The following is a 55,006-nucleotide window of genomic DNA, read 5'->3' on the forward strand; positions in this document are numbered from 1 at the left end:
TGGCGCAGCGGCGGCATGCGCCCGTGGCACGGCCGCGCGCTTCCGCCGCGCCGGCCCTTGCTGCTATACCCGGCCCAATCCTCCCTGCTCCGCATCTGGACCACGCCGATGATCCCCCGCTACAGCCGCCCCGAGATGACCCGGATCTGGGAGCCGGAGAACAAGTACCGGATCTGGCTGGACATCGAGCTGGCGGCCTTGGAGGCGATGGCCCAGCTCGGCATCGTGCCGGACTCGGCGGTCAAGGCGGTGCGCGAGCGCGGCAATTTCAACGTCGAGCGCATCGACGAGATCGAGCGCGAGACCCGGCACGACGTCATCGCCTTCCTGACCAACCTGGCCGAGTATGTCGGGCCCGAGGCGCGCTTCGTGCACCAGGGCATGACCTCCTCCGACGTGCTGGACACCACGCTGGCGATCCAGCTGACCCAGGCGATCGACCTGCTGATCGCCGATGTCGACCTGCTGCTGGCGGCGCTGAAGCGGCGGGCGGAGGAGCACAGGCACACCCTGACCGTCGGCCGCAGCCACGGCATCCATGCCGAGCCGACCACCTTCGGCCTGAAGCTGGCCGGCCACTGGGCCGCCTTCCGCCGCAACCGCGACCGGCTGGTGCAGGCCCGGCGCGAGATCGCCACCTGCGCCATCTCCGGCCCGGTCGGCACCTTCGCCTCGGTCGATCCCTTCGTCGAGCGCTACGTCGCCGACAAGCTGGGCTTGGCTGTCGAGCCGGTGTCGACCCAGGTGATCCCGCGCGACCGCCACGCCATGGTATTCTCGGTGTTCGGCGTCGTCGCCTCCTCGATTGAGAACCTCGCCATCGAGATCCGGCATCTGCAGCGCACCGAGGTGCGCGAGGCGGAGGAGTTCTTCCACCAGGGCCAGAAGGGCTCCTCGGCGATGCCGCACAAGCGCAACCCGGTGCTGACCGAGAACCTGACCGGCCTGGCCCGACTGGTCCGCGCCGCGGTGGTCCCGGCGATGGAGAATGTGGCGCTGTGGCACGAGCGCGACATCAGCCATTCCTCGGTCGAGCGGGTGCAGGCCCCGGACGCCACCGTCGCACTGGACTTCGCCCTGTCACGGCTGACCGGCGTGGTCGACAAGCTGCTGATCTATCCGGAGCGGATGAAGGCCAATCTGGAATCGCTCGGCGGCCTGGTCTTCTCGCAGCGCGTGCTCCTGGCCCTGACCCAGGCCGGGGTCAGCCGCGAGGACGCCTATGTCCTGGTCCAGCGCAACGCGATGAAGGTGTGGCATCAGGGCGGCAGCTTCCTCGACCGCCTCGCCGCCGATCCGGACGTGGCCAAGGCGATCCCGCGCGAGGACCTGGCCCACGCCTTCACCTACGACTTCTACACCAAGCACGTCGACGACATCTTCGCCCGCGTCTTCGTCGAAGCCTGAGCCATGGCCGGGAAGGATCAGGAGCCAAAGAGGTCGGCCGCAAGCATCGCGGCCCAGGCGCTGGGCTGGGTCGACCCCGTGACCAAGGCGGTCACCCCGGCGATCCACCCCTCCTCGACCTATATCCGCGACCCGGATAACCAGTACCGCTCCGGCCGCGTCTATGCCCGCGCCGACAATCCCGGCTTCGACCAGGCCGAGGCGGTGCTGGCGGCGCTGGAGGGCGCGGAAGGCGCCGCCGTCTTCGCCTCCGGCATGGCCGCGGCGACCGCGGTGTTCCTGTCGCTGGCGCCGGGCGACCATGTACTGGCGCCGAGGGTGATGTACTGGTCGCTGCGCAACTGGCTGCTGACCGAGGCCACCCGCTGGGGGCTGAGGGTCGAGCTGATCGAGACCGGCGACATCGACGCCGTCCGCGCCGCGCTGCGACCGGGCGAAACCAGGCTGGTGTGGCTGGAGACGCCGGCCAACCCGCTCTGGACCGTCACCGATATCGAAGCCGTGGCCGAGGCGGCACACGCCGCCGGCGCGCTGGTCGCGGTGGATTCCACCGTGGCGACGCCGGTGCTGACCCGGCCGCTGGCGCTGGGCGCCGACCTGGTGATGCACTCCGCCACCAAGTATCTGAACGGCCATTCCGACGTCATCGCCGGGGCGCTGGCCACTGCCCGCGACGACGAGCACTGGCATCGGATCAAGCGCATCCGCGCCCAGAACGGCGCCGTGCTGGGGCCGTTCGAGGCTTGGCTGCTGCTGCGCGGCATGCGCACGCTGGTGCCGCGGGCGCGCCAGGCCTCGGCCACGGCGCTCGCCATCGCCGAACATTTCCGCGGCCACGAGCTGGTCTCGGCCGTGCTCTATCCCGGCCTGGCCGACGCGCCGGGCCACGCGGTCGCCGCCCGGCAGATGCAGGGCGGCTTCGGCGGCATGCTGTCGATCCGGGTCAAAGCCGGCGCCGCGGCCGCGATCGCCACGGCGGCGAAGGTCGAGCTGTGGAAGCGCGCCACCTCGCTGGGCGGGGTCGAGAGCCTGATCGAGCACCGCGCCAGCGTCGAGGGCCCGACCAGCCCGGTGCCGGACGATCTGCTGCGCTTGTCGGTCGGCATCGAGGACCCGGACGAGCTGATCGCCGATCTAGACCAGGCGCTGCGCGCCGCCGTCGCCTGACGACGGCCCCGCCCCCTCACGCCTCCAGCACCCCGTCGACCGCGGCCGCGACCAGCCGGGCATAGGCGCCGCCGTGGCGCAGCAGCTCCTCGTGCCCGCCGGTCTCGACGATGCGGCCGCCCTCCAGCATCAGGATGCGGTCGGCGCTGCGGATGGTCGACAGGCGGTGGGCGATGATCAGCGTGGTGCGGCCGCGGCGCAGCTCGCGCACCGCCGCCTGCAGCGCCTGCTCGCTCTCGGTGTCCAGGTTCGACACCGCCTCGTCCATCACCAGCACCGGTGCGTTCTGCAGGAAGGCGCGGGCGATGGCGATGCGCTGGCGCTGCCCGCCGGACAGCCGCGCCCCACGCTCGCCGCAGCGTGTGTCGTAGCCCTGCGGCAGGGCACGGATGAAGCTGTCGGCCTGGGCCATCCGGGCCGCCTGCTGCACCTCCTCCTCCGTCGCCTCGGGCCGGCCGAGGTGGATGTTGTCGTGCACCGAAAGGTCGAACAGGTGGACATCTTGCGGCACGATGGCGACGCGCCGGCGCAGCTCCGCCAGCGGCAGGTCGCGCAGGTCGTGGCCGCCAAAGGTGATCCGGCCGGCCGCCGGGTCCCAGAACCGCACCAGCAGGCTGGCGCAGGTGCTCTTGCCGGCGCCGGAGCGGCCGACCAGCGCCACCGTCTCGCCTGCGGCGATCGCGGCGTCGAAGCCGCGCAGCACCGGCCCGCGCTCGGCATCGTAGCCGAACTCGACACCCTCGAACCGGATCTCCGGCGCCAGCGCATTGTCGGGCCGCACCCGGCCGCGATCCTCGACCTGCGGTTTCTGATGCAGGATCGTCAGCACCCGCTGCGTCGCCGCCTTCAGTGCGCCGAGCTGGCGGCCGGTCTCGGTCACCTGAGTGATCGGCGCCAGCGCTGCCCCGGCCAGCACCAGGGCGAGCGGGAGCAGGGCTATCGGCAGGGTCCCCTGGGCCACGAGGCCGGCACCGGTGGCCAGCACCGCCAGCACGGCGAGGGCCAGTAGGATGTCGATCGCCGCCGCCTCCAGCCCCGCCCGGGCGCCGTAGCGCAGCTGGTGGCCGTTGAGATCTGCCGTCCGCCGCATCAGCCGGTCGAGATAACGGCCGCCTGCGCCGAAGATGGCCAGCTCGCGCAAACCCTGCACGCCCTCCACCGCCTCGGCGTTGAGCCTGCCCAGCTCGTCCCGCAGCGCCTCGCCCTGCCGCCCGGCCTTGCGCGCCAGCCAGAACGGGACCGAGGCGACCAGCGGCAGGAACGGGGCCAGCACCAGCGCCAGCAGCGGATGGACCAGCACCAGCGCGACCAGGGCCGCCAGCGGCACTAGCGCAGCGCCGACATAGTCGCCAAGCAGATGAGCGAAGAAGCTCTCCAGCATCTCGGCGTCGCCGGTCGCGGTGCCGGCCAGGTCGCCGGTGCGGCGGCCGAGGACATAGCCGGGCGCGGCGCGCTCCAGCCCGTCGAACAGGCCGAGCTGCAGCTGCTCGATCAGGGCGAAGGCCAGGTCGTGGCCAAAGTACGACTGGCCCCAGCGCGCCAGTGCCGTCACCAGCACTCCGGCGGCGAGGCCCCAGGCGGCGGGCTGCAGCATCGGCCCGGCCGTGCCGGTGATCGCGCCGCCGACCAGCCAGGCGCCGGTGGCGAGCGTCGCCAGCATGCCAAGCTGGGCCAGGGTGCCGCAGAGGGCGGTCAGCACCAGCCCGGCGGGCCGGCGGGCGGCCACCGGCAGCAGGTCGCGCAGGCGATAGCGGGGCTCGGCCCCGGCGGTGAGTTCCATGGTCATGCGACGGCTCCCTGGGCCTGGGCCAGGCGGGCGTAACGACGGCCCTGCGCCAGCAGCGCCTCGTGCCGTCCCTCCTCCACCACCCGGCCACCGTCGAGCACCAGGATGCGGTCGGCCTTGCGGATGGTGGACAGGCGGTGGGCGATGACGAGGGTGGTGCGGTTGCGCAGCAGCCGCTCCAGCGCCTCCCGGATCGCCTGCTCGCTGGCGGCGTCGACGCTCGAGGTCGCCTCGTCCAGCACCAGGATCGGCGCGTTCTTCAACAGGGCGCGGGCAATGGCGATGCGCTGGCGCTGACCGCCGGACAGCAGCGACCCACGCTCCCCCACTTCGGTGTCGTAACCCTCGGGCAGGGCCTGGATGAAATCGTGGGCATTGGCGGCGCGGGCGGCCTCGACCAGCTCGTCCAGCCCGGCCTCCGGCCTGGCGATGCGGAGGTTGTCGGCGACCGTCCCGGGGAACAGATGGGTGTCCTGCGACACCACGGCGATCTTCTCGCGCATCGCCGTCAGCGGCAGGTCGCGGATGTCGACGCCGCCGACCCGGATGCCGCCGCGCGCCGGGTCGAAGAAGCGGAGCAGCAGCGCCACGATGGTCGATTTGCCCGAACCCGAAGGGCCGACCAGGGCCACCATCTTGCCCTCCTCCACCCGGAACGACACCTCGTCCAGCGTCGGCCCCTCTGCGCCCTTATAGGCGAAGCCGACACGGTCGAAGGCGATGGTGGCGGCCAGCGGCGCGGGCGTCGGCAGCCGCGGCGCATCGATCACCGCCGGTTGCGCCGCCAGCAGGGCCGCGATCTCCTTCCCCGCCCCGACGCCGGCCCAGGCGGCGTGCAGCGCCTGGTCCATGCGCTCGATCGGCCGGAACGCCTCGCGCGCCAGGAACAGCGCCGTCAGCAGCGCCATTGGCGCCAGCTCGCCCATGGAGACGCGCCAGGCGCCCCAGGCCAGCACCGTGGCGACGCCACCGAGCGAGCACAGCGTCGTCACCCCGTCGCGCATCAGCGTGACGCTGAGCTCGCGCATCGACTCCCGCCGCAGCCTGGCGGCGTGCTCCGACAGCTCCTGCCGGCGCCGGCCGACCGCGTTGAACGCCTTCAGCGTCACCAGCCCCTGGATGCTGTCGAGCAGGAAGGCGCCGAAGGCGGCCAGCGCGGCGAAGATGCCGGTCGACTTCGGCATGCGCCAAGCCAGCCACAGCGCGTTGGCGAGCGGCGCCAGCACCACGAAGACGGCGAGAATCGCGGCCGAGGTCAGGTCGAGCGCGGCCAGGCAGGCGAGCACGGCGAGCGGCCCGAGCACGGCGACGATCACCGCAGGCAGGTACCGCGCGACATAGGCCTCGACCGCCTCGACCCCGCCGACCAGCGTCGCCTGGATCTCGCCGGTCCGGCGCTCGGTGGCGAAGCCGGGGCCGAGCTCCAGCAGCCGCTCGAACAGCCGGCGGCGCAGCGCCAGCTTCGTCCTTTGGGCGGCGCGCTGGGCCGCCAGTTCGCTCAGCCAGACCAGTCCCGCTCGCAGCAGGACGAGACCGGCCAACAGCGCGATCCAGGACATCACCGCCGTCAGCCCCTGCCCCTGCAGCAGCGTGCCGGCCACCACGGCCAGAAGCACGCCCTGGCCGAGATTGGCCGCGGTGACGGCCAGCCCCAGCCCGGCGCCCAGCGCCACCTCGCCCCCGACCGGTCCGGCCAGGGACAGCATCGTCCGGTTGATGTTCATGATGGCACGCTCCGCAGCCGATAAAGCCGCTGTTGCACGATCGCCATCAACGATGACTGACCGGCGGTCATAGAGTCAACGAAGAAATGCAAATGAGAGTGGATTGCATTTAGGCGATACGAGACTGCCCTTCGGAGGCCCGTCCTGCGTCGGGTCATCTTGTTTCCGACACCCGGACAGATTGATACGGCCCCCGGAACAAATCGCTCGCCCAGGTCTTTTGTGGAGACGATGCTGACGGCAGACCGAAAGATGAACGACGGCCGGAGTCTTGCGCAGACGCTGCACTTCTGGCTTCGCATCCAGGCTCGGAACTGGGAGGATGGCTTTCCGCCCAGCCCCGAGGAGACATGTTGGATCGGCCTGGCGATGGCAGCGGCGCGGCAGGGCAGCCTGGGACGGGTCCAGGAATGCATTCTGCACGCCATCCTGCAGGACCTGGCCCCGCCTCCCGAGGCCGGAGACTACAGCCTCGACAGCTTTCGCCGTGATCTCTCCGCCTTCCAGGAACGATATCTCGACGGCCGTTAAAATCCCTGGAAAATCCGTAAGATAAATTATGCCACGAAGGTTCGGTTCGGAGTTGCCAAATGGCGTGATCCAAGGGATCGTGGATCATTGATTCCGGGGAGGGCCTGCCATGGATCGGCCGACGCGCATCGTTCCACCGATCCGTTTCACCTCGTCCACCGGCGACGAGGCTTCGATCACCTCTGCCGCTGCGCTGGTCGATCATCTCGACGCCCTCTACGACACGATCCTTGATCCGAAGCGCCGGGAGGCACATATCGCCGACGCGCTGCGGGCGAAGCATCTCGACACGATCGAGCGGCTGCTGTTCCGGGTGACCGAGGAGATGGATCGCGGCGCTGCGCAGCTGAGCGACACGCTGCGGACCCAGGCGGCGATGCTGATCGGCCAGTACCGGCCGGCGGTCGGGCCGGTGCTGGCCGATCGGACCAGGAAGCCCGGCCGGCGCTCCGACGCTGTCCGGACGGACTGCGGCGCCCCCTAAGGCGATCTGGTACCGACGGACCCTTCATCGGGCTCGTCATCACCCCGTTATCGCAGGACCGGTGGAGATCCTGTGTATGAGCCGCTCGTCGAACCGCGGGGCATGGCCCACGGCACAGCCGCGGAGGCCCACCGCGATGCAGACGCCGGAGTCTGCGGCGATGCCGCTCAACCGCGGTCGGTCGCGAAGCGGTACACGGTCGTCGTCTTGTAGACGTCACCGGGCTTCAGGACGGTCGACGGGAATTCCGGGTGGTTGGGCGAGTCCGGGAAATGCTGGGTCTCGAGGCAGAAGCCGTCCGCTTGGCGATACATCCTGCCGCTGGTGCCCACGAGCGACGCGTCGAGGAAATTGCCGGCGTAGAACTGGATGCCGGGCTCGGTCGTCAAGACTTCCATGACGCGGCCCGTCATCGGCTCGCGGACCCGGGCGGCAAGACTCAGCGCACCGGCGCTCGGCTTGTCGAGCACCCAGTTGTGGTCATAACCGCGCCCGAACACGAGCTGCTGGTCGTTGTCGCGGATCCGGGCGCCGATCGCAGCCGGGATGGTGAAGTCCATCGGCCCGCCGGCGACCTTGACGATCTCGCCGGTGGGAATGAGGGTCGCGTCGACAGGGGTGAAGGCCGAGGCGTTGAGCATGAGCTCATGGTCGAGGATGCTACCTGCCCCCTCGCCTGCGAGATTGAAATAGGTGTGGTTGGTGAGATTGACGATCGTCAGCTTGTCGGTCGTCGCCTCGTAGTCGATCCTGAGCTCGTTGTTGGCGGTCACCGTATAGGTCACCTTAGCGGTCAGCGTGCCCGGATAGCCTTCCTCTCCATCGGGGCTCGTGTAGGTCAGTTCAAGGCCGGCATCGTCCGCGCCCTGAATCTCCTTCGCCTTCCAGACCTTCTTGTCGAAGCCCGCCAGGCCGCCGTGAAGCGCATTCGGCCCATTGTTCGTGGCCAGCTTGTAGGTCTGGCCGTCGAGCGTGAAGGCGCCCTTGGCGATACGATTGGCATAGCGCCCGGTGATGGTGCCGAAATAGGGATTCTTCGTGAGATAGTCGTCGAGCGTGGCGAAGCCCAGCGCGATGTTGCCCGACTTGCCGTCCCGGTCGGGAACATTGATCGCCTGGACAATGCCGCCATAGGTGAGGATGTTCACGCTCATCCTGCCGTTGGTGAGCGTGTAAAGCTCGACCGCGGTGCCGTCCGCTGTCGTGCCGAACGGTCTTTTCTCGATCGACGCTGCCAGCGCCTGTGGGCTGGCCATGAGACCTCCGAGCAGAACCGCCAGGGCCAGTTGCCCGGCAACCAACATCGTATGCATGGTCTCGCTCCCCAAGGTGGCTCTGTGTCTGCCGCCTCAGCTCGCCCCGGCGCCCGGGTCAGCCGGACGGCGGTTGGTCGCGGTTCCCGCAGCAACGCTTCCTGCGCGACACAACCAAGCGCAACAGAGCAAGCCGATCGCGCCCAGCCCGGAGCGTAGGGTCGCGGCCCCGACCAACGTCACCGCGCCAAGCAGCAACTTGATGGGAAACCAGACCAGCCTTGAACCATTCATTATCGCATGGTTGTTGCCATGGCGACAACGCCGGGGCTCTCCCTACTAAGGACGCTCCGCCGTCGCAGCCCAATCCGCAAAACTGCGGACCATCATCGGAAGGTGCTCAGGATCGCCGGCGAGCTCGGCCAGCTCCCACAGGCGATGCGCGCCGGTGAGGATGGCGATCCGCCGGCGGTCGATCGAGCGGCCGGTCAGCACCTCATAGGCCGAAACGATGCGCGCGGTGAGGTCGGGCGAGACGAAGCCGGAATAGACGAATTCCTGGTGCAGCGGCCCGATGCCCGAATCCGCGAAGTCGTAGATGCCGTTGAGCCGCTGCCGCTCATGGTCGAACGCCATGTTCCAGCCATGCCCGTCGAAGAAGCCGTAGACCGTCCCCTGGGGTTCGGGCGGCAGTTGCCCATAGGCCGCGAGGACCCGCTCCGCCTCGGCGCGCAGATCCGGCGCCAGCGCCGGCAGCGCCCTGGCGCGGATATCATCCGCCGTTCCCCAGGCCTCAACCGGCCCGGCGCCGGCCGCTGCCATCCGGCCGGGGTCGAGCCGGTGAAGCTCGGCATGGAAGCGGGCCAGATCCTCGGCGAGCCGCCAGCGGGCCTCCTCCGGCAGCTGGTGGTACTGCGCCGTCAGCAGATGCTCGCCCGGGATCTTGGTGTGCCGCGAGAACAGGGGCGGCCCCTCCACAAGCACGAGATCGGGGACCGGCAGCGAGACCGCGGGCCGGCTCACGGCCAGGAGGGCCTCCTTCCGCAGCCGCTGTGCCGCCGCCTCGTGGCGCGGGAACTTGAAGATCAGACGGCCATCCGCCTCGACAGCCGTCGAATCCCAGCTCTCCGCCAGCACCCGGACATCCGACGCGGCGAGATCCGGGAATGCGCGAAGGATCGCAGCGCGATATCGATCGAGATCCGATGGCGTCATGAGGCGCTCCCATCGCGTGGGGGATCGCCACTATCACGGAAAGGAGGCTGCGAAAGGCCGGCGCCCACCAGGCGGTTGCGGATCCGGCGCATCCGGGTCCTCCGTGAAGACGATGAAGGCCTCCGCTCCCTCTTCCCGCCCCAGCGCCCGGCCGAGCAGGCGCGGGCTGGGCACTGTGTGCGAACGGCGACTGGTGGAAATCGACGAAGATCGCCGGCCCTTCCGGACCGCGGTGACTCTTTTCCGCAATCTCGAACGTCTTAGGCTCAGCAGACCCGAAACACAGGAGCGGGCCGATGAGCCTCAAGGACAAGACCATCGTGGTGACCGGCGGCAGCCGAGGCCTGGGCCTCGGGCTCGTCGAGGCCCTGGTGGATCAGGGCGCCAGGGTCACCGTCGTGGCGCGAGGCCAAGCCGCGCTTGCAGCGGTGGAGCGAAGGCTCGGCGTCACCGCAATCGTGGCCGATGTCACCGACGAGGGGGCCGCCCACCGCATCCTTGCCGAGATCCGCCCGGACATCCTGGTGCTGAACGCCGGCACGAAGCCGCGAATGGGTCGGTTGGACCAGCTGAGCTGGGCCGATTTCACCGCGCCCTGGGAGACCGACGTCAAGGCCGGGCTCTATTGGCTGCAAGCGGCGCTGAGGCTGCCGCTCAAGCCCGGGAGCCGCGTCCTGGTGGTGTCGAGCGGCGCGGCCGTGGGCGGATCGCCGATGTCGGGCGGCTATGGCGGCGCCAAGCGCATGCTCTGGTTCATGGCCAGCTACGCCAACCGCGTCTCGGAGCAGAAGGACCTCGGGATCCGCTTCCAGGCGATCGTGCCGCGGCAGATGGTTGCCGGCACCGGCGTCGGCGACGAGGCCTCCAACGCCTACGCACGCGCCCTGGGTATCGGGACTGAGGAGTATCTGGCGCGGTTCGGCGCGCCGATGCCGCCGCGGGACTTCGGCGACAAGGTCGTTTCCGTGCTGGACGACCCGCAATATGCCATGGGCTTTGCTTTTGGCCTGAAGGGCGATACGGGGATCACGGTGCTCGAGGGAGAAACGGCTTGAGCGAAGGCCCGTCCCCATCTTCGACGGCGCGCCAGACGCAGCTCCTGGCGCTCGCCGGCGAGCTGCGGCCGGAACTGCACCGCTACTGCGCGCGCCTCATGGGCTCGGTGATCGACGGCGAAGACGTGGTGCAGGATACCTTCGCCCGCGCCGTCGTCGCCCTGGACGAGCTGCAGGAGGCCCCGGCACTGCGCGCCTGGCTGTTCCGGATCGCCCACAACCGCGCGCTGGACCTTCTGCGCAGCCGCGCGATCCGAGCAGCCGAGCCGATCGAGGCGGCCTACGAGGTCGCCGATCCGGAGAGCCTGGATCCTGTGGAGGTGCTGATGCGGCGAGAGGCGGTCGACACCGCAGTGTCGCGGTTCGTGGAGCTTCCGGCCGTGCAGCGCAGTGTGGTGATCCTCAAGGACGTGCTCGACCAGTCCCTGGATGAGATCGCCGCCATGCTCGACCTTACGGTTGACGCGGTGAAGGCCCACCTCGCCCGGGGGCGGGCCAGGCTCAAGGTCATCAACGCCAAGGCGCCGGCCCAGCCCGCGCCGCGCCGGCCGTCACCCGGCGTCGCCCGCTATGTCGCCCTGTTCAACCATCGCGACTGGGAAGGGCTGCGCGCGATGCTGGCCGACGAGGTGCGGCTGATCCAGTCGTCGCATCCGCCGCGCGCCGGCGCCGCCGACGTCGGCATGTTCTTCGGCGTCTATGCGCGAAGCGCCCCGGTTCGGCTCGCCCCCGCCTGGCTCGAAGGCCGCGAGGTGATCGCGGTCTGGGAGGATCCTCAGGCGGCGAAACCCAGCTACCTGATGTGGCTGGAATGGACGGACGGGCGGATCAGCTTCATCCGCGACTACCGCTATGTCCGCTACGTCGTCGACGACGCGGAGCTGGTCCTCGCGCCGGATGCCGCAACTCCGGGCGAGCGGGCCGGCCACGGATGAGCCGCGCTCCGCACTCGGCCGCCATCACCCGCCCCAGGTCCGCTCCAGCACCCGGAACCAGTTCTCGGTGCCGATCTTGCGCAGCAGCGGCTCGTCATAGCCGCGCGCCCGCAGCGCCTCGAACAGCCGCGGCAACCCGGCCGCGTCCTTGATCGCCGCCGGCACGGTGGCGCCGTCGTAGTCGGAGCCGAGCCCGACCCCGTCCTCGCCCAAGCGCTCGATCAGCGCATCGACATGCCGCACCATGATCTCGAGATCGGTGTCGGCGTTCATCGACCCGTCCGGCCGCAGGAAGGCGGTGGCGAAGTTGAGGCCGACCAGGCCGCCGCTGTCGCGGATCGCGTCGAGCTGCCGGTCGGTCAGGTTGCGCGCGTGGGGGCAGACCGAATGGGCGTTGGAATGGGTCGCGACCAGCGGCGCCGTCGACAGCTCCGCCACGTCCCAGAACCCCTTCTCATTCAGATGCGACAGGTCGATCAGGATGCGGCGCTCGTTGCATTCCCGCACCAGCGCGCGCCCCGCATCGGTCAGGCCCGGCCCGGTGTCGGGCGAGCCCGGGAACTGGAACGGCACGCCGTGGCCGAAGGCGTTCGGCCGGCTCCAGACGATGCCGAGGGACCGCAGCCCGGCGGCGTACAGGAGGTCGAGCATGCGAAAATCGGTGTCGATCGCCTCGCAGCCCTCGATGTGGAACACCGTGGCCAGCGAGTCTCGCGCGATCGCGGCGCGGATCTCCGCCACGCTGCGGCAGACGCTGAGGCCCCCGGCCCGCTCCAGCCGCAAGAGGATCGAGGCCATCGCCGTGGTCGCGGCCTGGGCCTCGGCCAGCCCCAGCTCCGGCGGCAGCGGCACAGCATAGCTGCCGCCCTGCATCCGGTCGATCGAGCCGGAGGAGTGTGGCGACGGCGGGAAGATCGCGAACATGCCGCCCGCGAAGCCGCCCCGCCGCGCCCGCGGCAGGTCGAGATGGCCAGTCGCCGTGCCCTCGATGAAGGCGGTCTCGGCCGAGCCGGCATGGGATTTCAGGAGGCGCAGAAGGACGTCATTGTGCCCGTCGAAGACGGGAATGGGCGCGGGCTCGGTCATCAGGATCCATCGTCTCGGGAGCACGGCCGCGGATCGGCCGAAGGGGCAGTTGAGCAGCCCTCGTCCCCGCTGGCAAGGCGGGCTAACTGTCGCCGCCGCGACGGAAGGCGCGCGGCGACTGGCCGACCTCCTGGGTGAACAGCCGCGAGAAATAGGCCGGGTCGTTGAAGCCGAGCGTGTAGGCCGCCTCGGCCACCGAGACATTGGTGTAGAGCAGCAGGCGCTTGGCCTCGAGCAGCAGCCGGTCCTGGATCAGCCGGGCCGGCGGCGCGCCGGCGACCCGGCGGCAGGCGGCCCAGAGCTGCTTCGGGCTGACCGCCAGCGCCCGGGCATAGTCCTCGACCGCGTCATGGGCGCGGTAGCGCTCCTCGATCCGCTCGCGGAACCGGGCCACCAGCAGCGCCTGCGGGCCCGGCGCCGCGGTTTCCCCGCCCCCCGCCTGCGCCAGGCGCAGGACCTCGACCAGGATGCCGACCAGGAGAGCCTCCACCGCCGCGGCGCGGCCGGGCGCCAGCCAGGCCAGCTCACGCGACAGCCGGCCGAGGCTGGCGCGGATGAAGCCATGCTCGGCCGCGGGGATCACCGCCGGCACGGCGAAGAGCGGCCGGAACTCCGGCTCGCGCCGCACCAGCTCGCGCAGATAGCTGTCCGACACCGTCAGCACCGAGCCGACCGTCTCCGGCTCGAAGCGGAAGCCATGCACCACCCCGGCCGGCACCAGCAGGAGGCAGGGGGCCTGCAGCCGGATCGTCTGCGCCTCCGCCCGGGCAGTGCCGCCGCCGCGGGTGAAGTGGAAGATGTGGTTCAGGTTGGCGTGGGCATGCGCTCGGATGGTCCAGTCGCTGGGCCGGCTGCGATCCTCCAACGCCTCCAAATGCAGGAAGCGGTCATCGACCGTCCGCGGTGCCTCGCCATAGAGGAAGAAATTCGGAATCGCAGGCGTCTGCACGGATCTCCTGCCTCTTGAGCGCCAATTCCGGCACAGCGCCCCGGGAAGAAGAGTCCAATTTTTCCGACGCCGCGTCCATGGCTTTCCGCACTGCTGCGCCTAGCCTTCTCGGAACGACAGGCTCCGGGGAGGGCCTTGGAATGCGTACCCAGGTCGCGATCATCGGCGCCGGGCCGGCCGGGATGGTCCTGGCCCACCTGCTGCACCAGGCCGGCATCGAGGCCGTGGTCCTCGAACACCGCAGCCGTGACTATGTCGAGGGCCGGGTCCGCGCCGGGGTGCTGGAGCAGGGCATGGTCGACCTGCTGGACCGGCTCGGCCTCGGCGCCCGCATGCGCCGCGAAGGGCTGGTCCATGCCGGCACCAACCTGGCGGTCGACGGCGAGGTGTTCCGCATCGACATGCAGGCCCTGACCGGCGGCCGCTGCATCATGGTCTACGGCCAGCAGGAGGTGATGCGCGACCTGTTCGACGGCGCCGTCGAACGCGGCCTGACGGTCGTGTTCGAGGCCGAGGACGTTCACCCCCACGACATCGGGACCGACCGGCTTTACGTCACCTGGCGTCAGGACGGCACGAAACGGCGGCTGGGCTGCGACTTCGTCGTCGGCTGCGACGGCGCCCACGGCGTCAGCCGCGGCTGCATCCCGCCGGAGCTGCGGCGAGAGTTCGAGCGGGTCTATCCCTTCGGCTGGCTGGGCGTGCTGGCCGAGGTGCCGCCGGCCCATCACGAGCTGATCTATGCCAACCATGAGCGCGGCTTCGCCCTGGCCAGCATGCGCTCGCCCCACCGCAGCCGCTACTATGTGCAGTGCCCGCTGGACGACCGGATCGAGGACTGGCCGGACGAGCGGTTCTGGGACGAGCTCTGCCTGCGCCTAGGGCCCAAGGCCGCGGCCGGGGTGGTGCGCGGCCCGTCCTTTGAGAAGAGCATCGCGCCGCTGCGCAGCTTCGTCTGCGAGCCGATGCGCCACGGCCGGCTGTTCCTGGCCGGCGACGCCGCCCATATCGTGCCGCCGACTGGGGCCAAGGGGCTGAACCTGGCGGTGTCGGACGTGGTCATGCTGGCCGAGGCCTTCGGCGAATACTACGGCGAGCGCTCTGCCGCCGGGATCGATGGCTACTCCGCCCGCGCTTTGGCCCGGGTGTGGAAGGCGGAGCGCTTCTCCTGGTGGTTCACCGGCCTGACCCACCGCTTCCCCGGCACCGGCCCCTTGGAACGCCGGCTGCAGCGGGCGGAGCTGGACTACATCCGCGGCTCCCGCGCCGCCCAGACCGTGCTGGCGGAGAACTATGTCGGTCTGCCCATCGTCTGACGCGCTGCCGTGTCGCCTCTCCGCTCCTCACCGTCATTGCGAGGAGGCGAAGCCGACGAAGCAATCCAGGGGCAACGCCAAACGGCCCTGGATTGCTTCGCTGCGCTCGCAATGACAATGGCGGCGATTGTGAGAGGGTATCTCCCCCCTCCTCACCCCCCATCCTCACCCCGCATCCGCCAGGATCATCTCCGCCCCCTTCTCCGCCACCATCATGGTCGGGGCGTTGATGTTGCCGGCGGTGATGTTGGGGAAGACCGAGGCGTCGACCACGCGCAGCCCCCGCATCCCGTGCACCCGCAGCCGGGCGTCGACCACCCCGGTCTCCGGGTCTGGCCCCATCGCGCAGCTGCCGCACAGGTGGTAGATCGAGCCGGAATTCGCCTGGAACCAGTCCAGCAGCGCCGCGTCGCTGTCCGCCCCGGCGGAGGGTGGCATTTCCTCCGCCGTGATCGCGGCGAGCGCCGGCGCCGCCATGATCCGGCGCGCCAGCCGGCTGCCCTGCAGCACCTCCGCGACATCGCGGTCGGTCGACAGGTAGTTGGGGCTGATCCGCGCCGGCGCCGCGGGATCGGGCGACGCGATGGCAATGCGGCCGCGGCTGGTCGGGCGGCAGGAATTGAAGGCCAGGAGGAAGCCCGGATAGGGCTCCGGCTTCAGCCCGGCCTTCGGGCTGTCCGGGATGCGGTAGGACAGCGGGTTGAAATAGAGCTGGATGTTCGGCCGCGTCTCGTCCGGCGCGCCGCGGAAGAAGCCGCCGGCCTGGTTGACGCTCATGGCGAAGGGGCCCTTGCGGGTCAGCAGATATCGCAGCCCCAGCCGCGCCTGGCCCCACGGGCTGCCGAAATCGCCGTTCAGCGTCGGCACGCGTGACCGGTAGTAGAAGCTGGCGCAAAGATGGTCCTGCAGGTTGCGGCCGACCGCCGGCAGGTGGTGCGCCACCGTGACGCCGGCCTCCTTCAGGTCATCGCCGTCGCCGATGCCGGAGAGCTGCAGCAGCTTCGGCGTGTCGACCGCTCCGGCCGCCAGGATCACCTCGCGCCGCGCCGTGAAGGTCCGGATCTCCGATCCCTGCCGCACCTCGACGCCGGTCGCTCGCCGGTCGCCGTCCAGCAGGATCCGCAGCGCCAGGGCCTCGCGCTCGACCGTCAGGTTCCGGCGCCCGAGGGCCGGGCGCAGATATTCGGCGCTGGAGGAGGACCGCCTTCCGTTGCGGGTGTTGATGTCGTAGATCCCCGCCCCCTCCACCGTGGCGCCGTTGAAATCCGGGTTCAGCGGCAGCTGCATCTCGCGGCAGGCCTGCAGGAAGGAATCGGTGATCGGATGGGTCATGCCGCGCATCGGCGTGACATGGATCGGGCCGTCGCCGCCATGCCATTCCGAGGCGCCGCCGGCATGCGTCTCCAGCTTCCGGAAGACCGGCAGCACGTCGCCATAGCCCCACCCGGGATTGCCGGCCGCCGCCCAGTCGTCGAAATCGGCCGCGGCGCCGCGCAGAAAGATCATGGCGTTGATCGAGCCGGAGCCGCCCTGCACCTTGCCGCGCGGACAGTAGATACGGCGGCCGCCCAGCGCCGGCTCGGGCTCCGACCAGTACATCCAGTTGACCCGCGGGTCGTAGTAGCTGCGGGCATAGCCGACCGGGATGCGGAACCAGAACGAATCGTCGCGGCCGCCGGCCTCGAGCAGCAGCACGGAATGCCGGCCGTCCTCGCTCAGCCGCGCCGCCAGGATGCATCCGGCCGAGCCGGCGCCGACGATGACGTAGTCATAGGTCATGGCGAGACTTTCTGCGGAGCCCTGCGGTCCGGAGTCCTGATTATGCTGATGGAAGGCCGAACCCCACCACCGTCATGGCGAGCCCCGCAGGGGCGTGGCCATCCAGCGGTACCGGCCCCTGGATGGCCACGGCGCTTCGCGCCTCGCCATGACGGTTCTGGGATAGGCGTCCGGCTCATTCCTTGGAGCCCAGACTACCCGCGTGCCGGGTCGAACTGCTTCACATCGGCCGGCTCCGGCGCCATCTGCAGGTGCAGCCGGTCGCCGGTGTAGGGCGAGTGCTTCGCCACCACGTCCATGTTCAGCTCCACCCCCAGGCCCGGTTCGCGCGACGGCAGCAGGTAGCCGTCCTCGAAGGCCAGCGGCCGCTTCAGGATCTCGGCGTGGAAGCCGCCGAAATCGAGGATCGCCTCCTGGATCAGGAAGTTCGGCGAGGCGGCGCCGAGATGGAGGCTGGCGGCGGCGACGATCGGGCCGCAATAGACATGCGGCGCGATCTGGGCGTAGCAGGCCTCGGCCATGCCGGCGATCTTCTTCGATTCCAGCAGGCCGCCGACCCGCCCGACATCCATCTGCAGGATCGACGCGGCCCCCAGCTCCAGCACCCGCTGGAACTCGTATTTCGTGCACAGCCGCTCGCCGGTCGCGATCGGGATCGAGGTCGCCCGCGCCACCTCGGCCATCGCCGCCTCCTGCCCCGGCGGCACCGGCTCCTCGAACCACAGCGGGTCGTACTGCTCCAGACGCTTGGCCAGGCGGATGGCGGAGGACGGCACCATCTGGCCATGCGTGCCGAACAAGAGGTCGGCGCGGCTGCCTACCGCCTCGCGCAGCTTGCGGCAGAAGGTCTCGCAGCGGTCGAGCACGCCGAGCGATAGCTGATGCCCGGAATAGGCGGTGTAGGGCCCGGCCGGGTCGAACTTCACCGCGGTGAAGCCCATCGCCACCATCTCCGCCGCGCAGTCCGCGGCGAGATCCGGGTCGTTGAAGTCGAGCTCCCCGACCGCGTTCTTCGGATAAAGATAGGTGTAGGCGCGAAGTCTCTCGTGCACCAGCCCGCCCAGCAGATCGTAGACCGGCCGGCCCGCCGCCTTGCCGATGATGTCCCAGCAGGCGATCTCGAGGCCCGAGACGATGCCCATCATCGTCGGGTCCGGCCGCTGGGTGAAGCCGCTGGAATAGGCCTGGCGCCAGAAGCGCTCGATCCGGTGCGGGTCGTGGCCCAGCAGATGCCGCTCGAACACGTCCTCGATCAGCGGCACCACCGCCTTCGGGTGGAAGGCGGTGGTGTAGACCTCGCCGACGCCCTCAATGCCGCAGGCGGTCCGCAGCCGGACGAAGATCCAGTACATGCCGCCGAGATGCGGCGGCGGGACGGCGACGACATGGGTCTCGAGCGTTTCGATCTTCATCTGCGGCGGCCTCTCGCTGGGACCGGCGCCCGAGCGCGCCGCGACCCAGGCCATCATGAATCGCGGCGCCCGGCTCCTCCAAGTTGGCGGCGACGGAAAATCCCGCGCCAGCGACGTGTCCCGGCCGGGCGGAACCGACTGCGGTCCTGTGCATTGCCATGCAGAGGGAGAACCGCGGGGACTGCCGATGATCGACGCCGTCGACCGCTGGCTGGACTGGGTCCAGGCCAAGCTGCCCTGGATGCCGGACTGGGCGATCAGCGCCGGCCTGCTGGCCCTGGCGGTGGCGGTCGCCATCGCCGTGCACAGGATTCTGTTCCGGATCGCGACCGACATCGTCGCCAGCAAGGATCTGTTCTGGCGCTCGCTGGTGTCGCGCACCCATGGGCCGACGCGCCTCGCCGCGATCATCGTGGCCACCTCCGCCGCCGCCGCCGTCGCGCCGCTGTCCGACATCCAGATCGGCATCGTGCATCACGTCCTGCTGCTGGCCTTCATCGCCCTGCTCGGCTGGATCGCGCTGACCGCGCTGCACATCTGGATGACGGTGTATCTGCGCCGCTTCACGCTCGACGCCGAGGACAACCTGCTGGCGCGCAAGCATGTCACCCAGACGCGGATCATGCGCCGGGTGGTGGCGACGCTGATCGTGGTGGTCACCCTCTCCGCCGCGCTGATGACCTTCGAGCAGGTGCGGCAATACGGCATCAGCCTCCTGGCCTCGGCCGGCGCCGCCGGCCTGGTCATCGGCCTGGCGCTGCAGCCGATGCTGAAGAACATGATCGCCGGCATCCAGCTGGCGGTGACCCAGCCGATCCGCATCGACGACGCAGTTCTGGTCGAGAACGAATGGGGCAATATCGAGGAGATTACCTCGACCTATGTCGTGGTTCGGCTGTGGGACTGGCGCCGGCTGGTCCTGCCCCTCAGCTACTTCATCGAGCACCCGTTCCAGAACTGGACGCGCGAGGGCTCGGCCCTGATCGGCAGCGTCTTCATCTATACCGACTACACCGCACCGGTGGAGGAGATGCGCCGTACGCTGGACGAGATCGTCAAGGCGACGCCGCTGTGGGACGGCCAGGTCGCCGTGCTGCAGGTGACCGATTTCCGAGAGCAGACGATGGAGATCCGCATCCTGGTCAGCGCCCGCACCTCCGGCCGCGCCTTCGACCTGCGCTGCGAAGTGCGGGAGAAGCTGGTCACCTGGCTGCAGCAAGCCCATCCCGGCGCCCTGCCCCGCTGGCGCGGCGAGGTGCAGGCCGCTGAAGCCGAGGAGATCGTCCGCCGCCGCGCCGGCGGCCGCGGCTGAGCAAGCCACGGCCGGCGACAGGGGCGGCACCCGCTTGATTTGTTCCTGATTTGTTCATAAATTCGCTGCGGGACGATCGGCCGGTGCTCCGCCATGCAGCTCTCCCTCGCTCTCGACGACCGCCCGCTCCTGCCGCGGATCCGGGACCGGCTGCTGGCCTGGTTCGGGCCACGACGCGACGGCCGGCGCCGCGATCCGGTCAGCCAGCTCGTCCGCAGCATGCTCGGCTCCAAGACCAGGGACGAGGTGTCGCGGCGGGTGTTCCGGGAGTTGCGCCGGCGCTATCCCTCCTGGGACCGGCTCCGCGAGGCGGAACCGCGGGCCGTCCTGCGCGTCATCTGGCCGGTGAACCTGGCGGATGCGAAGGCCGAGCAGGTGCCCCAGGCCCTGCGCATGATCGTCGCCTGCACCGGCCGGCTCTCGCTCGACCACCTCGCGGATCTCGACGAGGAGGCGGCGATGCAGTGGCTCCGCCGCCTGCCCGGTGTCGGCTCAAAGATCGCGGCCGCGGTGCTGAACTTCAGCACGCTGCGCAAGCGCGCCCTGGTCGTCGACACGCATCTGCTGCGGCTCGGCGGGCGGCTCGGGCTGCTGCCGCCCGATGCGGATTACGATGCCGGATACGAGCTGCTCATGCGCCGGCTTCCGGACGAATGGGACGCCGACGACCTCAGCGAGCTCCACCGGTTGATGAAGCTGCTGGGCCAGACCGTGTGCACCGTCCATGCGCCTGCCTGCGGCGCCTGCCCGCTGCGCGGCCTGTGCCCGCGCAACGGGGTCTGACTCCTCAGCCCGCCTTCGCCGCCGGCTTCAGCATGTCGGCATGCACCGCCTTCAGCTTCTCGACCTTCGGGGTCGAGACCGCGCGGATATAGGGCTGGCTCGGGTTCCGGGCGGCGTAGTCGTGATGGTATTCCTCGGCCTCGTAGAAGGCTTCGAGCGGCACCACCTCGGTCACCACCGGCGCGTCGAACAGCCGGGCCCGGTCGATCTGGGCGATATAGGCCTCGGCCACCCGCTTCTGCTCCTCATCGGCGGTGAAGATCGCCGAGCGGTACTGCCGGCCGACATCGTTGCCCTGCCGGTCCTTCAGCGTCGGGTCGTGCGCGATCGAGAAGAACAGCTTCAGGATCTGCCCCAGGCTGATCCTTCCGGCGTCGTAGACCACCTCGATCACCTCGACATGATCGGTGGCGCCGCTGCAGACGGTGCGGTAGTCGGCGGTCTCGCGGGTGCCGCCGGCATAGCCCGGCCGCACCGACAGCACGCCGTCGAGCTGGCTGTACACCGCCTCGGTGCACCAGAAGCAGCCGCCGCCCAGCACGATCGAGCGGCGGCCCTGCTCGGCAGCGTCCAGCTCGGGGTCGGGGAAGGACCAGGGATCGATCTTCAGGGCCATGGGATGTCTCCAGCGGCCGGGCGCGGCCGCAAGCGTGGATGGCTTTCCAAAAGTGAGAGCACCGCCCCGACCGGACAAGCCCCGCCCTCCGTCAATCGATGAACCGCCTTCCCGCCCGCCACACCCAGCGGCGGCCGTCATGGCTCAGCTCGGTGGCGCTCAGCGGGGCGATGTCGAGGCGCCAGAAGGAGAGTGCCGGCGCCCCCAGGGCGTGCAGGACCGCCGCCCGGATCACCGCGGCATGGGTGACGGCGATGCCGTGGCCGCCGTCACCGGCCCGGGCGTCAAGCCAGGCCGCGGCCCGGCGCAGCAGCGCCGACAGCGACTCCCCGCCATGCGGCGCGGCGTCCGGATCGGCCAGCCAGGCGGCGACGCCCTGCGGTTCCTCGCGTTGCACCTCCTCCAGCCGGCGTCTGGCCCAGCGACCGTAGTCGCAATCGCGCAGCGTCGGCTCGTCAACGGCTTCGAGCCCCAGCGCAGCCGCCGTCTGTCGCGCCCGCAGCGCCGGGCTGGTCCAGGCCCGGTCCGCCCGCCGGAGCACGGGACGCAGGGCCACGGCTTCGGCCAGGGCGCGCGCCTCCAGCGGCTCGTCGTCGGGAAAGGATCCGGACCGGGTGGCGGCGGTGGCGCCGTGGCAGATCAGGGTCAGACGGGTCGGCATGGGCGGGACCGTTCGGCGGCGGCGTGCTCGGCACAGGAAAGCACGACGCCGCGCGATCGGCACCAGGCCCGAGACCGCATCCGCCCCGCGGCTTCGATTGACAGGAGCCGGGCGGCGCCCCCATGCTGGCTGCGGTCGCCATGGATGCGGAAGCCGGTGCAATTCCGGCACGGTCGCGCCACTGTGACCGGGACGGCGTCGCCCGACGCAGTTCCGGAAGTCAGACCCCGCCATGGCCTGGTGCACATCAACGGGACGCGTCTATCCCAGGGAGCCGCAATCATGTCCGACATCGCCGCCACCGCTCGTCCGGTCTCCATCCCGGTCAGCCCGATCCCGGTCGCCGAGGTGCTGCCCTGGGCGGTGTTCGCCGGGCTGATGCTGCTGCTGGCGGTCTATTTCGTCGGTGCCGAGCAGGGCGCGACCTCGCTCTTCTCCGGCAGCGCTGTGCACGAATTCGTCCACGACGGTCGCCATCTCCTGGGCTTCCCCTGCCACTGAGGCCGGCCGCCATGGTCGGAAGCCTCCTGCTGCGCGGCATGCTGGTCGGCGTGCTGGCCGGGCTGCTCGCCTTCGGCTTCGCCCGGATCTTCGGCGAACCGCAGGTGGACCGGGCCATCGCCCTGGAAGGGGCGCTGGGCCATTCGCATCACCCCGGGGATGCCGGCGCCCCGCACGATCACGCCGCCAGCGGGGCGGAGGAGCCCGAGCCGGTCAGCCGCGAAACCCAGGCCGGGCTCGGCCTGCTGACCGGGACAGTCGTGCATGGCGCCGCCATCGGCGGGCTGTTCGCCCTGGCCTTCGCCTTCGTCTACGGCCGGGTCGGCCGCTTCGGCCCCCGCGCCACCGCGGCCCTCTTGGCGCTCGCCGCCTTCGTCTCGCTGGTGCTGGTCCCCGGCCTGAAATACCCGGCCAACCCGCCTGCGGTCGGCGACCCGGAGACGATCGGCCAGCGCACGGCGCTGTTCTTCGTCATGCTGGCGATCTCGGTGGCGGCCCTGGCGCTGGCGGTCAGCCTGGCCCGCGGCCTGGTGCGGCGCCACGGCAGCTGGAACGCGGGGCTGATCGGCGCCGCCGTCTACGTCGCCATCGTCGCCGTGGCTCAGGCCGCGCTGCCGGCGGTGAACGAAGTACCGGAGCATTTCCCCGCCGACCTGCTGTGGCAGTTCCGGATCGCCTCGCTCGGCCTGCACGCCGTGCTGTGGACCACGATCGGCCTGGTGTTCGGCGCCCTGACCGAACGGGCCTTCGCCCAGCGCGGCGGGCGCCTCGCCCTGTCGCGCTGACCCTCTAGGCGGCCGGAACCGAGGCGGGCAGCAGGTCGCCGAAGCGGGCCAGCCGCGTGGAATCCTCCACCGGCACCGCCCGGCCCGTGCCCCAGTCGACGATCCGGCAGGGCACCCCGGCCGCCCGGGCGCAGGCCAGGTCGATGCCGGTGTCGCCGACATAGACCGCCTCGCCCGGCGCCGCCCCCAGCGCGTCGAGCGTGTGCAGCAGCGGCCGCGGGTCCGGCTTCACATGCGGTGTGGTGTCGGCGCCGACCACGGCGGAGAGGTGGGCCAGCAGCCCGAGCCGGTCCAGCACCTGCTCGGCCAGCGCCTGCGGCTTGTTGGTGCAGACGCCGAGGCGGATGCCGGCCGCCCGCAGCGCCGGCAGCGCCGTCGCCGCATCGGCATAGAGCCGCGACTCGGCCACCGGCCGGGCGGCGTAGTAATCGAGATAGATCCGGGTGTCGCGGTCGACATCCTCGGCCGGCAGGTCCAGCGCCCGGTGCAGCTTGGCCACCAGCGCCCGCGCCCCCTCTCCCACCAGGGTCTCGATGAAGGACACCTCCTGCGCCGGCGCGCCGCGGTCGGCCAGCATGCGGTTGACCGCATGGGTGATGTCCGGCGCACTGTCGACCAGGGTGCCGTCGAGATCGAAGATCGCGGCTTTCATGCAGGGCCTTCTCGCTGCGGCCCTAGCCGATGAAACGGTAGCGGCCGGTGATCGAAAAATCGGGCAGCCGGTCCTCGAGCCGAGTCCCGCCGCCGATATTATGCACGATGAGTGGCGCGCCGCTGGCACCGCGACGACCGGTCACAAGGGCGATGTGCGGCAGGTTCCCCGGCAGCATCTGGGTGACGAGATCGCCCTCGGCGAACCCGGCCGGCGCGACGTCCGTCGGCAGGGCGAGGCCGTGCCGACGGAAGAAGACCTGCAGATTCGGCACCCGCCGGTGGTCGATGTTGCGATCCGGCCGGTCCAGGCCCCAACTCCGCGGATAGCGCGAGAAGTTCGCCTTCATGTCCTCGTGGACCAGGCGCTGCAGATCGATGCCGAAGGCGTCCCGATAGGCCCGGATCACCACATCGGTGCAGACGCCGCGGTCGCGCGGCACGTCGCCGCCGGGATAGGCCAGGCCGACATAGGCGGGGTCGTAGGTCACCGTCACCCCGATCTGGCTCTCCGCCGCGGCCACCAGCCGCTGCGGCCAGTCCGGCGGCGTCGCCCGGGCGGCACGGCCGGCGATCGGCAGGATGAAAGCGAGGGAGAAGAAGAGACGGCGCCGCATCCGGCCATCGAACAGCATCCGGTGACCGGATTGCGGCAGACGACTCAGAGATCGTTAGGCGATGCGGCGGAACGGATAGGCGTCCCGGATGCGGGCGTTCACGAACCGGCCCTTCGACTCCGCCTGCAGCAGCTGCCGATAGACGCGGTCCGGGACCGGGTAATAGCGATACACGGCCCCGCCGGCATATTCGACGTCCAGCGCCATGGTCTTCGGATCATAGCCGACCGAGGCCACGGCGCTGGAGTCCAGCGGAACCCGCCCGATGCGCCGCATCGGGGCCTCTCGTCGGATCAATAGGCACTGCCCTGGCCGGGCACGCCGGTGCCGCGCAGGCCGAGGCCGTTCGGATCGAGAGCGCCCGGAGGCGTAACGATCTGGCTGCTGCCCATGGCGCTTACACCCGTACCGCTGCCCCGCAGGCCGAGCCCGTTCGGGCCGCCGCTCGGCATGGTCGGGACGGGATGGCTGTCCATGGCGCTCACACCCGAGCCGTTGCCCCGCAGGCCGAGCCCGTTGGGACCGCCGGGCTGAACGTTCACGCCGGGCGGGCAACCATTCACGGTATTGTTGTTGCAGGCCGGAACAGGGACGCCCTGCCCGGCCGCCGGCAGCGCCGCCGCAGCGAAGGCGAGCCCCGCAACGGTGGCCATCATCTTCAAGGAAACCATGTGATCCTCCATCCTGGACCAAGCTAAACTGACAGCTTTTCATGTCGAAAATGGCGAATCGCTTCGACCAGTTCCTATCTGGAACTTACAAATATCGATTCTCGCTTTCGGCAGGCTTCGCCTCGCCCAATTGATACTTGCTATTCCCGACGAATTTCCGCAGCATTAAAACATCGCACTAAGCTACGGCGTGTCCGCCCATGGCACGGCGCCGCGACAGCCGGCCCGACAAATCCGTATGGGCCTGGGCCGCGCGCCGGTGCCATAATATCGTCCTACATTTGCTCTGCTGTTCAGCGCCGACGAAACGCGGCGCTTGGAGGAAGAAGAACGATGGCCGGCCCAGACCGATCGCGACCGCTGCGGTCCCAGCAGTGGTTCGACAACCCGGACGATCCCGGGATGACCGCCCTGTATATCGAGCGCTACCTGAATTTCGGGATCACGCGCGAGGAGCTCCAGTCGGGCAAGCCGATGATCGGCATCGCCCAGACCGGGTCCGACCTGTCGCCCTGCAACCGGCATCACCTCGAGCTGGCGAAGCGCGTGCGCGACGGCATCCGCGCCGCCGGCGGCGTGCCGTTCGAGTTCCCTTGCCATCCGATCCAGGAAACCGGCAAGCGCCCGTCGGCCACGCTGGACCGCAACCTCGCCTATCTCTCGCTGGTCGAGGTTCTGTACGGCTATCCGATCGACGGCGTCGTCCTGACCGTCGGCTGCGACAAGACCACGCCCGCGCTGCTGATGGCGGCGGCCACCGTCAACGTCCCGGCTATCGCCCTGTCGGTCGGGCCGATGCTGAACGGCTGGCACAAGGGCGAGCGGGTCGGGTCCGGCACCATCGTCTGGCGGTCGCGCGAGCGGCTGGCGACCGGCGAGATCGACTACAACGAGTTCATGGAGATCGTCGCGGCCTCGGCCCCGTCGGTCGGCTACTGCAACACCATGGGCACGGCCTCGACCATGAACTCGCTGGCCGAGGCGCTGGGCATGCAGCTGCCGGGCTCGGCCGCCATCCCGGCCCCGTACCGGGAGCGCGGCCAGATCGCCTTCGAGACCGGAAAGCGCATCGTCGAGCTGGTGCAGCAGGACGTGAAGCCGTCCGACATCATGACCCGGGAGGCGTTCGAGAACGCGATCGTGATCAACTCCGCCATCGGCGGGTCGACCAACGCCCCGATCCATCTGAACGCCATCGCCGGGCATCTCGGCGTGCCGCTCGACAATGACGACTGGGAGAGGATCGGCCATGAGATCCCCCTCCTGGTCAATCTGCAGCCGGCCGGGGAGTATCTCGGCGAGGACTACCACCAGGCGGGCGGCGTGCCGGCCGTGGTGGCGGAGCTGCTGAAGGCCGGCCTGCTGCCGCATCCCGAGGCGATGACGGTCAACGGCCGCACCATCGGCGACAACTGCCGCAACGTCGAGAACCTGAACCCCGAGGTGATCCGCCCGGCCGACCGGCCGCTGAAGGCCAAGGCCGGCTTCCTCAACCTCAAGGGCAACCTGTTCGACAGCGCGATCATGAAGACCAGCGTGGTCTCGCCGGAGTTCCGGGACCGCTACCTGTCGAACCCGCAGGACCCGGACGCCTTCGAGGGCAAGGCCGTGGTCTTCGACGGGCCCGAGGACTACCACCACCGGATCGATGACCCGTCGCTCGAGATCGACGAGTTCTCAATCCTGGTCATCCGCGGCACCGGGCCGATCGGCTATCCCGGCGCCGCCGAGGTGGTGAACATGCAGCCGCCGGCGCGCCTGATCCAGCGGGGCGTCCACGCCCTGCCCTGCATCGGCGACGGCCGGCAGTCGGGGACGTCAGGCTCCCCGTCCATCCTGAACGCCTCGCCCGAGGCCGCGGCCGGCGGGGGTCTCGCTTTGCTGAAGACCGGGGACAGGATCCGGGTCGACCTGCGCCAGCGCACCGTGAACGTCCTGGTCTCGGACGAGGAGCTGGCGCGGCGCCGGGCCGAGCTGGAGGCCCAGGGCGGCTACAAGTATCCGGCCAGCCAGACCCCGTGGCAGGAGATCCAGCGCGGGATGACCGACCAGCTGGCCGAGGGCATGGCCCTCAGGCCGGCGCTCAAGTACCAGCGCGTCGCCCAGACCAAGGGCGTGCCGCGCAACAACCACTAGCCATTGCCAACCGCCGTCATTGCGAGGAGGCGAAGCCGACGAAGCAATCCAGGGGCCAATGCGAGCCGCCCTGGATTGCTTCGCTGCGCTCGCAATGACGGGTTCGCGGGTCTCAGATCACCCGCACCAGGTCGTGGAACAGCCCGCCCATCCGTTCGGCGGTGCCGCGGGCGACCTCGAGGATGTGCTCGTGGTCGAGATCGGCGCCCGGCAGGCCGGCGGCGAGGTTGGTGACCAGCGACAGGCCCAGCACCTTGGCGCCGAGATGGCGGGCGGCGATCGCCTCCAGCACCGTCGACATGCCGACCATGTCGCCGCCCCAGCGGCCGACCATCTGGATCTCCGCCGGCGTCTCGAACATCGGGCCGGGGAAGCCGACATAGACGCCTTCGGTCAGCGTCGGGTCCAGCTTCTGCGCCGCCTGCCGCAGCCGCGGCGAATAGCAGCCGGTCAGGTCGACGAAGCGCGGCCCCAGCCGGTCCGGGTTCGGGCCGGCCAGCGGCGACACCCCGGTGAAGTTGATGTGGTCGCGGATCAGCACCGGCTCGCCCGGCTTCATGCCGGGGCGCAGGCCACCGCAGGCATTGGTCAGGACCACGATCTTCGTTCCGGCCAGCACCATGCTGCGCACACCATGCACCACCTTGGCCGGCGGATGGCCTTCATAGAGATGCACCCGCCCGGCCATCACCAGGATGCGCCGGTCGCCGGCCTTCACGCTGCGGAACACGCCCTTGTGGCCCAGCACCGTGGTCGGCGGGAAGCCCGGGATCTCGGTGAAGGGCACCTCGGCCACGGTCTCGCCGATCCTGTCCACCGCAGGCGCCCAGCCGGAGCCGAGCACGATCGCGGCATGGTGGTCGGCGCCGAGCTTCGCCTTCAGCGCCGCGGCGGCGCTTTCCGCCAGGGCATAGGGGTCTTCCATCATGTCCTCTCTCGATCCTCAGGCCATGGCGCCGCGCCGGCGCCGCGCGCGGGCGACGACCAGCGCGACCAAGGTGATCACATAGGGTGCCATATCGGTGAGCTGGTTTGGCAGCCCCCTGCCCTGCAGGCGCAGGCCGGCGGCGTCGGCGAAGCCGAACAAGAGGCAGGCCAGGGCGACGCCGACCGGGTGGCCGCGGCCGAGCATCACCGCCACCACCGCGATCCAGCCGCGCCCGGCGCTCATGTCCTCGGCGAACAGGGTGACGCTGCCGAGCGACAGCTGCGCCCCGGCCAGGCCGCACAGGGCGCCGCCCGCGAGCACGGCGGCGATACGGGTGCGGGCGACGTCGGCGCCCAGCGTCTCGGCCGCATCCGGCCGTTCGCCCACCCCGCGCAGCCGCAGGCCCCAGATGGTGCGGAACAGGAACACGGCGATCAGCGCCACCAGGATCCAGGCCGCCCAGGTCAGCACGCTGTGGCTGCCGAAGACGCGGCTGAACCAGGGCACCGCCGCGATCCGCGGCAGCACGATCCGCGGCAGGTCCTGCATCGCCGGGTCGGTGAAGGTGCCGGAGACGCCGAACAGGATCCGCAGCAGGAAGGCGGTCAGGCCGGAGGCCAGCAGGTTGAGGCCGATGCCGATGACGATCGGGTCGCCGCGGAACCAGGTCGATCCCAGGGCCAGGATGGCGGCGAAGGCCATGGTGCCGACGAGCGCGACGGCCACGCCGCCGGCGACGCTGCCGGTGTACCAGGTGCCGGCGATGGCGGCGAAGGCGCCGATCAGCATCTGGCCTTCCAGCGCGATGTTGAACACGCCGGCGCGGTCGCACAGCACCCCGGCCAGGGCGGCCAAGAGGATCGGCGTCACCGCCTGGATGGTCTGGGCGAACAGGACGGCGTTGAGCAGGGACAGCCAGTCCATGGCGTCAGCGCCCCCGCAGGTTTCGGCGGCGCAGGCCGTGGCGCATCGCCAGCAGCAGGATGATCACCGCCTGCAGCACCAGGGTCAGCACCCGCGGCACCTCGGTCGCCCGCTCCATGGCGAAGCCGCCGGTCTGCAGCGCGGCGAAGAACAGCCCGGCGCAGACGGCGCCGACCGGCTCGCCCATCGCCAGCAGCGCCGCCATCAGCCCCGACCAGGTATAAGCCGGCGACAGCAGAGCCCCGTCGGTGAAGCGGAACTGGTCGCCCAGCACCAGCATGGCCCCGACCAGCCCGGCGACGGCGCCGCTGGCGAACAGCGTCCATATGGTCTGGCGGCCGAGATCGACGCCGCCATAGGCGACGAAGCGCGGGTTCAGGCCACGCAGCCGCAGCTCGTAGCCGGCTGCGCCGCGCCGGTCGATGAAGACGACGGCGGCGATCACCAGCAGCAGCAGGACCAGGCCCCAGGTGATCGGCGTGCCCGGCACCAGCACCGGCAGCCGCGCCGTCTCCTCGATCCGAAAGGTCTCTGGCAGGCCGGTCGACGGGTCGCGCAGCGGGAAGCGCGCCAGATAGGAGGTCACGCCCTGGGCCGGGTAGCTGAGCAGCAGGGTGGAGATCAGCAGCGGCACACCGAAGCGCACCTCGCCCCAGGCGGCCAGCGCGGCATAGGCGCCGGACACGGCCATCGCCGCCAGGATCGCGGCCACCAGCCGCACCGCGCCAGGCGCCGGCAGGTACAGCGCCACCAGCGCCGCCACCATCCCGCCCAGCACCAGCTGCCCGTCGCCGCCGAGATTGACCATGCCGCCGCGCAGCGGGATGGCCGCGACCAGGGTCATGCCCACCAGCGGCACCGCCCGGGCGACGGTCTCGGCCAGGTTCGGCCCCGCCACCGCCCCGACCAGAATCTCGCGATAGACCGCGACCGGGTCGTGCCCGGCGGCGAGCGTGATCAGCGCCCCGATGACGAGCCCGCCTAGGATCGCCCAGAGCACGGAGGAGGTCGCGGCGCCGCGCAGGACGGTAGCGGCGGCGGTCATGGGCGCCTCGGGTGCTGGAATTCGGAGCTGTTCCTGTTGCGTTGCCTCTCCCGCGGGGCGGGAGAGGTCGGACGCCCGCCAGGGCGTCCGGGTGAGGGCTGGCACCGGCCTCGACAAAGGGCCCTCACCCGGAGCCGCTTTGCGTCTCCGACCTCTCCCGCAAGCGGGAGAGGCAACGCGTTCGAAGCGCCCGTCATGCCGCAGCCTCGGTGACGCCAGCCATCAGCAGGCCGAGGCTGGTCTCGGTGGCCTCGGCGCCCAGCACCTCGGCGATCACCCGGCCCTCATACATCACCAGCACCCGGTCGGAGAGGGCGAGGATCTCGCTCAGCTCGGCCGAGACCAGCAGCACGGCGCGGCCGCGGTCGCGCTCCGCCACCAGCTGCGCGTGGATGAACTCGATGGCGCCGACATCGACGCCGCGGGTCGGCTGCTCGGCGATCAGCACCGGCGCTTCGTGGTCCAGCTCGCGCGCCACCACCACCTTCTGCAGGTTGCCGCCGGACAGGGTGCCGACCGCCGTACCCTCGCCCGGGATCTTGATGCCGAAGCGCCCGATCAGGCCGCGCGCCCGGTCCCGCATCGCCGCCGGGTCCAGCACGCCGCGGCGCGACAGCGGCGGCCGGCGGTGAAAGCCCATGCCGAGATTGTCGGTGGCGCTGGCGCGCAGCGCGGTGCCGGTGTGGGCACGGTCCTCCGGCACATAGGCGATGCCGGCGGCGCGGCGGCCGGCCACGCCGGCAGCGGTGACGTCGCGCCCGCCGACCCGCACCGTGCCGGCGTCGGCGGACCTGAGCCCGGCCATGATCTCGATCAGCTCGGTCTGGCCGTTGCCGGCGACGCCGGCGATGCCGACGATCTCCCCTGCCCGCACGGCGAAGGAAACGCCGTCGACCACAGGTCGACCGCCCGATGCGTTCAGGGTCAGCCCCTCGACCTCCAGCAGCGGCCGGCCGGGCTCGGCCGGCGTCCTGGCGACGGTGAGGGTGACGTTGCGGCCGGTCATCGCCCGGATGATCGCCTGCGGCTCGGTCTCGGCCGTGACCATGCGGTCGGCGACGCGGCCGTCGCGCAGCACGGTGATGCGGTCGGTCACCGCCATCACCTCGTGGATCTTGTGGGTGACGAACAGGATGGTCCGCCCGTCCGCCGCCAGGCTGCGCATCACCTGGAACAGCCCATCGCGCTCGCCCGGCGTCAGCACCGCCGTCGGCTCGTCCAGGATCAGGATGCGGGCATCGCGGTACAGCGCCTTCAGGATCTCGATCCGCTGCTTGACCCCGACCGGCAGCGGGCCGACGCGGGCGTCGGGATCGACCGGCAGGCCGTAACGCTGCGCCAGCTCCGCCACCCGACTTCGGGCGGCGGCGCGGTCGATGAACGGCCCCCGTCGCGGCTCGGCCCGATAGGCCACGTTCTCCCAGACCGTCAGGCTGTCGAACAGCTTGAACGCCTGGTGCACCATGCCGAGGCCGGCGGCGATGGCATCGATGGGCGAGCGGAACGGCCGCTGCCGGCCGTCGATCACGATCTCGCCCTCGTCCGGATGCACGAGGCCGTAGAGGATGCCCATCAAGGTCGACTTGCCGGCTCCGTTCTCGCCCATCACCGCATGGATCTCGCCGGCTTCGACCGTCAGGTCGATATGGTCGTTCGCCAGCACGCCGGGATAGCGTTTGACGATGCCGTGCATCTCCAGGAAGGGCATCCCCGGCCTCCCGGGACCGGCTTACTGGCCGGCCGTCATCGGGTCGGGCACCGCCACCGTGCCGGCGACGATGGCGTCGCGGATCTCGCGGACCTTGGCGAGCACGTCGGGGTGCTCGGCGATCAGGCATTGGGAGCTGGCGACATCGTCGCCGAGGCCGGTCAGGGTGATGCCGCCCTCCTTCAGCCCGTAGGAGGTCAGCGGCGCCTGGGTGCCGGCGAGGATGCCCTTGACCGCCTCGACCAGGGCGACGTCGACCTTCTTCTCGATATTGTCCATGACCACGCCCGGCGCATGCGGGCACTGGTTGACGTCGACGCCGAAGGTCAGGGTTCCGGGCGTCGCCTCCGCCGCCTTGAAGATGCCGCCATTGCCGCCGGAGGTGGCGGCCAGCACCCGGTCGGCGCCCTCGCTGATCATCGACACCGCCTGCTGCTGCGCGCGCACAGGGTCGGAGAACGGGTTGTCGCCGCCGACCCAGAGGGTCGGGCTGACCACGACCTCGTCATTGACCGCCTTGGCGCCGGCGGCGAAGCCATCGGTGAAGCGGTGCAGGAAGGGGATGTCGAGCGCGCCGACGGCGCCGATCGTGCCGCTCTCGGAGGTCAGCGCCGCCTCGGCGCCGGCCAGATAGGCGCCCTCGTGCTCGCGGAACACGGCACAGTAGACGTTCGGCATCGGCTTCTGGATGCACTGGTCGACGATCAGGAACTTGATATCCGGGAACTTGGCCGCCGTGTCCGGCACGATGTCGCCGAACTCGAAGCCGAGCACGATCACCACCGCGGCGCCCTCGCGCGCCGCCGCCTCGACATTCTGGCGGCGGGTGGCGGGATCGGTGCTCTCATAGACCTTCGCTTCGCCGCCGATCGCGGCCGCGGCGTCCTCGACGCCCTTCTTGCCGAGCTTCAGGAAGTCGTTCACCCCGAGCGGGTCCGGCGACACGTAGACCAGCTTGCCGCCAGCCGGCTGCGCCGGCGCGGCGGCGCCGATGGCGAGGGCCGCCGCGACGGCCGCGATCGAACCCATGAGATGCCGCGGTCGTCCCTGGTTGCGCATGGCCTTCCCCCATTTCCCTCGCGATCGCCGGCACGCCCGGAACCGCCGGCGGCGGTTCTGCAGACCGGGGCACCGGTACCGGCGGTTCACCTTTGGCGGCTGCCGGTCGATTCGTCAACGCGCATGGCGGCGATTGCGCGGCCCGGCTCGCTGACTTGCACAGTGTCGAGAGGAGGCCGTTCCCAAGATTGACGAATGGGGCCTCCTATGCCCCTATGTCGGACCAAAGAAATATGGGGTGGAAGCCCGATCGCAAAGAAATCGGATCAAATTGCAACGACAGTAAACAGAGGGGCAATCATGAATGAAAAGCTGCTGCGAAAGCTGATCGCGGATGTGAAGCAGGGTGCTCTATCGCGGCGCTCCTTCGTCAGGACGATGGTGGCGGCGGGCGTTGCGGCCCCGGTGGCCAGCCAGCTCCTGGTCTGGCACGGCGTCGCCATGGCGCAGCCGGCCAGCGACTACAAGCCGACCCAGGCGGGGGGCGGCGGGCCGCTCAAGATCCTTCTGTGGCAGGCGCCGACCTTGCTGAATCCGCACTTCGCCAGCGGCACCAAGGACCAGGAAGCCTCGCGCGTGTTCTACGAGCCGCTCGCCGGCTGGGACCGCGAGGGCAATCTCGTTCCCATTCTGGCGGCGGAAGTTCCGACGCGGGAGAACGGCGGTCTCTCGGCCGACGGCATGACCGTGACCTGGAAGCTGAAGCGCGACGTCAAATGGCATGACGGCCAGCCGTTCACGGCCGACGACGTCGTGTTCACCGCCGCATACGCGGCCGATCCGGAGACGGCCGCCTATACCACCGGGTCCTACGCGGGCATCAAGTTCGAGAAGGTGGACGATCACACCGTCAAGGTGATCTTCCCGCAGCCGCAGCCCTTCTGGGCCGGCCCCTTCGTCGGCATCGTCGGCCCGATCATCCCGAAGCACCATTTCGGCGACTACAAGGGCGCCAATTCGCGCGATGCCCCGGCGAACCTGAAGCCGGTCGGGACCGGCCCGTACAAATTCGTCGACTTCAAGCCGGGCGACATCGTCCTCGGCGAGCGCAACCCCGACTATCACGTCAAGAACCAGCCGCATTTCGACACGATCGAGATCAAGGGCGGCGGCGATGCGGTCTCGGCGGCGCGCGCGGTGCTGCAGACCGGCGAATACGACTATGCCTGGAACATGCAGGTCGAGGACGAGGTCCTGAAGCGCATGGAGGATGGCGGGCGCGGCCGCGTGCTGACCGTCGCCAGCGGCAATATCGAGTTCATCATCCTCAACACCACCGACCCCTGGACCGAAGTCGACGGCGAGCGCTCCAGCGTCAAGACCAAGCACCCGACCCTGAGCGATCCGGCGGTGCGCCAGGCGATCAACCTGCTGATCGACCGCGATTCGATCCAGAAGTTCATCTATGGGCGCGGCGGCACTGCGACGGCGAGCTTCGTCAACCAGCCGGAGCGGTTCAAGTCGAAGAAGCTGACCTACGAGTTCAACATCGAGAAGGCGAACGCGATCCTCGACCAGGCCGGCTGGACGCGCGGCAGCGACGGCATCCGCGAGAAGGACGGCAAGAAGCTGAAATACGTCTTCCAGACGTCGATCAACGCGCCGCGCCAGAAGACGCAGGCGATCATCAAGCAGGCCTGCCAGAAGGCCGGCATCGAACTCGAGCTGAAATCGGTGACCGCTTCGGTGTTCTTCTCCTCCGACGTCGCCAATCCGGACACCTACACCAAGCTCTATGCCGACATGGAGATGTACACCACGACCCAGGATTCGCCCGACCCCGAGCGCTTCCTGAACCAGCTCGTGTCGTGGGAAATCGCCAGCAAGGAGAACAAGTGGCTGGGCCGCAACATCTCGCGCTATTCCAGCAAGGAGGCGGACGAGGCCTACCGGGCGGCGCAGCGGGAGCTCGACCCGGCCAAGCGCGCCGAGCTGCTGATCAAGGTCAACGAGATCTTCTGCGAGGCCAATGTCATCCTGCCGCTGTTGTCGCGCAACCGCGTGGCCTCGGCCTCCAACACGCTGACTCCGAACTTCAGCGGCTGGGACAACGATCTCTGGGCGCTGGCGAGTTGGTACCGCAACGGTCCCGCGTGACGCGTTAGCTCCTCTTCGCACCGGGCGGATCCGATGGATCGGATCCGCCCCCTTCGCGACCGGCCCGAGGAGATCGCCCATGGCGAGTTACCTGCTGCGGCGACTGCTGATCGCCATTCCGAGCCTTCTGGCCATCAGCCTGATCCTGTTCACGATCCTGGCGCTGGCGCCGGGCGATCCGTTCTCCGAACTTGCGACCAACCCCAACGTGCCCCCAGAGGTGCGGATGGCGCTGCGCGCCAAGTTCGGCATGGATGACCCGGTGATGGTGCGCTATCTGCGCTGGCTGGTGGCGATGGCGCAGGGTGACTGGGGCTTTTCCTTCGCCAGCCGGATCGACGTCGACGATCTCATCCTGCAGAGCCTTCCGGCCACGCTCTTCGTCGTCGGCTCGTCGCAGATCCTGGCGCTCGCGGTCGCGTTGCCGATCGGCATCTATGCCGCGACGCGGCCCTATTCGGTGTTCGACCAGATCGCCAACACCTTCGCCTTCATCGGCTTCTCGCTGCCGACCTTCTTCACCGGCCTTCTCTTCATCCTGCTGTTCTCGATCAAGCTGGACTGGCTGCCCTTCGTCTACCGCTCCGACATCGCGGCGACGGGGTGGCGCTGGTACTGGGAGATGCTGCGGCAGGCGATCATGCCGATCACCGTGCTCGGCCTGTTCCAGGCAGCGTCCTACACGCGCTATGTGCGCTCGGCCGTGCTCGATGTCGTCAGGCTCGACTATGTCACCACGGCGCGCGCCAAGGGCCTCAGCGAGAGAACCATCACCCGCCGCCACATCGCCCGCAACGCGCTGATCCCGGTGGTGACGATGGTCGCGCTGCAGATGCCGGCCGTCTTCGGTGGCGCGATCGTCACCGAACAGATCTTCCGGGTGCCCGGCATCGGCTCGCTGCTGATCACCGCCATCCTCGCCAACGACACGCCTGTGGTCATGGCGGTCACCTTCGTCTTCGCCTGCCTCGTCGTCCTGTTCAACCTGATCGCGGATCTGCTCTATGGCTGGCTCGACCCTCGCATCTCCTTCCGCTGAGCCGGCGGCGCCGGGGCAGAGCGTCTCGGTTTCGCCCGCGCGGGAGACCTGGCGCCGCTTCCGACGCCATCGCCTGGCCATGGTCAGCGCGGCCGTGCTCGGCCTGCTCGTCATCGGCGTCCTCGTCGGCCCCCTGTTCTGGCCGGTGCCGATCAACGAGATCGACTTCACCGCCCAGCTCGAGGGCCCGTCCTGGGCCCACCCGTTCGGCACCGACGATCTCGGCCAGGACCTGCTCGCGCGGATGATCTATGGCGGGCGCATCTCGCTCGCCGTCGGCCTCGCCGCCATGGTGGTGTCCACCGTCGTCGGCGTCGTGGTCGGGGCCCTCGCCGGCATGTCCCGTCGCGCGCTCGATCCGTTTCTGATGTGGGTGACGGATCTGTTCCTGTCGCTGCCGCAGCTGCCGCTGCTGCTGCTGGTGATCTACCTGTTCCGCGAGCAGCTGAAGGCCGTGTTCGGGGTCGAGGGCGGCGTCTTCGTCCTGATCGTGATCGTCATCGGCGGGCTGCGCTGGATGCCGGTGGCCCGGCTGGTGCGCGCCCAGTTCCTGTCGCTGCGCGAGAAGGAGTTCGTCGAGGCGGCGCGCGCCGCGGGCGCGACGCGCTGGCGGCAGACGGTCCACCACATCCTGCCCAACGCCGTCGGCCCGGTCATCGTCGCCAGCTCGATCGAGGTGTCGTCCGCGATCATCGCGGAATCAACCCTGTCCTTCCTCGGCCTCGGTTTCCCGCCGGACATCCCGACATGGGGCCGGCTGCTGTTCGACGCCAAGGACTATCTCGACGTCGCCCCGCACTGGGCGCTGTTCCCCGGGGCGGCGATCTTCCTCACCGTCCTCGCCATCAACTTCATCGGCGACGGCCTGCGGGACGCGCTCGATCCCCGCCGCGTCGTCTGACCAGAACGATCGGACCGCCCATGACCAGCCCGATCCTGTCCGTTTCCAACCTGACCACCGCCTTCCGCGTCGACGGCCGGTGGCGCACCGTCGTCCGCGACGTCTCCTTCGACGTCGCACCGCAGCAGACCGTCGCGCTGGTCGGCGAATCCGGCTCGGGCAAGAGCGTCACGGCGCTGTCGATCATGCGGCTGACGCCGGCCGGCTCGAGCAAGGTCGAAGGCAGCGTCAGGCTCGGCGGCACCGACGTGCTCAGGCTGCCCGATGCCGAGATGCGCAAGATCCGCGGCGACGACATCGCGATGATCTTCCAGGAGCCGATGACCTCGCTGAACCCGGTGCTGACCATCGGCTTCCAGATCGCCGAGGCGCTCGTCCTGCATCGCGGCCTGTCGCGCGCCGAAGCCGAGGCCGAGACCGTGCGGCTGCTCGAGAAGGTGCGCATTCCGGCGGCGAAGTCGCGCTTCCACGAATATCCGCACCACTTCTCCGGCGGCATGCGCCAGCGCGTGATGATCGCCATGGCGCTGGCCTGCAAGCCGAGGCTGCTGATCGCCGACGAGCCGACGACGGCGCTCGACGTGACGATCCAGGCCCAGATCCTCGCGCTGATCAAGCTGCTGCAGGAGGAAGAGGGCATGTCCGTCCTCTTCATCACCCACGACATGGGGGTGGTCGCCGAGATCGCCGACCGCACGGTCGTGATGTATGACGGCCAGGCCGTCGAGAGCGGGCCGACCGACGATATCTTCGCCCGCGCCAACCATCCCTACACCCGCGCGCTGCTCTCGGCCGTGCCGAAGCTGGGCTCCATGGCCGGCCACCGGCGGCCGATGCGCTTCCCGGTCGTCGACCGCGCCACCGGCCTCTCCGACACGCCGACCGAGACCGCCGATACCGTCGCCGCCAGCGAACGGCCGGTGCTCGAGGTCAGCGGGCTGACAACACGGTTCGAGATCCGCTCCGGACTGCTCGGCGGCCTCAAGGGCCGGGTGCATGCGGTCGAGAACGTCTCGTTCAGCGTGCGATCCGGCGAGACATTGGCTCTGGTCGGCGAATCCGGCTGCGGCAAGTCGACGACCGGCCGCTCGGTGATGCGCCTGATCGAGCCGCTCTCCGGCTCGGTCCTGCTCGACGGCGAGGATATCCTCAAGCTCGACCAGCGCACGCTGCGCGACCGGCGCAAACGCATGCAGATGATCTTCCAGGACCCGTTCGCCAGCCTGAACCCGCGCATGAATATCGGCGCCACGATCGCCGAGCCGCTGCTGATCAACAATCTCGCCACCCGTTCGCAGGCGCGCGAAAAAGTCGCCGAGCTGCTGCGCCGCGTCGGCCTGCAGCCCGACATGGCGGGCCGCTTCCCGCACGAGTTCTCGGGCGGCCAGCGCCAGCGCATCTGCATCGCGCGCGCTCTCTCGGTCGAGCCGCAGCTGATCGTGGCGGACGAGTCGGTTTCGGCGCTCGACGTCTCGGTCAAGGCGCAGGTGATCAACCTGATGCTCGAGCTGCAGGAGCGGATGAAGCTCGCCTATCTCTTCATCTCGCACGACATGGCGGTGGTCGAGCGCGCCAGCCACCGGGTCGCGGTGATGTATCTCGGCGAGATCGTGGAGATCGGCCCGCGGGAGGCGGTGTTCAGCAATCCGCAGCATCCCTACACCAAGCGCCTGCTCGCGGCGGTGCCGGTCCCCGACCCGACGCGGCGGCTGCAGAAGCGGCCGGTCTCCAACGACGAGATCAAGAGCCCGGTACGCTCGCCAGACTACGTGCCGCCGGTGCGCCAATACCGCGAGGTCTCGCCTGGCCATGTGGTGATGCTCTGGGGCGCGGAATGGGAGCCCGAGCCGGCCGTCACCAGGGTGGCCTGACAGGTCGCGATGGGCGGGCCGACGCGGCTGTCGAGAACCGGAGCGCGGCGGACATGGAGGTCCGCGAGTCTCCGGCTGGACAGCGTCGGGAAATTGAAATTCACTAAAATTGTATTTATTTGAATTGCCTTCCGTCTCCGGCTCGATCCGGCTCTAATCGGCGGAGGACCAGCGCCGTCGCCGGGCCACTCGTCCGATCGGGAGACACGGGAGCTATGAGCGGCAGATTTCCGACCGTCCAGCCGCTTTCCGTGGCGCGGGCCGTCGCGCCCGCGGAGGCAGTCACCCCGGCCCGATGACCGACCCCTCCTCTCCGTCCCTGATCGCGCTGGAACGCGACGCTCTTCAGGCCCTGGTCGACGGCGATCCGCTCGAGGCCATCCTGCGGAATGTGGCCGAGACGGCAGGCCGTCTGCTCGCACCGGTGAGCATCGTCTTCCTGCGACTCGACGAAAGCGGTGCCAGCCTCTCCCTCCTGGCGCAAAGCGGGCTGCAGGGGGCCGTTCTGGATGCGCTGGCGACCATCCGCGTCGGCCCGTCCGGCCCGCCGCCAGGTGTGGCCGTGTTCACCAACGCGCCGGTCGCCGGCCCCCTCGGCCCGGCCGAGGAGCCGCTGGCGGTCGTCGCCGAGCCGCTGACCGACGACGATGGGCGGATCGCCGGCGCCCTGGTGCTCACCGGCGCGACCGATCCGCTGGTGATGCCGGAGGCGCTGCGGCAGACCATCGGCCGGCTGTTCGCCATGGCCCTGCGGCGCGACCGGCGCGATCGCGAGGTGCAGGATCTGATCTATCGCGACCCGCTGACCGGCCTACCGAACCGACGGTGCTTCGAGGAGCGGCTGGCCCAGATCTTCGCCCGCGGGGTCGACGCCGCCTGCCCGGTCTCGGTCCTGTTCATCGATCTGGACGAGTTCAAGAAGGTCAACGACACCCTGGGCCACGATGTGGGCGATCTGCTGCTGGCCATCGTCGGCAGCCGGCTGCGCCGGGCGCTCTCGAGCGAGGCCTTCGTCGCCCGGCTGGGCGGCGACGAATTCGCCGCCATAATCGCCGCCGATGCCGGCGCCGCGTTGACCGCCGCCGGCCGGATCACCAAGGCGCTGAAGGAACCGGCGATGCTGCGCGGCTACCGGCTGCCGATCTACTGCAGCATCGGCATCGCCACCTGCCCGGACCATGAATCCGACCCGGCCCTGCTGAAGCGCCTGGCCGACGTGGCGATGGACTACGCCAAGCAGTCCGCCACCGGCGTCGCCTCCGCCGCCACGCAGGAGGTGCGCCGCGCGATGTCGATCTCCGTGGTGGAATTCGACATTCCGGCGGCGCTGCAGTCCAACCAGATCGGCTTGGTGTTCCAGCCGCGGGTCAATCTGGTCAGCGGTCAGGTGGCAGGGTTCGAGGCGCTGGCCCGCTGGAGCCACCCGACCCTCGGTCTGCTGGCGCCGAGCCATTTCATCCCCTGGGTCGAGCGCCGGCCCGACCTGGCGGTGAGGTATACCGAATGGCTGCTGCGGTCGCTGGCCGACACGCTGATCCAGCTGCCGCGGGACGCCCTGGTGCCGATCTCGATCAACATCCCGGTCGCGGTGATGCAGTCGGACGCCGTGTTCGCCGCCATGCTCGGACGCATGACGGAGGCCGGGCTACCGCTGAGCCTGCTGCAGATCGAGATCGTCGAGCGCGCCGTGACCCGGATGCCCGCCGAGGTCGAGGCGGTGGTGGCGCGCATGGTCGGGCTCGGCGTCACCTTCGAGCTCGACGATTTCGGCAGCGGCGAGGCCAATCTGGCAGCGCTGTCGCGGCTGCCCTTCTCCGCCATCAAGATCGCCGGCGAGATCGTGCAGACCGTGGCCACCGAACCCCGCTGCGAGAGGCTGATCGACGGCGTCGCCCGCTTCGCCGAGACCTTCGGCGTTTCGCTCTGTGCCGAGTATGTCGAAAGCCAGGCGCAATGCGACATCCTGCGACGGCTGGGAGTCGAGCAGGGCCAGGGCTACTTTTTCGGTCAGCCCGTGCCCACGGGCGATCTCGCCGCCGCGGTGCGCGCGGTCCACCGCGGCGCGTAGCGTCCGGATCGGATCGATGGTAACGTTCACATCGTTGACCGGGGCCATTTGCCATCGCATCGATGATCTGCAATTCGTCGCCGGCCGGGACCGGCCGGCCTGGGCGGGGGATATGCGGCTCGGACTGCGGAGCAACAACGGGACGTGAGTCATGTCGGAAACCGCCGGCCTCACCCTCGGGGAAGGCGCCCATCATGATCCGGCGGGCATCATGGCTTTGAGGAAGCACACGAGCGCGATGAAGATCCTCCTCGTCGACGACGACGAGTTGTTCCTGGACTTCGCGGCGACCATGCTGCGCGCCGACGGCGCCACCGTCGACACCTGCGCCAGCGCGGCCGAGGCCATCGCCGCGCTCAACCTCGATGACGAGAGCAAGCCGGCGCGGGACTTCGACGCCGTGCTGATCGACATCGTCATGCCGGAGGTATCGGGCACCGAGCTGTGCTCGCTGATCCGGGGCCATGCCGGCTATGGCGACCTGCCGGTGATCATGATCAGCGCCACCCGCGACATGAGTCTGATCGGCCAGGCGCTGACCGCCGGCGGCTCCTCCTATATCCAGAAGCCGATCCAGGCCGCGACCTTCGCCGAGGAGATCCGGCAGAAGATCGCGGAGGCTCGGGGCTGACCGGCGGACGGAGGCCGGGGACGTCGTCCCTAAGCCTCGAACCGGGCCGACGCCCGATACGCCCCCAGGAGGGCCTGCCACCATTCGCCGTGCCGCTGCAGGAAGACCGCGTCCGGGAAATGGTGCCGGGCGACATGGTCTTGCGGCACGCTGTCCCAGCCGCGATGCTCGACGGTCACGCGCGTCTGGTCGCCGACGGGCTCGAACCGGACGTCGACCTCGGTCGACTGCCCGGGCGAAAAGCTCGCCTGCCGCCAGGAGAAGACCAGGCGGCTGCCCGGCTCCCACACCGAGATGCGGCCGATCTCGAAGACGTGTCCGTCCGGATGCGTCTCGACGAAGCGGCCGCCGAGCCCGGGCTCGAAGTGCAGCCCCCCGGGCTCCCCCGGCGTGAACTGAAACAGCGGGTTCGGCCGCCACCACAGGCCGATGTCCTGGACGAAGGCGGTGAAGGCCCGCTCCGGCGTCGTCGCGACGCGCAGCGAAACGAGGATGCTCGACGTCATGTCGTCCGCTCCAGATGCGCCTTGAAGGCGGCGAGCTGCTCGACCCACAGCCGCTCGGTCTCGGCCAGCCATGCCTTCAGATCCGCCATCGGCTCCGGCCTCAGGCTGTAGATGCGCACCCGCGCATCGAACTCCGGATGGGCCTCCTCGACCAGCCCTCCCGCCTTCAGCGTGCGCAGATGCCGGCTGAGCGCCGGCGGATTGAGGCCCAGCGCCTCCGCCAGCTCTCCCGCCCGCCGCGGCCGCTCGCGCAGCAGCTCGATCAGCCGCCGCCGATGCGGGTCGGCAAGTGCCGCCAGGGTCTGGTCGAGGCGGGCGGCAGCCCTCACACCCAGCCTTCGATCTTCAGCCCCGACGCCTGCTCCGCCTCCTCGCGCGAGACTAGGCGGACGGTCTGGCCGAAGGTCCAAACATGACCCTCCGGATCGCGCGCGCGATAGGTGCGGTCGCCATAGAACTGGTCGGTCGGGTCCTGCAGGATCACCGCCCCGGCCGCCCTCGCCTGGGCGCAGTGCTCGTCGATGCCGCGATCGAGATGGACATGGATCGACTGGGTGTTCTTGCCGCCGATCGAGGCCGGGCTGGCGGTGAAGTCCGCCCATTCGGACCCGACATAGATCAGGCCGTCGCCGAACCGCATCTCCGAATGTGCGAGGTTCCCGTCCTGGTCGGTGATGACCATGCTGCGCTCGAAGCCGAACGCCTTCTCCAGCCAGTCGAGCGCCGCCCAGGGGTCCTTGTAGAACACGCCCGCCGTCAGCGCCGGGCGTGAAGCAGGATCAGACATGCTCAGCTCCTTCACTGTCATCGAAATATTTAACGATACAGAGAAATATTTAGTCAAGCCCCCTCTCGCTCATACCATCACCACCCGATCGTCATCGCGGGCCGGCGAAGCCGGCGTGGCGATCCAGGTCGGCGCCGCCTGGATGGCCACGCTCCCTCCAATTGGACGTAAGGGCGGGGCTCGCCATGACGGCTCTACGGCGAGCCCGTCCGCTACTTGATCGCCTGCGCCTTCTCGGCGAAGCGTGGATCCCAGGTCTTCGACAGGTCGATCTCGGCATCCTTCAGCTCAGGGCTGAAGCGGTGCAGGATGTCGAGCGACGTCTGCATCCCCTCTGCCTTGATCAGCCCATCGCGGGAGTACATCGGCAGGGAATTCTTCACCGACTGGACATAGAGATCGCGGTCGCCGAGCAGAAATTCCTCCGGCACCACCGCCGCCACATCCTCCGGCTTCGCGGTGGACAGCCAGCGCAGCGCCTTCATGAAGGCGTTGACCAGAGCCTGCGCCGTTTCCGGATTCTCCTCGATGAAGTCCTCCTTGGCGTAGAGCACCGCGGCCGGGACCGGGCCGCCGAACACGGCCTTCACCCCCTCCTCCGTCCGCGTGTCGACCAGGACGGTGGCGGCACCGGTGGACTGCAGCTTCGAGATCACCGGGTCGAGATTGGCCATCGCGTCGATCTCGCCATGCTGCATCGCCGCGACCGCGCTCGGCCCGCCGCCGACCGAGACGAAGGACACGTCCTCCGGCGTCAGCCCCTCCTTGGCCAGCAGGGCGTTGACGAAGAAGTTGGTCGAGGAGCCGGGGGCGGTGACGCCGACCTTGCGGCCCTTGAGGTCGGCCACCGACTTGATCTCGCCGGCGAGTGACTGGCGCACCACCAGCACAATGCCGGGGAAGCGGCCGAGCTCGATCAGCGCCCGGATGTCCTGGCCCCTGGCCTGCATCAGGATGGTGTGCTCATAGGCGCCGGTGGTGACGTCGGTCGACCCGCCCATCATCGCCTGCAGGCTCTTGGCGCCGCCGGCGAAGTCGCTGATCTCGACCTCCAGCCCCTCCTCCTTGAAGAAGCCCTTCTTCTCGGCGACGGTCAGCGGCAGGTAGTACAGCAGCGGCTTGCCGCCGACGCCGATGGTGACATGCGTCTTCTCCGGCGCCGCTAGGGCCGGCACCGCCAGCACCAGGCCGAGAGCCAGCGCCATTCCGCGCAGCAGGGTCTTCATCCGTTTCCTCCTCATTCGCTCAGAGCCCGTCCGAGAATGCGCTGGCGTGAGTCGACTGGTGGCGGTTTCGAGAACCGGAGCGCAGCGGACATGAAGGTCCGTGGGCACCGGAAGCGCAGAAACCGCCATCAGGCGGCCACGCCAGTAGCATTATCGGGCGGGCTCTCATCCTTGGGCCGAGGCGCTGGCCGTACTCTCCGGCCGCCACACCAGAAGCCGCCGCTCGATCACCGAGACGGCGGCGTCGATCGCCACCACGAAGGCCGCCAGCACCAGCATGCCGGAGAACACGCCGACCACGTCGAACACGCCCTCGGCTTGGGCGATGCGGTAGCCGAGCCCGGCGGTGGCGCCGAGATACTCGCCGACCACCGCGCCGACTAGGGCGAAGCCGACCGAGGTGTGCAGGCTGGAGAACACCCAGGACAGCGCCGAGGGCAGGTAGACGTGGCGCAGCAGCTGCCGGTCGTTCATCCCCAGCATGCGGGCATTGGCCAGCACGGTCGGGCTGACCTCGCGCACGCCCTGGTAGACGTTGAAGAAGACGATGAAGAACACCAGCGTGACGCCGAGCGCCACCTTCGACCAGATGCCGAGGCCGAACCACAGGGCGAAGATCGGCGCCAGCACCACCCGGGGCAGCGCGTTGGCGGCCTTGATGTAGGGGTCGAACACGGCCGCGGCCATGGCCCGCCGAGCGAACCAGAAGCCGAGCGCGACGCCGCCGAGGGCGCCGATGGCGAAGGCCAGCACCGTCTCCAACAGGGTGACGCCGAGATGGCGCCAGATCACGCCCGAGGCGAAGTCTTTCCAGGTGCGCTCGATCACGCCGAGCGGCGTGGCGAAGAAGAACGGGTCGAGAATCTTCGTCGCCGTCAGCACGTGCCAGAGCAGGAGGCAGATCACGGCGACCGCGAATTGCCAGAACAGGATGCGGCCCCGCCCCCCTTTCGCAAAGCTCCCCTCAGACGACATCGCCATAGGCCTTCATCACCTCGTCCTTGAGCGCCGCCCAGATCGCCCGGTGCAGGGCCACGAATTCGGGGTCGTGCCGGGCTTCGGCCAGCTCGCGCGGCCGTGCCAGCCCGACCTTGTGGTCGGCGATGATCCGCGCCTGCGGCCCGGCCGACAGCACCACCACCCGGTCGGCCAGGGCGATCGCCTCCTCCAGGTCGTGGGTGACGAACAGCACCGCCTTGCGTTCGGCCGACCACAGCGACAGCAGCAGGTCGCCCATCACGATCCGGGTCTGGGCGTCGAGCGGGCCGAAGGGCTCGTCCATCAGCAGCAGCTTCGGCTCCAGGATCAGCACCTGGGCCAGGGCGACGCGCTTCTTCTGGCCGCCGGAGAGCTGGTGCGGATAGCGGTCGCCCATCGTCGCCAGCCCGACCCGGGCCAGCCAGGCCTGCGCCCGCTCCCGCGCCGCGGCCGGCGACACGCCGCGCACCAAGAGGCCGACCGCGACGTTGTCGCGCGCGGTCTTCCACGGCATCAGCGGGTCGGCCTGGAACAGGTAGCCGGCATCGCGGTTCAGCCCCTGCAGCGGCCGGCCGAACACGGCGCAGCCGCCGGAGGCCGCCGGCACCAGCCCGGCGGCGACGTTCAGCAGGGTCGACTTGCCGCAGCCGGTCGGACCGACGATGGCGGTGAACTCGCCATCAGCCACGACCAGGTCGGTCTCGGCCAAAGCGACGTAACGCCCGCCGCCCTTCAGCGGATAGGCGACGGAGACTCCGGAAAACGCGATGGCCGGCGGGGCAACTCCGCTCTGCGCCGCCTCGGCGACTCTCTGCACTCCTGGCTTCCCCCGGATGGCTGGCCCTGGGCGGGCCGCTTTGGACTCGGCGGCAAGTCTGTCCCAGATCCAGCCCGGCTTTCCAGTCAAACGCGCTCGACAATCGCGATTTGTCCGATCAATTTGGGGCGATCTCCGCGACCGACACGGACCGACGATGAAAGCGATCCTCTGCGAGAAGCCCGAGACCCTGCGCCTGATCGACCGGCCGGAGCCGCAGCGGCGCCCGGGCGAGGTGCTGGTGCGGATCCGCCGGGTCGGGATCTGCGGCACCGACTACCACATCTACAAGGGCAACCAGCCTTACTTCGAGTATCCACGGGTGATCGGGCACGAGCTCGGCGCCGAGGTGGTCGAGGCCGATGCCGGCAGCGCCTTGCGTCCCGGACAGTTTGTCGCCATCCAGCCCTATCTGCATTGCGGCAGCTGCGGCGCCTGCCGCCGCGGCCGCACCAATTGCTGCCGCAGCCTGTCGGTGCTGGGCGTGCATCGCGACGGCGGCCTGTGCGAATGGCTGTCGGTGCCGGAGGAGAACGTCGTGCCGGCCGAGGGGCTGAGCCTGGATCAGGCGGCGATGGTCGAGTTCCTGGCGATCGGCGCCCACGGCATCCGCCGTGGCGCGCCGGACGCCGGCGACCGGGTGCTGGTCGTCGGCGCCGGGCCGATCGGCATCGCCGCGACCATCTTCGCCAAGATGCGCGGGGCCCATGTCAGCGTGCTGGACCTCAATCCGGGGCGCCTGGCGTTCAGCCGCGACGTGCTGAAGGCCGACGCCGTGTTCGAGGGCGGCGGCGATATCGACGACCGGCTGAAGCAGGCGACGGAGGGCGAGTTCTTCGATCTGGTGGTCGACGCCACCGGCAGCCCGGCGGCGATGCGCAAGGGCTTCTCCTATGTCGCCCATGCCGGAGCCTATGTGCTGCTGAGCATCGTGCTGGGCGAGATCGGCTTCTCCGATCCCGAGTTCCACAAGCGCGAGACCACGCTGCTGGCCAGCCGCAACGCGACGCGTGAGGATTTCGAGACCGTGCTGGCGGCGATGCGGGCCGGGCATGTGCCGACCGCGGCCCTGGCCAGCCATCGCGGCCTCCTGGCCGAGGTGCCGGATCTGGTGCCGGGCTGGAGCCGCCCCGAAGCCGGCGTGATCAAGGCGCTGGTCGAGGTCTGATCCAGCCCGAGACGTCTAGCCGAACCGCGCCAGCTTCTCGCCGTGGGTCGCCGTCGCGGCCGGTACCGAAAACGCCACCCGCGCCTCCTCCGCGGCGAGAAGGCGCTCGAGGCCATAGCGCATCCCCTGCGCCTCGCGATCGGTGATCGGCGTGACCGGCATGGGGCCGACGAAGGCGGCCGCCCGGCGCTCGGGCGGCAGCTCGAGATAGTTCAGCGCCGAAATCGCGCCTTCCGGAATGCCGCGCTGCAGGAAGTCATACCCACGGCGCAGGAAATGCGCCTCCCAATGATCCAGGACACCATCGAGCTTCTGCAAATACCGCCCTGCCAACGAAGCTGAAAAGAGATCGTAATAGCTGGATATTCCCCTGAACATGCGACGGCCCTCGGCTGATCCGGCTCACCTCCCGGCAAACACCATCATTGGCAATGACCGTGAATTGTTCGTGAACCTTTGATGCAGGGCGGATGGCGTCAAGAGAGTCATCCGCCCGCACCGGAGGCCGAGGCGCGATCGTCAGGCCGCCGTGGCGGTCGCCACGACCGCCCTGAGCTGCGCTCCGCTCTTTCTGGCGCGGCGCAGGCGCAGCCGGACGGTCCCGGCGTCACCACCGTCTTTCCGCGCCACCCGCAGGGCGTAAAGATGGTCCGCCCGGACCTGGAAGGTCAGCGGCCCGTCGCCGGGATTGTGCTGCAGCGTCGCCATGACCCGCCGGCCGAGCGGCGGAGCCGGGCGGCGCACCAGCACCGCCACCTCGACCGCGGAGCCGTTGCGGTCGATCGCCTCGACCTCGACCTCCACCGCCCCCCTGCCGAAATACTGCGGGCTGGTGACGTAGTCGGCCCCGCTGCGACGCAGCCTCAGCTCCTGCCAATCGGCCCACAGGCGGCGGGTCAGCATGTCGGCCTCCCGCCACAGGCGGGCCTTCGTCTCGGCGAAACCCCGCACCTCCGGCCGGACTTTGGGCAGAGTGTCGTTCTTCCGCAGCACCGCCAGGTTGGCGACGTTGATCGTGCCGCGCCGCCAGGCGACCACCGCGTGGAGCTGCGCATCGACGGCGGCGCAGCCGAAATCCTCGAGCGTCTCCAGACTCGGCTTGTTGAAGTGATGCTCGCGGATGGCGCAGTCGAACACCGGCTCCGGCCGCAGATTGGAGGCGTGCAGGAGATCGGCGAAATGCTCCGGGTGGAAATAGTAGTTGTTGGGAATGCGGTGGCTTTCGCTGCCGTAGGACACCACCGTCGTGAAGGCGTAGACGCCCCCGGGCTTCAGCACGCGATGCACCTCGTTCAGGTGACGGATGAAATCCTCATCCTCGCCGATATGCTCGAACGAGCCGGTCGACCAGGCGAAGTCGAAGCTTTCATCCGGGAACTCGATCTGGCGCATGTCCATGCGCATCGCCCGGATCCGCCCATCCGGGACCGCCCAGGGGGCATGGCTCATCACCAGATCCTGCGGGTTCTCGGTCCTGACCCCGACCCAGCGGCTGTCGGTCTGGTACAGATCGGTGACGACGACGTGCTCGACCTGGTCCGCGATGCCGAAGATCAGACGCTCGGTGCCGGCGCCGAGCGCCAGCCCCCGCGCCGCGCCGTGCAGCTTTCCGGCCCGATGCAGGGCCAGGAAGATCATCGCGAATTCCCAGGTCCGGCGCGACAGGCCTGGCACCACCTTCAGATGATGGCGCACTATATGATCCACCGCGGGATCGAACCAATCATAGATATCGCTGACCTTCTGCAGATTGTCGATTCGAGTATCGGGAATACAATGGCTAGCAGCCATCTGCCCGCGCCCTCCCACGCTTCTGGAATGACAGCTCTATTTTAGCGATCGAGGGGGCCTTATGTTCCGTTTGGACCAAATGATTCTGGTTTATTTATGAATCTGAATATTTATCGAATTTTATATTTCATGTCGGATCGCTTGACTCGTGCGACATCCGGGACCTTGGCGACGTTGTGCCGGCGGGACGGAACGGCCGGGTTCGCAGATCGAGCCGTCGCTTCAGCCGCTTGACCTCCTCCTGCAGCCGGGCGTTCTCGCTGCGCAGCTGCCGCATCCGCGACTCCGCGGCGGCGAGGCGGTCGGTGAGCGGGTCGCCCCATTCCGCCCGGACCGGCCGCGATGTCCGGGCCGGGGCCAGCAGGTCCGACCAGCTCCAGCCGCCGGCGCGTACGAGCTTGTCCGCCGCCAGGGCCGCAGCCGCACGCTCCCCGGCATGGTCGGAACCGAGCATCCCCAGGATCCGGATCAGCCGCATGAGATCGCCCTTGCGCATGCCGTCTTCCCCTTCCGCCTCACGCCCCAGACATGGCGGAGGCGGCGACATCCGCAAGCCCGCGCGGTGCCGGATCTGGCCTACCGCTTCTCGGCTGGTCGGTCGCACCGGGATTTGCTATTGTCCCATCATCAGAAGGGCAGCGGGCCGCGTCGGGAAACGCCGATGCGGCCCGTTCCGCTATCGGGCTGCGGGACCGCTTGCAGCGAGACGCCCCTGCCCGCACCATGGCGGTGGAGAAACGCCCCACCGGACACCGCATGAGCGAGACACGCCGCCGCCTGGAGACCGTGAAGACCCGCCCGGCGCGGCGTGCGTCGGATGACGCGGCCGACATCCCGGTCGATCCCGAGCAGCAGCAGCAGATCCGCATCGCCTGGGCCTATTTCGTCGAGGGCCTGACCCAGGCCGAAATCGCGGAGCGACTGGGGCTGACCCGCCTCAGGGTGAACCGGATCCTGCAGATTTGCCGCGAGACCGGTGTGATCCAGATTCGCATCCAGTCTCCCCTCGCCTCCTGTGTAGCGCTGGAGCGGGCGCTGATCCGCCGTTACGGGCTGCGCGACGCCGTGGTGGTGCCGACGCCGCGCGACGAGGACAAGATCCGCGCCGCCATCGGCGTGGCCCTCGGCGCCTATGTCGAGAACGCCGTGCATGACGGCATGCTTGTCGGCATCGGCTGGGGCCTGACCCTGCGCCTCGGCCTGCAGTCGATACGGCGGCGGCGGATGACCGACTTGTCGGTGGTTTCGCTGATCGGCAGCATGACGCGTGGCTCGGGCGAGAACACCTTCGAGATCGTCTCGCGCTTCGCCGACCTGCACGACGCGGAGCGCTTCTACCTCGCCGCCCCGGTCTACGCCGATGACGAGGCCCAGCGCGAGGGCCTCTTGGCCCGCGGCGTGCTGCGCGAGATCTACGACAAGGCGAAATCGGCCGATATGGCGCTGATCAGCGTCGGCAACGTCTCCGATCAGAACCTCATGCTGGCGCTCGGCGTCGTAGACCGCGAGGTCGCGGCGCTGCGCGCGGCCGGCGCCGTCGGCGACATCCTCGGCAACTGGTTGGACGTCGAGGGCCGGCCGGTCGACCATCCGCTGAACCAGCGCATGGTGGCGCTGTCGCTGGATGACCTGGCCCGGATCCCGACCGTGGTCCTGGCCTCCGGCGGCAGCTACAAATTCGAGATCATCCGCGCCGCGCTGCGCCGCCGCTGCGTCAACGTCCTGATCACTGACGAGAAGCTGGCGGAACGGCTTGCGGAAGATCGCGAAGCCTGAGATGACTGGGCCCCGCATCGGCGCCGACCCGGGCGCTCCTCTCCGGATGGCGGGCTGACACCATGGATTTCCAAGGCAGGCACTTCCTCTCGACGCGCGAGCTGACCCTCGACTCGCTCGCCACGGTGTTTCAGGCCGCCGACCTCCTGGCCCCGGTCGCCCAGGGCCGCGCCACCACGCGGGTGCTGGAGGGGGCGGTGCTGGGCAGCCTGTTCTTCGAGGCGTCGACCCGCACCCGGCTCAGCTTCGAGGCGGCGTTCCAGCGCCTGGGCGGCGCCGTGGTCAACACCACCGGCTTCACCTTCTCCTCGATCGCCAAGGGCGAGTCGATCTACGACACCGCCCGGGTGGTCTCGGGCTACGTCGACACGGTGGTGATGCGCCATCCCGAGGAGCGGGCGATCCATGAATTCGCCGCCGCCACCCACATCCCGGTGATCAACGGCGGCAACGGCGCCGGCGAGCATCCGACTCAGGCGCTGCTCGACATTTACACCATCGAGAAGGAGTTCGCGCGCATCGGCCGGCCGGTCGATGGTGCCCGCATCGCGCTGGTTGGCGACCTGAAATACGGCCGCACTGTGCATTCGCTGATCCACATCCTGTCGCTCTACAAGGGCCTGACCCTCAGTCTGGTCTCGCCCGAGCCGCTGCGCATGCCGGCTGAGCTGGTGGAACACGCCCGCAGCCGCGGCCACACGGTCGAGGAGCATGACGAGGTGCCGCGCGGCGTCGCCAAGGCCGACCTGATCTATGCCACGCGGGTGCAGAAGGAGCGCTTCGCCGAGGGTGAGCTGTCGGCCGACTACACGCCGGATTTCCAGATCAGCCTCGGCATCCTCAACGCCCATGGCCTGCCGCACACGGTGGTGATGCACCCGCTGCCGCGCGACAGCCGGCCGGGCGCCAACGACCTGGCGCGGGACCTGAACACCGATCCGCGCCTGGCGATCTTCCGCCAGACCGACAATGGCGTGCCGGTGCGCATGGCGCTGTTCGCCCTGACCCTCGGCGTCGCCGACGGCATCGAGAAGACCCTGCAGCCGGCCCGCTGGTGGCGCCCGGAACGGATCGGCCCGGACGATGCCGAGTTCTACCGGCCGGGGAAGGTCGGGGCGTAAACGGCCATCTCCACTCCATTCGACCGTCATCCCCGAGGAAGCGGGGATCTCTCGCAGATCTCCCAGACAGAGATTCCCGCTTTCGCGGGAATAACGACTGGAAGAGACTTCTGGGTCGGAGACTCTGATCCAGCAGCTCGCATGCGCGTCACGATTAATATCCCGGACGAACAGCTTCGAGAGCTGGCGACGATCTGCGCCGGGGAAGGTATCTCACGTGCAGCGATCATCCGCAATGCCATCGAGATCTATCTCGCCGACCGACGGCAAAAAGCTACAGATGAGGCCTTCGGCCTATGGCAGCGGCATGGGCCTGTCCTCGACGGATCAGAGCATCAAACGCGGCTTCGGAACGAATGGCGGAAGTCCTGAAGCAGTAGTTTCTCGTTGGGTTCGCCGCCCGGCGAACCCAACGCGGAGACGTCGCCCCCCGCCTCTACTTCACCGCGCCCATGGTCAAGCCGCGCACCAGTTGGCGCGACACGATCAGGGCGAAGACGATGACCGGCAGCACGATCAGCGTGCCGGTGGCCATGATCTCGCCCCAGGGCAGGTCGTAGCCGCTCATGAAGCTGGTGGCGGCGACCGGCGCGGTGCGGCTGGCGCTGCGCGTCAGGACGAGGGCGTAGAGCAGCTCGTTCCAGGAGAAGATGAAGGAGAAGATCGCCGAGACGGCGACGCCCGGCGCGGCCAGAGGCAGGGCGATGCGCCAGAATACGGCGAAGCGTGAGGCGCCGTCGATCCGCGCCGCGTCGTCCAGGTCGCGCGGGATGCCGCGGAACTGGTCGGCGCAGATCCAGACCACGATCGGCAGGTTGAAGGTGAGATACAGCAGGATCAGCACCAGATGGGTGTCGATCAGGTTCAGGCTGCGCGCGAGCAGGAAGATCGGCAGGGCCAGCACGATCGGGCTGACCATGCGGTTGGTGATGAACCAGAACCACAGATCCGACTTGCCGCGGAACTCGAACCGCGCCAGGGCGTAAGCCGCGGGCGTGCCGAGCAGGATCGCCAGCGCCGTGGTCGAGACCGCGACGATGATCGAGTTGAGCAGGCTGGGGCCGACATCCTTGGGCCCGAGCACCGTACGGTAATGGTCGAGGGTCGGCTCGAACAGCCAGACGGGCGGCGAGGCCAGCGCCACCGCCTGGTCCTTCAGGCTGGTCGTCACCATCCAGTAGAACGGGAAGATGCAGGCCAGCGCGATCGCGATCAGCGCGATCGCGTGCCAGGGCGAGACCCGCACGCGGGCCTTCGCCGTCCGCACCTCCGCCCGCGCCGCTGCCGTCGAGGCGACCATCACTCGACCTCCCGATAGACCAGGCGGATATACATCCGCGACAGCACGATGGTGAGGACCAGCAGCAGGATCGCCTGGGCCGAGGCGACGCCCTGGTCGAAGACCCGGAAGCCGATACGCTGGATGGTGATCGAGATCAGCTCCGTCGCCGCGCCCGGTCCGCCGCGGGTCAGGGTGAAGATCATGTCGAACAGCTTCAGCGTGTCGGCCGTGCGCAGGATCAGGATGGCGGTGATGCCCGGCATCAGGAACGGCAGCTGGACATGGCGCAGGATGTGGCGGAAGCGCTTCGTCTCCAGCCGCGCCGCCTCCTCGATCTCCGGCGGCACCATGGTCAGCCCGGCCAGCAGCACCAGGGCGCAGAACGGCGTCCACTGCCAGATGTCCATCAACGCGATCGAGACGAAGGCGAAGCTCGGGTCGCCGAGCCATTCGACCGGGCCGATCCCGACGAGGCCGAGGAACCAGTTCACCACGCCGAAGTCGCGGTTGAAGATCAGCCGCCCGATCAGCCCGACCACGGCATAGGTCGTGGCCATCGGGATGACGAGGCTGAGGCGCGCCAGAGTCTTCAGCAGCGGCAGCCCGGGCTTGTGCAGCAGCAGCGCGATGCCGAGGCCCAGCAGCAGCTCCGCCGGCAGCACGACGGCCAGGAACAGCAGGGTACGGCCGAGCGCGTCCCAGAAGGTCGGGTCGGCCAGCACCGCGAGATAGTTGCCGAGGCCGACGAAGGGCGTCCCCTCGCGCGGGATCTTCGGCAGGATCACCTGGTGCAGCGAATTCCACAGCGCGTAGAGCGTCGGGAAGATGCCGATCGCGAACAGCGCGATCACGGCCGGGGCGAGGAACCAGACCGGGGTCCAGCGGCTTTCGAGACGATGCGCCATGCGGGTCTACTCGAGATTGGTGTGCCGCGCCCGCATCGCCTCGGGCGCGACGCCGAGAAGGTCGCGCAGCGCCAGCACGACCAGCTCGAACAGCAGGAACTGCGCGCCCTCGTACAGGCTGCCCATCGGCAGCACCGAGGCGACGGCGGGGCCGGTGTCGTTCGCCATGGTCTGGGCCGGCAGCACGAAGACGGTGTCGGCCAGCGCCGCGGCACTGCCCTGCGGCTGGGCGGTGAACAGGAGCGTCCGCGCCCCGGCGTCGCGGGCGACACGCATGAGCCCGTCGACGGTGGAGAAGCCGCCCGGACCGGCACTGACGGCCAGCAGGTCGCCCGGCCCGACCGGCGGCGCCGACATGTCGCCGACGACATGGGCGTCGAGGCCGAGGTGATAGAGGCGCATCGCCAGCGCCCGCATCATCAGCCCCTCGCGCCCGACGCCGGTGCAGACGATGCGGCGGGCGCCGGCCAGAGCATCGAGCACCGGATCGAGGGCGCCGGGGGCGAGCCGGCGGAACACGTCGCGGATCTCGTCCAGCGCCCCTTCCGCCAGGGCGCCCAGGCTGTCGGGCATAGGATGGTCTCCGAAATCGACAAACGGATGGGCCGGTGCCTCCCCCTCACCCTCCCACGGCTTCGCCGCGGGCCCCTCCCTCTCCCCGAGGAGAGGGTTTGTCACCTCTCCTCGGGGAGAGGTCGAAATCGCAACGCGATTTCGGGTGAGGGGGTGGCTCCGGCCTTTCGGGCTGAGAGCTTACTGCAGCTTCTCCTTCTTGCCGTCATAGTAGCCGGCCTTCTGCAGCACCGCCTCCATGCGCTCGCCGATCTTCTGGGCGCCGGATTCGGTGGTCTCCTCGCCCAGCATCATCTTGGTGCCGAACTCGGCGACGATCTCGGAGATCGCCGGCCATTCCGGGAAGCGCGGCCGGAAGGACGGCACGCCGCCCTGCCAGGACGCCACGGTCGGCTCGACGAAGGCGTATTTCGCCTTGACCGCCGGGTCGTCATAGACCGCGGTGCGGCCGGAAACGCCGCCGGCCTCGACATAGGGCTTGGCCATCGCCTCGGAGGTCACCCACTGGATGAACAGCCAGGACGCCTTCTGCTCGGCCTCGCTGGACTGCGACGCGACGCCGAGCGAGAAGCCGCCGAGCGCCGGCTTCAGCCCGGCCTCGCCCTTCGGCTCGGTCGCCACGCCGAGGCAGTCGCCCAGCTTCGAGGTCGCCGGGTCGACCAGGGTGGAATAGAAGGACGACCACTCCGTGATCATCGCCACCTGGCCCTGGGCCAGCGCGTTCACCGCCTCCGCATGGTCGTAGTCGACGATGCCCGGCGGCATGACCTTCATCAATTCCTGCCGGAATTTCAGGCCCTTCTGCGACGCTTCGGAGGTGAGATTGGACTTGAAGTCAGTGTTCAGCAACGAGCCGCCGAAAGGCCACAGCACGCGCATGAAGCTGTCGGCCGACTGGGTCTCGCCGCGGCGGGACTGCAGGGCGAAGGCATATTTGCCGCCCTGGGTGAGCTTCGGCGCGTAAGTGGTCAGC

At 69.4% G+C, this 55,006-nt stretch carries 54 protein-coding genes and 1 riboswitch (1 of these 55 only partly in view); of the genes, 22 read left to right on the forward strand and 32 right to left on the reverse strand.

Translation table 11 applies throughout. The features are described 5' to 3' along the window. The first annotated feature begins 108 nt into the window (after nt 1-108). Nucleotides 109-1,407, forward strand: a complete 1,299-nt coding sequence (gene purB / locus KXR53_RS13300) for an adenylosuccinate lyase (RefSeq protein ID WP_437375653.1) — start codon at nt 109-111, stop codon at nt 1,405-1,407. Between the two features lie 3 nt (nt 1,408-1,410). Further along, nucleotides 1,411-2,574, forward strand: coding sequence for a trans-sulfuration enzyme family protein (locus KXR53_RS13305; RefSeq protein ID WP_437375654.1), 1,164 nt, complete (start codon nt 1,411-1,413; stop codon nt 2,572-2,574). A 16-nt stretch (nt 2,575-2,590) separates the two neighbouring features. Here KXR53_RS13305 and KXR53_RS13310 read toward each other — a convergent pair whose 3' ends face one another. After that, nucleotides 2,591-4,360, reverse strand: coding sequence for an ABC transporter ATP-binding protein (locus tag KXR53_RS13310; protein WP_437375655.1), 1,770 nt, complete (start codon nt 4,358-4,360; stop codon nt 2,591-2,593). Next, nucleotides 4,357-6,084, reverse strand: a complete 1,728-nt coding sequence (locus tag KXR53_RS13315; protein WP_437375656.1) for an ABC transporter ATP-binding protein — start codon at nt 6,082-6,084, stop codon at nt 4,357-4,359. Before KXR53_RS13315 ends, KXR53_RS13310 begins: the two co-directional genes overlap by 4 nt. Before the next feature lie 222 nt (nt 6,085-6,306). Between KXR53_RS13315 and KXR53_RS13320 the strand changes: the two genes are divergently transcribed. Both KXR53_RS13320 and KXR53_RS13325 read left to right on the forward strand, forming a co-directional pair. Next, nucleotides 6,307-6,615 carry a hypothetical protein gene (locus tag KXR53_RS13320; protein WP_437375657.1) on the forward strand — a complete coding sequence of 103 codons (309 nt, stop codon included), beginning with the start codon at nt 6,307-6,309 and terminating at the stop codon, nt 6,613-6,615. 109 nt (nt 6,616-6,724) lie between these two features. Beyond that, nucleotides 6,725-7,099, forward strand: coding sequence for a hypothetical protein (locus KXR53_RS13325; RefSeq protein ID WP_437375658.1), 375 nt, complete (start codon nt 6,725-6,727; stop codon nt 7,097-7,099). Between the two features lie 167 nt (nt 7,100-7,266). On the opposite strand, the gene KXR53_RS13330 is transcribed toward KXR53_RS13325, so the two are convergent. Continuing rightward, nucleotides 7,267-8,412 (reverse strand): aldose epimerase family protein, encoded by a 1,146-nt coding sequence (locus KXR53_RS13330; protein WP_437375659.1) that lies wholly within the window; start codon nt 8,410-8,412, stop codon nt 7,267-7,269. Between the two features lie 279 nt (nt 8,413-8,691). Next, the gene (locus KXR53_RS13335; RefSeq protein WP_437375660.1) at nt 8,692-9,567 is read right to left on the reverse strand and encodes a phosphotransferase family protein; all 876 of its coding nucleotides are present in this window, start codon (nt 9,565-9,567) and stop codon (nt 8,692-8,694) included. A gap of 296 nt (nt 9,568-9,863) precedes the next feature. Between KXR53_RS13335 and KXR53_RS13340 the strand changes: the two genes are divergently transcribed. Continuing rightward, nucleotides 9,864-10,622 carry an SDR family oxidoreductase gene (locus KXR53_RS13340; protein WP_437375661.1) on the forward strand — a complete coding sequence of 253 codons (759 nt, stop codon included), beginning with the start codon at nt 9,864-9,866 and terminating at the stop codon, nt 10,620-10,622. Then, a complete protein-coding gene (locus KXR53_RS13345; protein ID WP_437375662.1) occupies nt 10,619-11,557 on the forward strand; it encodes a sigma-70 family RNA polymerase sigma factor in 939 nt (312 codons plus the stop codon). Before KXR53_RS13340 ends, KXR53_RS13345 begins: the two co-directional genes overlap by 4 nt. A 24-nt stretch (nt 11,558-11,581) precedes the next feature. On the opposite strand, the gene KXR53_RS13350 is transcribed toward KXR53_RS13345, so the two are convergent. Beyond that, complete coding sequence (locus tag KXR53_RS13350; RefSeq protein ID WP_437375663.1) at nt 11,582-12,643, reverse strand: dipeptidase; 1,062 nt, start codon at nt 12,641-12,643, stop codon at nt 11,582-11,584. Nucleotides 12,644-12,725: 82 nt separating this feature from the next. After that, nucleotides 12,726-13,592: a helix-turn-helix domain-containing protein gene (locus KXR53_RS13355; protein WP_437375664.1), complete on the reverse strand. Its 867-nt coding sequence runs from the start codon at nt 13,590-13,592 to the stop codon at nt 12,726-12,728. A gap of 140 nt (nt 13,593-13,732) precedes the next feature. On the opposite strand from KXR53_RS13355, the gene pobA reads away from it, so the two are divergent. Continuing rightward, entirely contained in the window at nt 13,733-14,908 is a 1,176-nt protein-coding gene (pobA, locus tag KXR53_RS13360) for a 4-hydroxybenzoate 3-monooxygenase (protein ID WP_437375665.1), read from the forward strand. Between the two features lie 165 nt (nt 14,909-15,073). On the opposite strand, the gene KXR53_RS13365 is transcribed toward pobA, so the two are convergent. Then, nucleotides 15,074-16,687 carry a GMC family oxidoreductase gene (locus tag KXR53_RS13365; protein WP_437375666.1) on the reverse strand — a complete coding sequence of 538 codons (1,614 nt, stop codon included), beginning with the start codon at nt 16,685-16,687 and terminating at the stop codon, nt 15,074-15,076. Nucleotides 16,688-16,881: 194 nt separating this feature from the next. Continuing rightward, nucleotides 16,882-18,099, reverse strand: coding sequence for a mandelate racemase/muconate lactonizing enzyme family protein (locus KXR53_RS13370; protein WP_437375667.1), 1,218 nt, complete (start codon nt 18,097-18,099; stop codon nt 16,882-16,884). A 187-nt stretch (nt 18,100-18,286) separates the two neighbouring features. Here KXR53_RS13370 and KXR53_RS13375 point away from each other — a divergent pair, with 187 nt between their 5' ends. After that, nucleotides 18,287-19,411, forward strand: coding sequence for a mechanosensitive ion channel family protein (locus tag KXR53_RS13375; RefSeq protein ID WP_437375668.1), 1,125 nt, complete (start codon nt 18,287-18,289; stop codon nt 19,409-19,411). A gap of 93 nt (nt 19,412-19,504) precedes the next feature. Continuing rightward, a complete protein-coding gene (locus KXR53_RS13380) occupies nt 19,505-20,194 on the forward strand; it encodes an endonuclease III domain-containing protein (RefSeq protein ID WP_437375669.1) in 690 nt (229 codons plus the stop codon). Nucleotides 20,195-20,198: 4 nt separating this feature from the next. Here KXR53_RS13380 and msrA read toward each other — a convergent pair whose 3' ends face one another. Further along, nucleotides 20,199-20,810, reverse strand: coding sequence for a peptide-methionine (S)-S-oxide reductase MsrA (gene msrA / locus KXR53_RS13385; RefSeq protein ID WP_437375670.1), 612 nt, complete (start codon nt 20,808-20,810; stop codon nt 20,199-20,201). Nucleotides 20,811-20,901: 91 nt separating this feature from the next. Then, nucleotides 20,902-21,471: a histidine phosphatase family protein gene (locus KXR53_RS13390; RefSeq protein ID WP_437375671.1), complete on the reverse strand. Its 570-nt coding sequence runs from the start codon at nt 21,469-21,471 to the stop codon at nt 20,902-20,904. A gap of 115 nt (nt 21,472-21,586) precedes the next feature. Further along, nucleotides 21,587-21,720: riboswitch (cobalamin riboswitch) on the forward strand. 33 nt (nt 21,721-21,753) lie between these two features. Between KXR53_RS13390 and KXR53_RS13395 the strand changes: the two genes are divergently transcribed. Next, nucleotides 21,754-21,972: a CbtB domain-containing protein gene (locus KXR53_RS13395; protein ID WP_437375672.1), complete on the forward strand. Its 219-nt coding sequence runs from the start codon at nt 21,754-21,756 to the stop codon at nt 21,970-21,972. Between the two features lie 11 nt (nt 21,973-21,983). Then, a complete protein-coding gene (locus tag KXR53_RS13400) occupies nt 21,984-22,757 on the forward strand; it encodes a CbtA family protein (protein WP_437375673.1) in 774 nt (257 codons plus the stop codon). Between the two features lie 4 nt (nt 22,758-22,761). On the opposite strand, the gene KXR53_RS13405 is transcribed toward KXR53_RS13400, so the two are convergent. The 4 genes from KXR53_RS13405 to KXR53_RS13420 are packed head-to-tail and all read right to left on the reverse strand — an operon-like array spanning nt 22,762 to nt 24,696. Continuing rightward, nucleotides 22,762-23,409 carry an HAD-IA family hydrolase gene (locus KXR53_RS13405; RefSeq protein ID WP_437375674.1) on the reverse strand — a complete coding sequence of 216 codons (648 nt, stop codon included), beginning with the start codon at nt 23,407-23,409 and terminating at the stop codon, nt 22,762-22,764. Between the two features lie 22 nt (nt 23,410-23,431). Continuing rightward, nucleotides 23,432-24,025 (reverse strand): DUF1287 domain-containing protein, encoded by a 594-nt coding sequence (locus tag KXR53_RS13410; protein ID WP_437375675.1) that lies wholly within the window; start codon nt 24,023-24,025, stop codon nt 23,432-23,434. 54 nt (nt 24,026-24,079) lie between these two features. Next, the gene (locus KXR53_RS13415) at nt 24,080-24,301 is read right to left on the reverse strand and encodes a KTSC domain-containing protein (protein ID WP_437375676.1); all 222 of its coding nucleotides are present in this window, start codon (nt 24,299-24,301) and stop codon (nt 24,080-24,082) included. 17 nt (nt 24,302-24,318) lie between these two features. Beyond that, on the reverse strand, nt 24,319-24,696 hold the full coding sequence (locus KXR53_RS13420; protein WP_437375677.1) for a hypothetical protein: 378 nt from the start codon (nt 24,694-24,696) through the stop codon (nt 24,319-24,321). Nucleotides 24,697-25,029: 333 nt separating this feature from the next. Between KXR53_RS13420 and KXR53_RS13425 the strand changes: the two genes are divergently transcribed. Continuing rightward, complete coding sequence (locus KXR53_RS13425) at nt 25,030-26,832, forward strand: IlvD/Edd family dehydratase (RefSeq protein WP_437375678.1); 1,803 nt, start codon at nt 25,030-25,032, stop codon at nt 26,830-26,832. Between the two features lie 112 nt (nt 26,833-26,944). Here the strand turns inward: KXR53_RS13425 and KXR53_RS13430 are convergent, their stop codons facing one another. From KXR53_RS13430 to KXR53_RS13450, 5 genes are all read right to left on the reverse strand, one after another. Further along, complete coding sequence (locus KXR53_RS13430; RefSeq protein WP_437375679.1) at nt 26,945-27,760, reverse strand: purine-nucleoside phosphorylase; 816 nt, start codon at nt 27,758-27,760, stop codon at nt 26,945-26,947. Nucleotides 27,761-27,775: 15 nt separating this feature from the next. Then, nucleotides 27,776-28,684 carry an ABC transporter permease gene (locus tag KXR53_RS13435; RefSeq protein ID WP_437375680.1) on the reverse strand — a complete coding sequence of 303 codons (909 nt, stop codon included), beginning with the start codon at nt 28,682-28,684 and terminating at the stop codon, nt 27,776-27,778. 4 nt (nt 28,685-28,688) lie between these two features. Next, nucleotides 28,689-29,729, reverse strand: a complete 1,041-nt coding sequence (locus KXR53_RS13440) for an ABC transporter permease (RefSeq protein WP_437375681.1) — start codon at nt 29,727-29,729, stop codon at nt 28,689-28,691. Nucleotides 29,730-29,922: 193 nt separating this feature from the next. Further along, complete coding sequence (locus KXR53_RS13445; protein ID WP_437375682.1) at nt 29,923-31,437, reverse strand: ABC transporter ATP-binding protein; 1,515 nt, start codon at nt 31,435-31,437, stop codon at nt 29,923-29,925. Nucleotides 31,438-31,458: 21 nt separating this feature from the next. Further along, a complete protein-coding gene (locus KXR53_RS13450; protein WP_437375683.1) occupies nt 31,459-32,466 on the reverse strand; it encodes a BMP family ABC transporter substrate-binding protein in 1,008 nt (335 codons plus the stop codon). A gap of 330 nt (nt 32,467-32,796) precedes the next feature. Between KXR53_RS13450 and KXR53_RS13455 the strand changes: the two genes are divergently transcribed. From KXR53_RS13455 to KXR53_RS13480, 6 genes are all read left to right on the forward strand, one after another. Then, nucleotides 32,797-34,593: a peptide ABC transporter substrate-binding protein gene (locus KXR53_RS13455; protein ID WP_437375684.1), complete on the forward strand. Its 1,797-nt coding sequence runs from the start codon at nt 32,797-32,799 to the stop codon at nt 34,591-34,593. Between the two features lie 79 nt (nt 34,594-34,672). Then, complete coding sequence (locus KXR53_RS13460; RefSeq protein ID WP_437375685.1) at nt 34,673-35,632, forward strand: ABC transporter permease; 960 nt, start codon at nt 34,673-34,675, stop codon at nt 35,630-35,632. Then, nucleotides 35,598-36,533, forward strand: a complete 936-nt coding sequence (locus KXR53_RS13465; RefSeq protein WP_437375686.1) for an ABC transporter permease — start codon at nt 35,598-35,600, stop codon at nt 36,531-36,533. Before KXR53_RS13460 ends, KXR53_RS13465 begins: the two co-directional genes overlap by 35 nt. Nucleotides 36,534-36,553: 20 nt before the next feature. Then, nucleotides 36,554-38,404, forward strand: coding sequence for an ABC transporter ATP-binding protein (locus KXR53_RS13470; RefSeq protein ID WP_437375687.1), 1,851 nt, complete (start codon nt 36,554-36,556; stop codon nt 38,402-38,404). Nucleotides 38,405-38,699: 295 nt separating this feature from the next. Next, nucleotides 38,700-40,472, forward strand: coding sequence for a putative bifunctional diguanylate cyclase/phosphodiesterase (locus tag KXR53_RS13475; RefSeq protein WP_437375688.1), 1,773 nt, complete (start codon nt 38,700-38,702; stop codon nt 40,470-40,472). Nucleotides 40,473-40,623: 151 nt separating this feature from the next. Beyond that, nucleotides 40,624-41,103: a response regulator gene (locus KXR53_RS13480; protein ID WP_437375689.1), complete on the forward strand. Its 480-nt coding sequence runs from the start codon at nt 40,624-40,626 to the stop codon at nt 41,101-41,103. A gap of 29 nt (nt 41,104-41,132) precedes the next feature. Here KXR53_RS13480 and KXR53_RS13485 read toward each other — a convergent pair whose 3' ends face one another. The 6 genes from KXR53_RS13485 to KXR53_RS13510 all read right to left on the reverse strand — a co-directional run bounded on the left by KXR53_RS13485 (nt 41,133) and on the right by KXR53_RS13510 (nt 45,417). Then, a complete protein-coding gene (locus KXR53_RS13485) occupies nt 41,133-41,609 on the reverse strand; it encodes an SRPBCC family protein (RefSeq protein ID WP_437375690.1) in 477 nt (158 codons plus the stop codon). Further along, nucleotides 41,606-41,938 carry an ArsR/SmtB family transcription factor gene (locus tag KXR53_RS13490; RefSeq protein WP_437375691.1) on the reverse strand — a complete coding sequence of 111 codons (333 nt, stop codon included), beginning with the start codon at nt 41,936-41,938 and terminating at the stop codon, nt 41,606-41,608. The genes KXR53_RS13485 and KXR53_RS13490 overlap by 4 nt, the downstream gene beginning before the upstream one ends. Next, on the reverse strand, nt 41,935-42,396 hold the full coding sequence (locus KXR53_RS13495) for a VOC family protein (protein WP_437375692.1): 462 nt from the start codon (nt 42,394-42,396) through the stop codon (nt 41,935-41,937). The genes KXR53_RS13490 and KXR53_RS13495 overlap by 4 nt, the downstream gene beginning before the upstream one ends. 212 nt (nt 42,397-42,608) lie before the next feature. Next, nucleotides 42,609-43,622, reverse strand: coding sequence for an ABC transporter substrate-binding protein (locus tag KXR53_RS13500; RefSeq protein ID WP_437375693.1), 1,014 nt, complete (start codon nt 43,620-43,622; stop codon nt 42,609-42,611). Nucleotides 43,623-43,787: 165 nt separating this feature from the next. Further along, a complete protein-coding gene (locus KXR53_RS13505) occupies nt 43,788-44,597 on the reverse strand; it encodes an ABC transporter permease (protein WP_437375694.1) in 810 nt (269 codons plus the stop codon). Continuing rightward, nucleotides 44,587-45,417, reverse strand: coding sequence for an ABC transporter ATP-binding protein (locus KXR53_RS13510; protein WP_437375695.1), 831 nt, complete (start codon nt 45,415-45,417; stop codon nt 44,587-44,589). Before KXR53_RS13510 ends, KXR53_RS13505 begins: the two co-directional genes overlap by 11 nt. Nucleotides 45,418-45,574: 157 nt before the next feature. On the opposite strand from KXR53_RS13510, the gene KXR53_RS13515 reads away from it, so the two are divergent. After that, entirely contained in the window at nt 45,575-46,585 is a 1,011-nt protein-coding gene (locus KXR53_RS13515; RefSeq protein ID WP_437375696.1) for a zinc-binding alcohol dehydrogenase family protein, read from the forward strand. Between the two features lie 15 nt (nt 46,586-46,600). Here the strand turns inward: KXR53_RS13515 and KXR53_RS13520 are convergent, their stop codons facing one another. The 3 genes from KXR53_RS13520 to KXR53_RS13530 all read right to left on the reverse strand — a co-directional run bounded on the left by KXR53_RS13520 (nt 46,601) and on the right by KXR53_RS13530 (nt 48,872). Then, complete coding sequence (locus tag KXR53_RS13520; RefSeq protein ID WP_437375697.1) at nt 46,601-46,903, reverse strand: hypothetical protein; 303 nt, start codon at nt 46,901-46,903, stop codon at nt 46,601-46,603. Nucleotides 46,904-47,104: 201 nt separating this feature from the next. Then, nucleotides 47,105-48,280, reverse strand: a complete 1,176-nt coding sequence (locus KXR53_RS13525; RefSeq protein WP_437375698.1) for a class I SAM-dependent methyltransferase — start codon at nt 48,278-48,280, stop codon at nt 47,105-47,107. A gap of 223 nt (nt 48,281-48,503) precedes the next feature. Continuing rightward, nucleotides 48,504-48,872, reverse strand: coding sequence for a hypothetical protein (locus KXR53_RS13530; protein ID WP_437375699.1), 369 nt, complete (start codon nt 48,870-48,872; stop codon nt 48,504-48,506). A 260-nt stretch (nt 48,873-49,132) separates the two neighbouring features. Between KXR53_RS13530 and KXR53_RS13535 the strand changes: the two genes are divergently transcribed. The 3 genes from KXR53_RS13535 to KXR53_RS13545 all read left to right on the forward strand — a co-directional run bounded on the left by KXR53_RS13535 (nt 49,133) and on the right by KXR53_RS13545 (nt 51,645). Then, nucleotides 49,133-50,152 carry a sugar-binding transcriptional regulator gene (locus KXR53_RS13535; protein ID WP_437375700.1) on the forward strand — a complete coding sequence of 340 codons (1,020 nt, stop codon included), beginning with the start codon at nt 49,133-49,135 and terminating at the stop codon, nt 50,150-50,152. Between the two features lie 62 nt (nt 50,153-50,214). Beyond that, a complete protein-coding gene (pyrB, locus tag KXR53_RS13540; RefSeq protein WP_437375701.1) occupies nt 50,215-51,273 on the forward strand; it encodes an aspartate carbamoyltransferase in 1,059 nt (352 codons plus the stop codon). Between the two features lie 141 nt (nt 51,274-51,414). Then, nucleotides 51,415-51,645: a CopG family ribbon-helix-helix protein gene (locus tag KXR53_RS13545; RefSeq protein ID WP_437375702.1), complete on the forward strand. Its 231-nt coding sequence runs from the start codon at nt 51,415-51,417 to the stop codon at nt 51,643-51,645. 64 nt (nt 51,646-51,709) lie between these two features. On the opposite strand, the gene KXR53_RS13550 is transcribed toward KXR53_RS13545, so the two are convergent. From KXR53_RS13550 to KXR53_RS13565, 4 genes are all read right to left on the reverse strand, one after another. After that, entirely contained in the window at nt 51,710-52,573 is an 864-nt protein-coding gene (locus tag KXR53_RS13550) for a carbohydrate ABC transporter permease (protein WP_437375703.1), read from the reverse strand. After that, on the reverse strand, nt 52,573-53,460 hold the full coding sequence (locus KXR53_RS13555) for a carbohydrate ABC transporter permease (protein ID WP_437375704.1): 888 nt from the start codon (nt 53,458-53,460) through the stop codon (nt 52,573-52,575). Before KXR53_RS13555 ends, KXR53_RS13550 begins: the two co-directional genes overlap by 1 nt. Nucleotides 53,461-53,466: 6 nt before the next feature. After that, nucleotides 53,467-54,033: an SIS domain-containing protein gene (locus tag KXR53_RS13560; protein WP_437375705.1), complete on the reverse strand. Its 567-nt coding sequence runs from the start codon at nt 54,031-54,033 to the stop codon at nt 53,467-53,469. A 180-nt stretch (nt 54,034-54,213) separates the two neighbouring features. After that, nucleotides 54,214-55,006, reverse strand: partial view of an ABC transporter substrate-binding protein gene (locus tag KXR53_RS13565; protein WP_437375706.1) — the 3' portion only. 536 nt of this gene lie beyond the right edge of the window; only the last 793 of its 1,329 coding nucleotides appear in the window; its start codon lies beyond the right edge, outside the window; its stop codon occupies nt 54,214-54,216.

The sequence above is a fragment of the Inquilinus limosus genome (assembly GCF_051487185.1).
Lineage (GTDB): Bacteria > Pseudomonadota > Alphaproteobacteria > DSM-16000 > Inquilinaceae > Inquilinus > Inquilinus limosus_F.

What these genes read in the sequence shown, in the direction of transcription:
- KXR53_RS13335 (WP_437375660.1), bottom strand. Translation starts at nt 9,567, where the DNA reads ATGACGCCATCGGATCTCGATCGATATCGCGCTGCGATCCTTCGCGCA.
- KXR53_RS13350 (WP_437375663.1), bottom strand. Translation starts at nt 12,643, where the DNA reads ATGACCGAGCCCGCGCCCATTCCCGTCTTCGACGGGCACAATGACGTC.
- pobA (WP_437375665.1), top strand. Translation starts at nt 13,733, where the DNA reads ATGCGTACCCAGGTCGCGATCATCGGCGCCGGGCCGGCCGGGATGGTC.
- KXR53_RS13505 (WP_437375694.1), bottom strand. Translation starts at nt 44,597, where the DNA reads ATGTCGTCTGAGGGGAGCTTTGCGAAAGGGGGGCGGGGCCGCATCCTG.
- KXR53_RS13330 (WP_437375659.1), bottom strand. Translation starts at nt 8,412, where the DNA reads ATGCATACGATGTTGGTTGCCGGGCAACTGGCCCTGGCGGTTCTGCTC.
- KXR53_RS13440 (WP_437375681.1), bottom strand. Translation starts at nt 29,729, where the DNA reads ATGACCGCCGCCGCTACCGTCCTGCGCGGCGCCGCGACCTCCTCCGTG.
- KXR53_RS13395 (WP_437375672.1), top strand. Translation starts at nt 21,754, where the DNA reads ATGTCCGACATCGCCGCCACCGCTCGTCCGGTCTCCATCCCGGTCAGC.
- KXR53_RS13410 (WP_437375675.1), bottom strand. Translation starts at nt 24,025, where the DNA reads ATGCGGCGCCGTCTCTTCTTCTCCCTCGCTTTCATCCTGCCGATCGCC.
- KXR53_RS13390 (WP_437375671.1), bottom strand. Translation starts at nt 21,471, where the DNA reads ATGCCGACCCGTCTGACCCTGATCTGCCACGGCGCCACCGCCGCCACC.
- KXR53_RS13470 (WP_437375687.1), top strand. Translation starts at nt 36,554, where the DNA reads ATGACCAGCCCGATCCTGTCCGTTTCCAACCTGACCACCGCCTTCCGC.
- KXR53_RS13430 (WP_437375679.1), bottom strand. Translation starts at nt 27,760, where the DNA reads ATGATGGAAGACCCCTATGCCCTGGCGGAAAGCGCCGCCGCGGCGCTG.
- KXR53_RS13465 (WP_437375686.1), top strand. Translation starts at nt 35,598, where the DNA reads ATGGCTGGCTCGACCCTCGCATCTCCTTCCGCTGAGCCGGCGGCGCCG.
- KXR53_RS13550 (WP_437375703.1), bottom strand. Translation starts at nt 52,573, where the DNA reads ATGGTCGCCTCGACGGCAGCGGCGCGGGCGGAGGTGCGGACGGCGAAG.
- KXR53_RS13485 (WP_437375690.1), bottom strand. Translation starts at nt 41,609, where the DNA reads ATGACGTCGAGCATCCTCGTTTCGCTGCGCGTCGCGACGACGCCGGAG.
- KXR53_RS13515 (WP_437375696.1), top strand. Translation starts at nt 45,575, where the DNA reads ATGAAAGCGATCCTCTGCGAGAAGCCCGAGACCCTGCGCCTGATCGAC.
- KXR53_RS13365 (WP_437375666.1), bottom strand. Translation starts at nt 16,687, where the DNA reads ATGACCTATGACTACGTCATCGTCGGCGCCGGCTCGGCCGGATGCATC.
- KXR53_RS13340 (WP_437375661.1), top strand. Translation starts at nt 9,864, where the DNA reads ATGAGCCTCAAGGACAAGACCATCGTGGTGACCGGCGGCAGCCGAGGC.
- KXR53_RS13435 (WP_437375680.1), bottom strand. Translation starts at nt 28,684, where the DNA reads ATGGACTGGCTGTCCCTGCTCAACGCCGTCCTGTTCGCCCAGACCATC.
- pyrB (WP_437375701.1), top strand. Translation starts at nt 50,215, where the DNA reads ATGGATTTCCAAGGCAGGCACTTCCTCTCGACGCGCGAGCTGACCCTC.
- KXR53_RS13405 (WP_437375674.1), bottom strand. Translation starts at nt 23,409, where the DNA reads ATGAAAGCCGCGATCTTCGATCTCGACGGCACCCTGGTCGACAGTGCG.
- KXR53_RS13370 (WP_437375667.1), bottom strand. Translation starts at nt 18,099, where the DNA reads ATGAAGATCGAAACGCTCGAGACCCATGTCGTCGCCGTCCCGCCGCCG.
- KXR53_RS13325 (WP_437375658.1), top strand. Translation starts at nt 6,725, where the DNA reads ATGGATCGGCCGACGCGCATCGTTCCACCGATCCGTTTCACCTCGTCC.
- KXR53_RS13400 (WP_437375673.1), top strand. Translation starts at nt 21,984, where the DNA reads ATGGTCGGAAGCCTCCTGCTGCGCGGCATGCTGGTCGGCGTGCTGGCC.
- KXR53_RS13480 (WP_437375689.1), top strand. Translation starts at nt 40,624, where the DNA reads ATGTCGGAAACCGCCGGCCTCACCCTCGGGGAAGGCGCCCATCATGAT.
- msrA (WP_437375670.1), bottom strand. Translation starts at nt 20,810, where the DNA reads ATGGCCCTGAAGATCGATCCCTGGTCCTTCCCCGACCCCGAGCTGGAC.
- KXR53_RS13495 (WP_437375692.1), bottom strand. Translation starts at nt 42,396, where the DNA reads ATGTCTGATCCTGCTTCACGCCCGGCGCTGACGGCGGGCGTGTTCTAC.
- KXR53_RS13375 (WP_437375668.1), top strand. Translation starts at nt 18,287, where the DNA reads ATGATCGACGCCGTCGACCGCTGGCTGGACTGGGTCCAGGCCAAGCTG.
- KXR53_RS13420 (WP_437375677.1), bottom strand. Translation starts at nt 24,696, where the DNA reads ATGGTTTCCTTGAAGATGATGGCCACCGTTGCGGGGCTCGCCTTCGCT.
- KXR53_RS13445 (WP_437375682.1), bottom strand. Translation starts at nt 31,437, where the DNA reads ATGCCCTTCCTGGAGATGCACGGCATCGTCAAACGCTATCCCGGCGTG.
- KXR53_RS13460 (WP_437375685.1), top strand. Translation starts at nt 34,673, where the DNA reads ATGGCGAGTTACCTGCTGCGGCGACTGCTGATCGCCATTCCGAGCCTT.
- KXR53_RS13380 (WP_437375669.1), top strand. Translation starts at nt 19,505, where the DNA reads ATGCAGCTCTCCCTCGCTCTCGACGACCGCCCGCTCCTGCCGCGGATC.
- KXR53_RS13500 (WP_437375693.1), bottom strand. Translation starts at nt 43,622, where the DNA reads ATGAAGACCCTGCTGCGCGGAATGGCGCTGGCTCTCGGCCTGGTGCTG.
- purB (WP_437375653.1), top strand. Translation starts at nt 109, where the DNA reads ATGATCCCCCGCTACAGCCGCCCCGAGATGACCCGGATCTGGGAGCCG.
- KXR53_RS13455 (WP_437375684.1), top strand. Translation starts at nt 32,797, where the DNA reads ATGAATGAAAAGCTGCTGCGAAAGCTGATCGCGGATGTGAAGCAGGGT.
- KXR53_RS13425 (WP_437375678.1), top strand. Translation starts at nt 25,030, where the DNA reads ATGGCCGGCCCAGACCGATCGCGACCGCTGCGGTCCCAGCAGTGGTTC.
- KXR53_RS13535 (WP_437375700.1), top strand. Translation starts at nt 49,133, where the DNA reads ATGAGCGAGACACGCCGCCGCCTGGAGACCGTGAAGACCCGCCCGGCG.
- KXR53_RS13560 (WP_437375705.1), bottom strand. Translation starts at nt 54,033, where the DNA reads ATGCCCGACAGCCTGGGCGCCCTGGCGGAAGGGGCGCTGGACGAGATC.
- KXR53_RS13545 (WP_437375702.1), top strand. Translation starts at nt 51,415, where the DNA reads ATGCGCGTCACGATTAATATCCCGGACGAACAGCTTCGAGAGCTGGCG.
- KXR53_RS13555 (WP_437375704.1), bottom strand. Translation starts at nt 53,460, where the DNA reads ATGGCGCATCGTCTCGAAAGCCGCTGGACCCCGGTCTGGTTCCTCGCC.
- KXR53_RS13315 (WP_437375656.1), bottom strand. Translation starts at nt 6,084, where the DNA reads ATGAACATCAACCGGACGATGCTGTCCCTGGCCGGACCGGTCGGGGGC.
- KXR53_RS13530 (WP_437375699.1), bottom strand. Translation starts at nt 48,872, where the DNA reads ATGCGCAAGGGCGATCTCATGCGGCTGATCCGGATCCTGGGGATGCTC.
- KXR53_RS13310 (WP_437375655.1), bottom strand. Translation starts at nt 4,360, where the DNA reads ATGACCATGGAACTCACCGCCGGGGCCGAGCCCCGCTATCGCCTGCGC.
- KXR53_RS13450 (WP_437375683.1), bottom strand. Translation starts at nt 32,466, where the DNA reads ATGGGTTCGATCGCGGCCGTCGCGGCGGCCCTCGCCATCGGCGCCGCC.
- KXR53_RS13415 (WP_437375676.1), bottom strand. Translation starts at nt 24,301, where the DNA reads ATGCGGCGCATCGGGCGGGTTCCGCTGGACTCCAGCGCCGTGGCCTCG.
- KXR53_RS13305 (WP_437375654.1), top strand. Translation starts at nt 1,411, where the DNA reads ATGGCCGGGAAGGATCAGGAGCCAAAGAGGTCGGCCGCAAGCATCGCG.
- KXR53_RS13475 (WP_437375688.1), top strand. Translation starts at nt 38,700, where the DNA reads ATGACCGACCCCTCCTCTCCGTCCCTGATCGCGCTGGAACGCGACGCT.